Here is a 57,671-nt window from a genome sequence, read left to right as displayed (position 1 = left end):
GAGCGTGATGCCGTGGTGGAGCGGCTGACCGCGGCGGCGGCCGAGGGTCGCATCGATCTCAGCGAGCTCGACGTGCGACTGGACCTGGCGCTGAACGCCAGGACCTACGCCGATCTGGCGCCTCTCACGGCCGATCTGCCGCCGGAGTTCGCCGCGGATCCGGTCCAGCCGCTGGTCCTCGACGGAGGCCTGACCGGCGCGACACGTACCGGGCGCTGGCGGGTGCCCGCGCGGATCACCGTGTCCGGCGGCATGGGCAGCGCCAAGCTCGATTTCACCCAGACCGAATGCCGGCTGCCCGAGATCGAGATAGAGGCGCACGGCCAGATGGGCAGCGTCACGATCATCATCCCTGACGGGTGGGTGGCGGAGACCACCGCGATGGAGCCTGGCCTAGGTGGTTTCTGGGACAAGACCACGTCGGATCGGCTCCCCAGGACGCCGCTGATTCGCCTCACCGGCACCGGCGGCGCGGGCGGCGTGGTCATCCGCCACCCCAACAGCTGGGAACGCCGGACACAGCGCCGCAAGCAGGGAGGCTAGCTCGCCGAGGCCGCGCACACGTCGCCACCCTCCCGTTTCGTGCTGCCGGTCGCGGCCTACAGCGTGCTCCTGGTCTCCGCGCTGCAGACGCTGGTCGTCCCGGTCATCGCGAACATCCAGGCAGATCTCCGCGTTTCGGCCTCTGCCGTCAGCTGGGTGGTGACGGCCAACCTGCTGGCCGCGGCCGTCCTGACCCCGTTGCTGGGCCGCCTCGGCGACCTGCGGGGGCGCCGCCCGGTGATGCTCGGTGTGCTCGCCGTCGTCCTGATCGGCTCGGTGATCGCGGCGACGACCATCGATCTGCCGCTCCTGCTGCTCGGGCGCGTCATGCAGGCCGCCAGCTTCGGGCTGTTCCCGCTGTCCATCGGCATGCTCAGGGGAGAATTGCCGCCGAATCGCCTCACCGGCGCCATGGCGCTGGTCAGCGGCATGCTGGCGGTCGGCGCCGGGGTCGGGCTGGTGATCACGGGCCTGCTCATGAGATCCGGCGGCGACTACCACCGGCTGTTCTGGCTGGCGACGCTGATGACCGCCGCCGGGTTCGCCGGGGCGTGGATGCTGCCGCGCCGGGCGGCCGTGGCCACCGGACGCATCGACTGGACCGGCGCGGTCCTGCTCGGCACCGGTCTCGTACTGCTCCTGCTGGCACTCCAGGAGGGCAACACGTGGGGCTGGGCCTCCGCCGGGATCCTGGCCTCGCTCGCCGGCGCGGTCGCCGTTCTGACGGTATTCGTGCTGTTCGAGCGGCGGATCGGCCAGCCGCTGGTCAGCACCCGGATGCTCACCTACCGTCCGATCGTCCTCGCCAACGTGGCCGGGCTGTTCCTCGGCGTCTCGATGTTCGTCGTCTTCCTGTCGGTCTCGCCTTCGTCCAGACACCGCCCGAAATCGGCGGGTACGGCTTCGGCGCGACCGTGCTCGCCACCAGCCTGGTCTACCTGCTGCCCGGCACCGCCGGGGGCATCGTCACCGCACCGCTGGGCGGACGCCTGGTCGTCCGCTACGGCGCGAAGGCGACCCTCGTGCTGTCGATGCCGAGTTGCTCACCCTGGCCGCCCGCGCACCGAAGTAACCAGGGGTCACTACTTTCAGTAGCTGAAAGTCACTCGAAGTCAATGGGCGGGGAGCGGCCACTTGTGGTCAGCCGCGCCCTTTACCAATCACTTTCGGTGTTCACATAATTACTTATCGCAATACTTGAAGGAGGGAACCACTCAATGAGCACCGCCACCACAGCCGGTTCGTGGCCGTCCATGAGCACGAACCCACCGAACCTCAGCGGCGTGGGCACCGACTACGTCACCTGGGGACAGCCCGTCGGCGGCGGCAAGAGCGGCTACGTCTTCCGGGGCGGAGCCGTCCCGGTGCGGACCGACGGGACCGAGTTCACCCTGGGCACCTTCACCCACGAGAACTTCCCGATCCAGGCCATGCCGCAACCGCAGTTCGACGTCGACCTGACCGTCAACGTGACCTTCGAGGACGGCACCAACGCCGACTTCAGCTTCCGCTTCCACCACAACGAGACGCCCAACAACGGCCCCGCCCCCGACGACATCGTCGACCTGCCCACCTTCGTCTCCCCCCAGACCGTGACCATCGACGGCGAGACCTACGGCGTGGTCATCAGCGGTTTCAAGCAGAACGGCCAGGTCGTCCGCCAGTTCATCAGCCCCGAGAACGGCTCCAACAGCGCCGACGTGGTCGCCATCTTCGCCCGCGCCGGTGAGCCCGACGTGCACATCACCACGGTCCGCCACAAGGGTGAGGTGAAGTACACCCAGGCCGACGAGTTCGTCGAGATCATCAACCGGGGCACCGTCGCCGCCAACATCTCCGGCTGGACCCTGGGCGCCGACGACGTCGGCCAGGACTTCGTCTTCCCGCCCGGCACCGTCCTGCAGCCCGGCCAGAAGATCCGCATCTACACCAATGAGGTCCACCCCGAGTGGGGCGGCTACACCTACAACAGCAGGCGCCCGATCTGGAACGACAAGGGCGACGCGGCCAAGCTCCGGGACCCCGGTGGCGCCGTCGTCTCCGAGTTCGGCTACGGCAGCAAGGCCCCCACCCCCTGAAGAGGCACTCCGCGTAGACGGTGAGTGAGTGGGTATGGCGGGGAGTGACTACTGCCCAAGCCTTCTCGGGTGGTGCCACCAGGGGGTGAACGGCGATGGCGGAGCCGCAGGCGGTGCTGAGCCCGCTGACCAGGGCCGCCCTCTTCCTCGTGGTGACCATCGATCCGGGAGGCGAGTCCCGCGTCCGGGACCTGCTCGGTGAGCTGGCGGGCCTGGAGCGGGCGGTCGGTTTCCGGTCGCAGGAGGGCAGGCTCAGCTGCGTCACCGGGATCGGTTCCCGGGCCTGGGACCGGCTGTTCGCCGGGCCGCGTCCCGCCGGGCTGCACCCGTTCCGCGAACTCACCGGCCCGGTCCACCACGCGGTGGCCACCCCGGGTGATCTGCTGTTCCACATCCGGGCCCAGCGGCCTGACCTGTGCTTCGCGCTGGGCTCGGAGATCATGGACCGGATCCGGGGCGTGGTGACGGTCCGCGACGAGGTGCCGGGATTCAAGTACTTCGACGTGCGAGACCTGCTGGGCTTCGTCGACGGCACCGAGAATCCGGTCGGCGCGGCGGCCGGCGCCGCCGTCCTGATCGGCGCGGAGGACCCGCCGTTCGCCGGCGGGAGTTACGTGATCGTCCAGAAGTATCTGCACGATCTCCAGGCGTGGAACGCCCTGCCGGTCGAAGCCCAGGAGATGGTCATCGGCCGCCGGAAACTGTCCGACGTCGAACTCGACGACGCCGTCAAGCCGCCCGACTCCCATGTCGCGCTGACCACGATCACCGATCCTGACGGCACCGAGCACAAGATCCTGCGTGACAACATGCCCTTCGGTTCGGTGGGGCGCGGCGAGTTCGGCACGTACTTCATCGGCTACGCCCGTACTCCGGCGGTCACCGAGCGGATGCTGGAGCGGATGTTCCTCGGCGATCCGCCGGCGCGGCATGACCGGATCCTGGATTTCTCCGTCCCCGTGACCGGCAATCTGTTCTTCGTCCCGAGCGCCGACTTCCTCGACGACCTGCCCGACCCGCCCGGCGTCGCGGCCGGGCGGTCGCTGGAATCCCTGGGGATCGGGGATCTCAGAGGAAGCGAAGTCTGATGAACAACCTGCATCGGGAACTCGCGCCCATCTGCGCGGCCGCCTGGGCCGACCTGGAGAACGAGGCGGGGCGGACCTTCCGCCGCCACGTGGCCGGCCGTCGCATCGTCGACGTCGCCGGCCCGGACGGCGTGCTGCTGTCGGCGGTCGGCACCGGGCACCTGCAGCACGTCGACTCCCACTCGGAGGGCGTGATCGCCCGGATCCGCCGCTCCCAGCCGGTCGTCGAACTCCGCGTGCCCTTCACCGTCGACCGGCAGCAGGTCGACGACGTGGAGCGCGGAGCCAGGGACGCGGACTGGCAGCCGGTCAAGGACGCCGCCCGCCAGATCGCCTTCGCCGAGGACCGCGCGATCTTCGAGGGGTACGGCGCGGCCGGCATCACCGGTCTTCGCGCCGCCGCCACCAACCCGGCGGTCGCCCTGCCGCCGCACGTGCGCGACTATCCCACCGCCATCGGCCAGGCCATGACGGCGTTGCGGCTGGCCGGCGTCAACGGCCCGTACCGGCTGGCGCTCGGCGCCGACGCCTACACCGCGGTCAGCGAGGCCGCCGACCAGGGTTACCCGATCCAGGAGCACATCACCCGGATGGTGGGCAGCGAGCACATCTGGGCCCCCGCCATCGACGGAGCCTTCCTGCTGTCGACCCGGGGCGGCGACTTCGAACTGCACCTCGGCCAGGATGTCTCGATCGGCTATCTCGCGCACGACGCCGCCAGCGTCCAGCTGTACTTCCAGGAGACGCTGACCTTCATGGTCTACGCGGGCGAGGCCGCTGTGGCGCTGTCGGCACCCGACCCCGCCTGATGCGTGGATCTTTCGTCCAAGCCGCCCGGACGACACCGCTGCGTTCCACCAAGTCATAGCGAAGACATCCGATGTGTATCCGCAGTTCAGCGGCAATGGTCACGGCTGACGCCTAGGCCATGACCAGATCGGCCGGGGTTAGCGTCCATTTCGGCGCGTACTCCAACTACAAGGGCCAGTACGGCACCTGCCGCGACGCCGAGTGGATCAAACGGCAGTGCAACATCAAGTGGAACGAGTACGAGGCGAAGGCCGCCACCTTCAACCCCGCCTCGTTCGACGCGAACGCCATCGTGCAGCTGGCCAAGCAGGCCGGCCAGAAGTACATCGTCATCACCGCCAAGCACCACGACGGCTTCGCCATGTGGCCCACCCGCGTCAACCGGTGGAACCTCCGCGACCATTCCGGCTTCACCCGCGACATCCTGCGCGAACTCAAGAACGCCGCGACCGCCAACGGCATCAAGCTCGGCGTGTACTACTCCATCTGGGATTGGCACGACCCGGACTTCGTCTCGAACTTCCCTGCCTACGTCACCAAGATGACGGCGCAACTCCAGGAGCTCGTGACCAGCTACGACCCCGCGGTGCTGTGGTTCGACGGCGAATGGACCGAAAGTAACCCCACCAACCCGTGGACGGCCCAGAACGGCGAGGATCTGGAGCGGTTCATCCGTGGCATCTCACCGCAGATCATCACCAACAACCGGGTGGTGAAGCGCCGCCCTGTCGACGGCGAATTCGGCACCCCGGAGCAGTCGCTCGCCAGCGCCCCGCCTTCGGTGCAGCTCTAGGAATCCTGCATGACGATCAACAACACCTGGGGGTACACCTCCTGGGACACCAGCTTCAAGTCGCCGACCACGATGGTGCGCGACCTGGCGAACCTGACGAGCAACAGCGCCAACCTCCTGCTCAACATCGGCCCCACCGACACCGGCGCGGTCTCCGCCGGGCAGGCCGACGCACTGCGCGGCATCGGAACCTGGATGACCGCCAACAGCGCCGCCATCACCGGCGCGGGCTACACCGGCCTGGTCGCCCAGCCGAGCTGGGGCCGCGTCACCCGTAAGGGCAACAAGCTCTACCTGGTCGTCAACGCCTGGGCCGGCACCCTGCACCTCAGCCTGCGCTCACCGTTCACGGTCACCGGCGCCCGGGTGCTCGGCAGCGCCTCACCCGTGACCGTGCGAGCCGCCGGCGACGGCAACGACTTCCTGCCCAGCGGCAGTGCCACCAACGCCATCGCCACCGTCATCGAGGCCGACATCACCACCCCCACGCCCGCGGCGGCCGGCACCGGTTCCGGACTCAAGGCGGAGTTCTGGAGCAACACCACGTTCACCGGCACACCAGCGGTCACCCGGACGGATCCGACCGTCAACTACGCCTGGCGTTTCAGCGGCTCCCCGGCGGCGTCGATCGGCACCGACAACTTCTCCAGCCGCTGGACCGGCTCCATCCAGCCGCGGTACTCCGAGCGCTACACCTTCACCACCGCGTCCGATGACACCGTGCGGCTGTGGATCGACGGGCAACTGGTCATCGACAACGCCACCCCGCACACGGCGGCGGTCGACCAGGGCAGCGTGACCCTCGTCGCGGGCCGCCGCTACGACATCCGCCTGGAACAGACAGAACGGGGCAGCGAGGCGTTCATGAAGCTCTCCTGGAGAGCCCCAGCACCCCGGCCCAGATCGTGCCGCAGTCGCAGCTGCACCCCACAGCCGGCACGACCCGGCGCTTCAACGACAGCGTGGCCACCTACGGCACCGGCTGGTCCACCAGCGGCGCCCGCGGTCTCGGTGACTACAACGACGACGTGCGCTACACGACCACCAACGGCGCGTCGTTCACCTTCACCGGCACCGGCACCGGCATCGACTTCCTGTCCGAACGCTACTCCGATCAGGGCCAGGTGGAGGTGTACCTCGACGGCGTACTCCAGACCACCGCCGACACCACCAGCGGCGCCCGCCTGACCCAGCAGGTCATCTACAGCGCCCGCGGACTGCCGCAGGGAACCCACACCCTGCGCGCCGTCAAACGATCGGGCACCTACATGCTCGTCGACCGCTTCGCCGTAACTTTCTAGCAGCCGAAAGGCCGGCGGGTTAGCACCCCGCCGGCCTTTGGTGATCAGCTGCCGTAGACCTCGAAGGTGAACAGCGAATACCCCCAGGCGGTGCCGCGGGTGGTGCCGTAGATGCGCACGTATCTGGTGGAGTTGTTCAGGCCGGTGTTGTTGTCCTCACCGCCGTTACCGCCGGTGACGGTTCGAACCGTGGTCCAGGTCGTGCCGTTGGGTGAGGTCTGGATCTGGTACGCCGAGCCGTAGGCGGCCTCCCAGACCAGCCGTACCCGGTTGATGGTGTAAGTGGCGCCCAGGTCGACCTGGATCCACTGAGGATCGGAGAAGAGGCTCGACCAGCGGCTGGTCGTCGAGGCGTCCACCGCGGCCGAGGCCGGATAAGCGCCCGACTCCACGCTCGACGCCGTCGCCGGCTTGTTCAGGGCCAGGTTCGACTCGGTCGGCTGCGTGCCGAGCTCCTTGATCCGGATGTTGCGGAAGGCGACCTGGTCGGCGGCGCCGTGGTTCTGGATGCCGATGTACCCGTCCAGGTTGCGGGCCGGATTGGTGTTGGTGAAGTCGTTGATCAGCGAACCGTTGAGGTAGACGCGGATGCGCTGGCCTTCGACGAGGATCTCGTAGGAGTTCCACTCCCCTGGCGGGTTGAGCGCGGCGTCACGTGCCGCGATGTCGGCGGACTTGAACGTGTAGATCGAGCCCGTGGTCCGGTCGGCCGCGTCGCTGGCGTCGATCTGGATCTCGTAGCCCTGGTTCACCGCGACGTTCGGGTCGCCGCCCGGGTTGGGGAAGCCGACGAAGATGCCGGAGTTGCTGTCCCCGGTGAGCCTCCAGTCCGCCTTCAGCGAGTACGAGGTGTACTGCTTGGCGCTGTTCCAGAACAGGCCCATGCCGCCGACGGAGCTCAGTGTGGCGTCGGTGTTGGTGAAGCTGCCGGGCCCGGACTGCGACCAGCCGGTCGTGGAGCCGTTGTAGAGCGTGGTGTAGCCGGTCTCGGGCCTGCAGTCGGCCTTGGCCCGCTTGGCCGCGTACCGGATGCCGCCGAGCAGCTGGCTGCGGAAGTTGGCCTCGGCGTAGGACGCCTGGGTGTGCCCGAATCCGGTGTAGAACGACCGTCCGCTGTCGATGGTCTTGCACCAGGTGATCGGGTGGTCGCCGCCCATCGATCCGCCGGAGTAGGAGGATTCGTCCAGGGTGGCCAGGACGCGAGCCGTACCGCGGGGGTTGGTCTGGTAGTTGTACAGCTCGTCGGTGCGGGTCCAGGTCTGCGGCAGGTGCGCCGTGCCCGGGTGGGCCCGGTTCTCGGTCTTCGAGTTGACCTGCTGGATCGCCGGGTGGCTGGCGAACCAGGCTCCGGCGAGCTGGCCGTAGAACGGCCAGGCGTACTCGGTGTCGGCGGCGGCGTGGACGCCCACGTAGCCGCCGCCACCGCGGATGTAGGACTCGAACGCGGTCTGCTGGGCCGCGTTGAGCACGTCACCGGTGGTGCTGAGGTAGACGACCGCCTCGTACTGCGCGAGGTTGGCCGTGGTGAACGCGTTCGCGTCCTCGGTCGCGGTGACGGTGAAGCTGTTGGCGGCGCCGAGATCCCGGATCGCCTGGATGCCGGTCGGGATCGAGTCGTGCCGGAAGCCGGCGGTCTTGGAGAACACCAGGACGTCGTAGGGCGCGTCAGCGGCCGCGGCCGGTGTCGCGTGGAGCGTGGTGGCGGCGAGGGCGATCACGGCACCCACACCGGTTAAGAGTTTGCGCATGGATCCTCCAGTTGCTGCGGAATTGGAGTCAGCTGCCGTAGACCTCGAAGGTGAACAGCGAATACCCCCAGGCGGTGCCGCGGGTGGTGCCGTAGATGCGCACGTATCTGGTGGAGTTGTTAAGGCCGGTGTTGTCGTCCTCACCGCCGTTGCCGCCGGTGACGGATCGGGCCGTCGTCCAGGTCGTGCCGTTGGGTGAGGTCTGGATCTGGTACGCCGAGCCGTAGGCGGCCTCCCAGACCAGCCGGACCCGGTTGATGGTGTAAGTGGCGCCCAGGTCGACCTGGATCCACTGAGGATCGGAGAAGAGGCTGGACCACCGGGTGGTCGCCGAGGCGTCCACCGCGGCCGAGGCCGGGTAGGTGCCCGACTCCGCGCTCGACGCCGTGGCCGGCTTGTTCAGGGCCAGGTTCGTCCCCGTCGGCGGCGTGCCGCTGGCGAAGGTGAACGAGTCGAGATCGAACAGCGCGCCCGCGCCACCGGTGAACACCAGGAACAGGTTGACCGTCCCGGCCGGCGGCGTCACGGTGCCGGTGACGTTGACCCAGTTCTCCCAGCCACCGGTCGGCGCGACCGTGGCGGTGCCGACTACGGGCCCGGTCGCGGAACCGCTCCGGATGGTCAGCGTCCCGCCGACGCCCGCCGACGCGACCCTGGCCGTGAACGAGGTGACCCCGGTCAGGTTGTACGGCGTGAACGAGATCCAGTCCCCGTTCTCGGTGGTCCCGATGGCCCGGCCGCCGTTGGCCGACGCCTTGGTCACGATCGTCACGCCCTGCTGAGCGTTGTAGTGCTCGGCCTGGCGGGCCCGCGGCTGGGTGACGGCCTGCGTCGCGTGGACGGACGTGGTCGAGCCGACCGGCGTGTATTCGGCGTCGAACACGCCGAACACGTTCGCGTTGGCGTCGTGCTCACCGTCCACCGTGGTCTGGATGGTGCCGGAACATCCCGTCGCGCTGGTCAACGGGTGGCCGTGACTGTCGTGGCCGAGAATGTAGGTGAGTTTCACCCGGCTGCAGTCGATGGTCGGGGAGTTCGGATCGCTGACGCTGATCTGGAAGGGGATCGCGTCGCCGAAGTTGAACACCCGCCCGTTGACCGGCTGACTGAGGGTGACCGTGGCCTGGCCGACGTTGATGACGGCGCTGGCCGTGGCTTGCAGGCCGGTGCTGTCGGTCACCGTCAGCGTCGCCGTGAACTGGCCGTTGCCGGTGTAGGTGAACGAGGGGTTGGCCGCGGTCGAGTCGGTGCTGCCGTTCGTGGTGAAGTCCCACGCGTACGTGATCGGGTTGCCGTCCGGGTCGCTGGTCCCGGCCGAGCTGAACTGCACGGTCAGCGGCGCGTTGCCGCTGGTCGGGTTGGCGCTGGCCGCGGCGATCGGGGCCGAGCCGGTGGTGCCCGAGTTGTACTCGATGCGGTACACCGCCGAGTTCGCGTCACCGCCGAACCAGCCGGTGCCGTAGTCGAGCACGTAGAGCGCGCCGTCCGGCCCGAACTCCATGTCCATCACCTGGGTTCCGGACCAGGGGAAGGCTTCGATCGCGCCGGCTCCGCCGGTGGAGGTCACCGTGGCCGCCTTGATCCACCGGCGGCCGAACTCGCCGAGGAACGCCTTGCCGTCCATCGACTGCGGGAACTTGACGGAGGAGGCGAGCGCGGCGTTGTAGCGGTAGACCACACCGCCCATCGGCGACCAGCTGCCGCAGCAGAGACTGGCGGGATCCTGCCCGACCCCGTACGGCAGCCAGGCCGCCCGCGAGGCCGGCAGCGTGGTGATACCGGTGTTCCGCGGCGAGTTGTTCGTCGGCCCGCCCGCACAGTTGTATGCCCCGCTGGAAGGCCCCGACGGGAACGTGTACTCCACATACGGCACGTTGAACTGCGAGCAGTACGGCCAGCCGTAGAAACCGGGCTGGGTGATGCGCTCGAACGAGACCGAGGCCGCCGGGCCCCGGCTGGCGCTGGCGGTGCCCGAGTCAGGCCCGTAATCGCCCAGGTAGACCACGCCGGTCGCCTTGTCGACGCTCATCCGGAACGGGTTGCGGAAGCCCATCGCGTAGATCTCGGGCCGGGTGTTGGCCGTGCCCGCCGCGAACATGTTGCCGGCCGGGACGGTGTAGCCGCCGGTCGCGCCCGGCTTGATCCGCAGGACCTTGCCCCGCAGGTCGTTGCTGTTGCCGGAGGTGCGCTGGGCGTCGAACGCCGGGTTGCGGGTGGTCCGCTCATCGATCGGCGTGTAGCCGTCCGAGGCGAACGGGTTGGTGTCGTCGCCGGTCGACAGGTAGAGGTTGCCGGCCGCGTCGAAGTCGATGTCACCGCCGACGTGGCAGCACATGCCACGGGAGGTCGGGACGTCGAGGATGGTGACCTGCGAGGCCGCGTTCAGGGTGTGGTCGGCGTTGACCGTGTACCGGGCCAGCCGGTTCACCCCGTTGAACGGGGCGAACTGCGCCGCCGTGCCGTCGGAGGGAGCGTCCCCGCCCGGGGTGGTCAGCGGCGGGGCATAGTAGACGTACACCCATCGGTTCGTGGCGAAGTTCGGGTCGGCCTTGATGCTCTGCAGACCCTCCTCGTCGTGCGTGTACACCGGGATGGTCAGCGCCACCTTGGTGTTGCCGAGCACGTCGGTGTAGCGGATGGTGCCGTCACGCGAGGTGTGGAGGACGCCCCGGTTGGGGAGCACGGTCAGGCCCATGGGCTCGCCGGTCTCGGCCGCGCCCTTGGCCAGGGTCACCTGGACGTAGCCCGGCGCGGCCTGCGCCGGGGCGGTCAACGGGACTGTGAAGCCGATGGCGGCCATGATCATGGCAGCGCATAAGGCCAGTCTTCGGAACATGATCGGTTGATCTCACTTCCTGCCAGAAGAGTGCAGACAGCGTGTGCGCCGATCACGCCGACAATCCGCGGAAGCACAGGAGTCCTCCGCGACTTCATTCCGGACACACTGTGAGCCCCGTTTGTCAAAGAGTCAACAGGTATCCGTCTTGGATCGTAAACAAGATGTATATCTGACGGACGAGCTGCGGAAGTTGCCATTTCCGCAGGTCACAGACGGTCGGAGCGGCGATCGGCTCAAGGCGTCATCTCGCGGCACCTCCTACGCACTTCAGAGAAGACGAGGTTTGCGTCTTGATCGAAGGCTAAGATGTTACGTTCGAAGTGTCTAGATGTTACGTTGAAGTAAGCTCAACTTTCGTTGATCGTGGCGAAAGTTCGGACCCGGTGGTGAGAAGTCTTCCCGTGGTGGCAGCGGCTGGAGTACCTTCCACGCGAGCGGTCGCACCGGACAAGCGCTGCCTGAGGAGTCGCGGGTGAAGACCAACCGGCCGGAGAACCCGCACCAGGCGGCGCTGCTGCGCCTGCTGCGAGAAGGGCCACATTCGCGCGCGGAGCTGGCGGCCATAGCGGCCGAACCCACCGCCTCCGCGGGCTCCCCCGTGCTGCCACCCGGAGCCGCGTACCCGCACCCATGGCGGATGTCACGGTCGAAGCTCAACGCCGAACTCGACCGGCTCGTCACGCTCGGGCTGGTCGAGACCGACGGGCTCGCCGCCTCCCGCGGCGGACGCCGCTCCGGCCGGGTACGGCTGTCGCGCGCCACCCGCTTCGCCGGCATCGACATCGGGGCCACCTCGGTCGACGTCGCCGTGACGGACGGCGAACTGCGCGTGCTCGGGCACGTCAGCGAGGCGTGCGACATACGGCTCGGTCCCGCGCACGTACTGGACCGGGTGCTCGCCCTCGCGGGGAAACTGCGCGAGCAGGGCCTGTTCACGCAGCTCCACGGCGCCGGGATCGGCATCCCCGGGCCGGTCAGCTTCGCGGAGGGGATCCCGGTCGCGCCGCCGCTCATGCCGGGGTGGGACCGCTACCCGCTGCGCGAGATGATCACCCAGGAGCTCGGCTGCCCCGCCACGCTGGACAACGACGTCAACATCATGGCCCTCGGGGAACTGCACGCCGGGGTCGCCCGCCAGGTCCACGACTTCCTGCTCGTCAAGATCGGCACCGGCATCGGCTGCGGCATCGTGGTCGACGGCAAGATCTACCGTGGCGTCTCGGGCAGCGCGGGCGACATCGGGCACATCAGGGTCGACGAGCTCGGCCCGCTGTGCGCGTGCGGCAACGCCGGCTGCCTGGAGGCCTACTTCGGCGGCGCCGCCCTGGCCGCCCAGGCGCAGGCCGCGGCACGCTCGGGGGCCTCGCCCTACCTGGCGGAACGTCTGCTGGCGGCCGGGCGGCTGTCGGCCGAGGACGTGGCCGCGGCCGCCGCCCAGGGTGACCCGGTGGCGGTCCAGCTCATCAGGGACGGGGGCCGCCGCGTCGGCCAGGTCCTGGCGGGGCTGGTCAGCTTCTTCAACCCGGGGCTCGTGATCATCGCGGGCGGCGTGGCCCGGCTGGGCCACCTGCTGCTCGCGGAGATCAGGAGCGTCGTCTACCGCCGGTCACTCCCCCTGGCGACCGGCAACCTGCCCATCGTGCTGTCGGAACTGGAGGACATCGCCGGGGTCGTGGGAGCGGCTCGCCTGATCAGCGACCACGTCTACTCCGCCTGAAGGGCGCGGACACGCCAGGTGCTGGTCCGATGAACATTTTGCGGCAATGAAGTGTTGGCCTGCGGTTCAGATAGGACTCCAAGGCTCTCCTCAGGTCGGGGGATCCACTTTTCTGGCCGTATCGCAGGAGGTTACGTATGAGCATTTCTCGTCGTCAGGCCATCACCGGAAGCGCCGCCGCCGTCGGCCTGTCCGTCGCCGGTGTGCTGCCCAGTCTGGCCGCGTCCCCGGCGAACGCCGCAGCCGCACCGAACGGCGGGCGTCCGCTGCGTCCGTTCCCGCCACTGAAGGACGACCCGAACGGGATCCTCGCCCTTCCCGATGGCTTCTCGTACAAAATCGTTACCCGTGAGGGTTTGACCGATATGTCGTTCGGCCAGGGCAAGACGCCCGGCTGGCACGACGGGACCGGCGTCGTGGCCATGAAGCACGCCGGCCTGACGATCATCCAGAACCACGAGATGGCGCCGCACATGACGCAGTACGGCGTCCCGCTCATCCCCGGGACGGTCTACGACCCGGGCGCGCCGAACGCGGGCGGCTGCACCGTGATCACCACGGACCCCAACGGCAACCCCACCGCCGAGTGGGTCGGCATCTCCGGCACCGTCCGCAACTGCGCGGGCGGCGTGACGCCGTGGGGCACCTGGCTCACCTGCGAGGAGACCTTCATCACCGCGGGCGCCACCTGGTCGGGCGGCGGCCTTACCGGCACGTACCAGAAGAACCACGGCTACGTCTTCGAGGTCTTCCAGGGCGACTCGGACCACCAGCTGCCCAAGCCGATCAAGGCGTTCGGCCGCTTCGACCACGAGGCCCTCGCCGTCGAGCCGAAGATGCGGCGGGTGTACCTCTCCGAGGACGCCAGCGGCCCGAACGGGCTGTTCTACCGGTGGACCGCGAGCGCCGGCCGCCTTGAGCAGGGCATCGCCAACCAGCTCGGCGACACCGAGGGCACCCTTGAGGCGATGCAGATCCGCCTGGACGACGGCAGCATCGTGCCGGATGTCGCCTACATCACCTCCGCGCAGCTGGGGCGTCCGTTCAACGTGACGTGGATCGCGGTGCCGGACCGGGAGGCGACCACCACGCCGGTGCGCAATCAGTTCGCCGCCGGCACGGTGACCCGGGGCAAGAAGTTCGAGGGCGTGTGGAGCAACGGCGACGGCTGCTACATCGTCAACAGCTTCGCTTTCGCCCCCAACGACCTGCCGGCCGACGCGGCCAAGCACGACGGCATGGTGTGGTTCTACGACTACAAGGACGAGACGATCACCCTGGTCACGTACTTCCCGCACAACCCGTTCGCCGAGGGCGAGGGCCCGTCCCCGAAGTACGCGGACATGACCTTCGACAGCCCCGACAATGTCACCGTCACGCCGTGGGGCACTCTGGTCCTGGCCGAGGACGGCGTCCGCCACTCGCACGTGCTCAGCTCCATCCCGGGCGGCCCCACCTACGCGATCGCCCGCAACCAGCTCAGCAACGGCACCAGCAACGGCTCCCTGACGTACTCCGAGTTCACCGGCCCGACGTTCTCCCCGGACGGGAAGGTGCTTTTCGTCAACATCCAGGTCCCGGGCATCACCCTGGCCATCACCGGCCCCTGGCAGGATTACCTGCGCTGACCGCTCTCGATGTTCCGGGCCCTGAGGCATACCCGCCTCAAGGCCCGTCCTGCGGGCGGCGCGGTCAGGCTGCGGCGGTGGGCCAGCGGATTCCGGTCAGCTGCTGCGAGCGCTCCCACAGGCGACGGCCGAGCTCCGGATCCTGAGGCGCCGCCGACAGCTGCACGAGTGCGGGATATCCAGATCGTCCGCCCCGGCCGTCAGGCCCGATGTAGGAGCCGGCGACGAGATCGGGCTCGGTCGCCGCGAAAAGCTGCGGCAGCGCTCCCATCTCCTGACTCTGCGCGAGGAGCTTGCCGGAGACGCGCATGACGATCCCCGTGATCCCGGTGCCTTTGCTCTGCATCGGCGTGTTGCTGTAGCCCGGATGCGCGAGAACGCTGGTGATCGGCGACGATGACGACCGCTCGCGCCGGGCGAGCTCCACCCCGAAGACCGCGTTGGCCAGCTTCGACGCCGAGTAGGCGGCGAGCGGCGTGTACTTCCGCGACCACGCGACATCCTCCAGATCGAGCTCGCCCTTCTCGTGCATATACGACGTCACGGTGACCACCCGCGGCGCCGGCGACCGGCGCAGCGCCGGTCCCAGCAACGCCGTGAGCGCGAAGTGGCCAAGATGATTCGCGGCGAAATGACGCTCGGCACCCTGCGCGGTCACCGAGTGCCCGACCATGGAGATGCCCGCGTTGTTGACCAGCACATCGACGGACTCCTCCGCGCCGATCTCCTCCGCCGCCCGCCGAATCGAGTTCAGACTCAGCAGATCGACCTGACGCACCTCCACCTCAGCCCCCGGATACGCCCTGCGCAGCGAGGACGCCACCTCTTCTCCTCGTACGGCGTCACGGACGGCGAGCAGTACCCGGCCGCCGTGCGCCGCGAGCTCGCGCGCCGTCACCAGACCAAGCCCGCTGGTCGCACCCGTCACGACGAAGGTACGGCCCTTCTGTTCCGCCATCCGGTCCGCTGTCCAGCCACCACCGCCCGGCTTGCCTGCGTTCGTTCTGGAACCCATCTCTAGCTCTCACATTCTTGTTGACGCGGTCTCGATCAACCCGCTTCAGCAGGTGGGAATGTGGAGAAGCTAAACCTTTTCATTAATGTGAAGGTCAAGCGGCCGACGACGCACCGGCCACCTGGTTGAGGAGAGCGACGTGAAGATCGGAGATCTGGCCGCGAAGACGGGTGTCGCGCCGCGGCTGCTTCGCTACTACGAAGAGGTCGGCATCCTGCACCCGTTCCGGACCGGCAACGGATACCGCACCTACGGCGAGCCCGCCATCGACCGTGTCCTGCAGATTCGCGAACTTCTCGAAACCGGCTTCACGACGGAGATGATCCGCGAGGTCCTGCCCTGCCTTGAGGCCGCGAAGGAAGAAACGCCGGCCCCGGCGTGCCCGACGGTCAAGGATCTGGACGGACTACGACATCAGCTCAGCAGCATCGAACGCCGCATCGACGTCCTCCAACGCAACCGGAACGCGATCGAGAGGTACCTGCGCGCCTGGGAGGACGCCCTGGCCGCCGCGCCCACAGCCGCCGATGGAATCCCGGGCCCGGTCGCGGAGTGACAGCGGCGACATGCCGCAATTCCCGCCGGATCGACACCCATTTTGGCCCCGCATCTCCGCACTGGCCAAACCACGATCGCCTGGAAGAGTCGGCCTTGCATCGGGAAAGCCCAAACGACACAAGCGTTTTGCCTGATCAAGAGACGCCTCTGGTAGGAACGACACCAGGTTTAGGAAATCTGTGTTCTCCAGGCTGCGGTCATGGTGGTGGAGGGGACCTCGCGACTCCATTGCGGACACGGCGGCACCCCGCTGTGGAGTTCCGGGAAGAACTCCTGCGGGGTGCCGCCGTGGGGAACTGTTGTTCAGTTTTGTGTTTTTAGGCCGGCGAGACGGAGGAGTAGGTCCTTGACGTCGGTGGCCGCGTAGGTGGACTGGTCCAGGGAGGCGTCGCTGAGGAGGACCGGGCCGTCCAGGGGGTCGTCGGGGAGGCGGCCGTGGCTGCCTCGGACGCAGGACGGGTCGAGGGGGACGACGGGCATGGTGTAGCGGAAGCCGAGTTCCTTCTTGGCCAGGGCGAGGCCGGCTTTGGCTTTGACCCAGGGGTCTTTGGGGTTGAGGAAGAGTTCGGCGGGGTCGTAGCCGGGTTTGCGGTGGATGTCGACGCCGCGGGCGAAGTCGGGGGCTTGGGCGTCGTCGAGCCAGTAGTAGTAGGTGAACCAGGCGTCCGGGTCGGCGATGGCGACGAGTTCGCCGGAGCGGGCGTGGTCGAGGCCGAAAGAGGCCTTCCCGTCGGCGTCGAGGACCTGGTCCACGCCGGGGATGGCGGAGATCACCTTGCGTACGGCGGCGGTGTCGGCCTCGTCGTGGACGTATATGTGGGCGAGCTGGTGGTCGGCGACCGCGAACGCGCGGGACGTCCACGGGTCCAGGTACTCCATGCCCGCCTGCCGGTAGACCGACAGCAGCCCCTCCTCGCGGAGCGCGCGGTTGATGTCGACCGGGCGGGAGACGTCGACGATGCCGTACTCGGAGAGGACGACCGTGGTCGCCCCCAGCGCGGAGGCGTCGTCCAGCAGCGGGCCGAGGGCCTGGTCGACGTCGCGGGCGGCGGCGATGGCCTCGGGGCCGGAGGGGCCGAAACGCTGGAGGTCGTAGTCGAGGTGGGGGATGTAGACGAGGGTGAGGTCGGGGCGTTCGGTGGTGAGGATGCGGCGGGCGGCGGCGATGATCCAGCTGCTGGAGGGGAGGCCGGCCTTCGGGCCCCAGTAGGAGAACAGCGGGAAGCGGCCGAGTTCGCGGGTGAGGTCGACGCGGAGTTCGGGTGGGGTGGTGTAGCAGTCGGGGGATTTGCGGCCGTCGGCGTGGTAGATCGGCCGGGGGGTCACGGTGATCTCGGTGGCGGCGCCCATGGCGTACCACCAGCAGATGTTGGCGACCTTGTAGCCGGGTTTGACGGCGCGGGCGTCGTCCCAGATCTTCGGGCCTTCGACGAGGCCGTTGTGCTGGCGCCAGAGCATGATTTCGCCGAGGTCGCGGAAGTACCAGCCGTTGCCGACGATGCCGTGGTCGCGCGGCGGTCTGCCGGTGAGCAGGGTCGACTGCACGGAGCAGGTCACGGCGGGAAGCACGGTGCCCAGGGTGGCAGGGGCGCCGAGTCTGCGCAGGTTGGGCATGTGCTCGAGGAGCCGGGGGGTGAGCCCGACGACGTCGATGACCACCAGAGGCTTCACGGTCATGCCTCCTCCTTAAGTCCGGGGTTGGCCACCAGAGAGTTCACGCTTCCTCCTTGAGGCCGAGGTTGATCAGGCGGTCGCGGATCCAGGCGAGTTCGCTGGCGATCCCGTCGACGAGCGCCTCACGGTTGTGGGGGCGCCGGTCGGGCGGGAGGGTCTGCCAGGTGTACGTCTCCGCCTCGATGTGGTGGGTTCGGGCGATCGGCCCGCCGAGGACCGCCCGGAATGTGCCGTCGAGGACGTCCTGGGTGGAGCCGAGGGGTGCGGTGGGCGCGGAGTGCAGGGGCACGTGAAAGTGCACCCGCCACGGCGAGGTGCCGGGCAGGCCGCCGGCCAGCGCCTCGCCGAGGTCGTCTGTGCCCGGTGTGCCCTGTTCGCGGGTCTGGTGCAGGAAGCGCGGTTCGTCGAAGGCGGCGAGTTCGTCGTGGGCGACGCGGGGGTCGTCGATCCGCAGGGCGCAGGACGCCTGCATCTTGATGATCGGCAGCCCGGCGGCGTCCAGGCGGCCGAGTGCCTCGACGGGGTCCTCGAACCCGACGGCCAGGTGGCAGGCGTCCAAGCACAGGCCCAGATAGGCGGGATCCAGGCCGGTCAGATGTTCGGCCGCCTGGGTGGTCGTCTCGATCACGCAGCCGGGTTCCGGCTCGAACCCGACTCTGATCGTCCGGCCGGTCGCCTCGGCCAGCGACGCGAGCCCGTCTCGCAGCCGGTCCAGGTTCCGCGCGGCCGTGGCGGCCTGTTCCGCCGACCACGGGGTACGCCAGGCCAGCGGCAACGTGGAGATGCTCCCGGTGACGACGTCATCGGGAAGCAGCCCGGTCAGCAGCCTGGCCAGGTCGAGGGTGTAGTCGAGACGTTCGTCCGACGTCCAGTCCGGCTGGTAGACGCGCAGCTTGGCGGACGCCTCGTCGTGGAAGCCCCGGTAGGGGAACCCGTTGAGGGTCACCACCTCCAGGCCCTCCCGGTCGAGGGCCGCGCGGAGGCGTACCGGTTCCGCGGGGCTGGACATCAGCGCGTCGGCGACCGGGCGGGACAGCCAGAGCCCGATCCCGAGCCGGCGCACGCCCAGTTTGCGGCGCACCGGGCCGGCGTAGTCGCGGAGCTGGGCGAGCACCCCGGCCAGGTCCTCGGCCGGGTGCACGTTCGTGCAGTAGGCGAGGTGCACGGTGGAGCCGTCGGAGTGGCGGAACCTCACGGCGCCACGCCCCGTTTGATGGTGTTCCCTGCGTAGTCGGCGGCGGGGCTGACCTCGTCGAGTTCGAGCCGGCCGCTCCGCCCGTAGAAGGCGACGGGGTTGGCCCACAGGACCTTGTCGACGTCTTCTTCGGTGAAGCCGTCGGCGAGCATGGCGTCGCCGACCGCGCGGGTCTTGAGCGGGTCGCTGTGACCCCAGTCGGCGGCCGAGTTCACCAGGACCCGGTCGGTGCCGTACAGGCGGAGCAGCGCGATCATCCGGTGCACGTCCATCTTGGTGTCCGGATAGACGGAGAAGCCGGACCAGCAGCCGCTGTCGGCGACCGCCTTGGCGGTCATCTCGTTGAGGTGGTCGACCAGGATCATCTCAGGCGGCAGCCCGGAGTCCTTCACCACGTCGAGAGTCCGGATGGTTCCGGCCGCCTTGTCCCGGTGCGGGGTGTGGACCAGGACCGGCAGCTCGTGTTCGAGCGCGAGCGCCAGCTGGGCCTGGAGCACCTCGTCCTCGGCGGGGGTCATCTCGTCGTAGCCGACCTCGCCGACCGCGACCACCCGGTCCTTGGCCAGGTAGCGCGGCAGCAGGTCGAGCACGCCGCGCAGCCGGGGGTCGTTGGCCTCCTTGGGGTTCAGCGCGATCGCGCAGTGGTGCGCGATCCCGTACTGCGCGGCCCGGTACGGTTCCCACCCGAGCAGCCCGTCGAAGTAGTCGGCGAAGGTGTCCGGCGAGGTACGCGGCTGGCCCAGCCAGAACGCGGGTTCCACCAGGGCGCGCACGCCGGCGTCGTACATGCGGCGGTAGTCGTCGGTGGTCCGCGAGGTCATGTGGATGTGCGGGTCGAAGATTCGCATCACGACGCACCCTTCGGGTCGGAGGACAGGCCGGCCAGCAGGTCCGGGTGGCTGGTGAGGATCGGCCAGATGTCGGGCGGCACGACCCGCCCGGCCGCTTCGCGCTCCTTGGCGAAGTCGGCCATCATCCGGGCCAGCTCCCGGTCCGCGCGCGTGTCCAGACCGGCGACCGCGGCCAGCGGCACACCGGTGAAGACGCACTTCAGGACGGCCTGCCGGTAGGCGTCGGCGGGCAGGCGGGCGGCGCCGTACCGGCCCATGGCGGCGCTGATCAGCCGGGTGTCGCTGGTGCGCAGCGCGTCCCTGACGATCGGCAGGCCGGCGTCGCCGAGGCGGCCGGCGTCGTCGAAGGCGGCCAGCGAGGCCAGCACGGCCAGCCGCTCCCCCGCGTCGCCGTGCGCGTACAGATCGAACAGGAGCGTGCCGAGCGGCTCGCCGTCGAGCGGGAGTTCCAGCAGCAGGGCGACCCGGACGACCTGGTCGACGGTCCATCCGTCGTCCAGGGGGCCCCGGCCGCAGCGCCGGCCGGCGGCCGGGAAGATCGCGAAGATCGTCCCGGCGTCGGCGTGGATCTTGTCGATGGCGGCGTCCAGCCAGTTGACGCCGTCGCCGGTCAGGTGCGGGCGAATGGTGGGGATCATGACACCGCCTCTCGGAGGAAACGCAGCGAACGTTCGGCCACAACAGGCGCGGCGTGGCTGTGCCGCGGCAGTTCGACGCTGACCAGGCCCTGGTAGCCGGTCTCGGCCAGGGCGGCCAGCACGGGCGGGAAGTCGATCTCCCCTTCGCCGAACTCCAGGTGTTCGTGCACGTCCCGGCGCATGTCGTCGATCTGCACGTTCACCAGGTAGGGCCCGGCCCGCCGCACGCTGTCGGGGACCGGGTCAGGCTCGTTGCACCGGCAGTGGCCGATGTCGAGGGTGAGCCCGAGCCGGGCGGGCTGGCCGAGCATGCCGCGCAGCCGCTCGTAGCCGGCGATGTCGTCGACGAGCATGCCGGGCTCCGGCTCGAAGCCGAGCGTGACTCCGCACGTCTCGGCTTCGACCAGGACGGCTTCGACGCCTTTGGCCAGGTTGTCCCAGCCGTCGGAAACGCCGGGGGGGCGGGTGCCGCTCCAGAAGGAGACAGCCTCCGCCCCGAGTTCGGCCCCGACCCGGACCGCCCGTTTCAGCAGGTCGACCCGGGGGGCCGCCTGGTCCGGTGGATGGACCAGGGTGGGGTGGTGCTTGTGCACCGGATCCAGGACGTACCGGCCGCCGGTCTCGATCACCAGGCTCAGGTTGAGCCGGTCCAGCCAGCGGCCGACCTGCGCGAGCCGCCGGGACAGGAACGGCCCATACGGATCGAGATGGCCGCTGTCCAGGGTGAGCGCCACCCCTTCGTAGCCCAGGTCGGCGATGACGACGAGCGCGTCCGACAGCCGATGGTTGGCGAAGCCGTTGGTGCCGTAACCGAACCTCATGTCGGCGACACCTTCTTCGCCAGGTTCGCCGCCACCGGATGCGCGGCCGCCAGGGCGAGGGCGGGGGCGAGCCGCCCGCTCCCGGCGGTGAGCGCGGCCTGCAGCGGCAGCAGCCCGATGATGCTGCGCCCGACCGCGGACCTGGTCACCTTGGCGTCCCGGCTGCGGGCCGCCGCCAGCTGCGGCCGCCCGACCAGCGCCGCGTACCCGGCGAGCAGCCCGAATCCGGCCAGTTTGGCCACCCGGTCGCCGCCTCTGGCGATGTGCCAGGCGGCCAGCCCGGCCGCCACGCCCGTCGCGGCCAGGGTGACGGCGGAGCGGACCGCCGAGCCGCCGTTCACCTCGCCCCGGCTGAGCGTGGTGACGCCGAGCGTGTGCGCGGCCACCGAGGCGGCCGCCAGCGGGCTGCTGGCCGGGCCGCCGAGCAGCACGTCGAGCCCGCGCGCGGCGGCCATCGCGACCGGCCCGAGCACGGTGTTCTTCAGGCCCATGTCGTAGGCCCAGACCATGCCGGCCAGGCCGGCGGCGACGCCGAGGCCACGGCGTCCGCCGGACAGCCCGGCGAGCGCCACACCGGCGGTGGTCAGCCCCGCGGCGACGGCGAGCGCCTGCCCGGGCAGGATCCGCCCGGACGGGATCGGCCGCTCGGGCCGCTCCCGCGCGTCCAGTTCCCGGTCGGCGTAGTCGTTCAGCGCCATCCCGGCCCAGTACAGGCAGACCGACGAGGCGGCCAGGCCCGGCCGGACCGACCCGCCCGCGACCGTGTCGCCCGGCACGGTCAGCGCGGCCGGCGCCCGGACCAGCTGGACTAACGAGGCGAGATCCATCTCACGCCCCCTGCCCGAGCCACTGGCGCAGCGACTCGTACTGGGCGTGCAGGCGGTGCTCGTTACTGCCGACCGGATCCTTGAAGAAGAAGCCGAACTCGGCCACAGGGCCGGCCACCCCGCGCTCGTGCGCGCGGGCCATCAGCCTGGCCAGGTCCAGGACCAGCGGCGCGGCCAGCGCCGAGTCGCAGCCCTGCCAGGTGAACTGCATCGACATGCGCACCCCGAGGAAGCCCTCGAAGGTGATGTGGTCCCAGGCGGTCTTCCAGTCGCCCAGGTGCGGCACGTTGTCGATGTGGGTCCGGCCCTCGACCTGGTGGCCCAGGATCTCGGCCAGCGCCCGGTCCTTGGAGATGCGCTTGCTCTCCCCGGCCGCCGGGTCGGCCAGCGTGGCGCCGTCCCCGCCGCCCAGCAGGTTGGTCCCCGACCAGGACCGCACCGCCAGCCCGCGCACCGCGAACATCGGCGCGAGCGCGGTCTTGACCAGGGTCTCGCCGGTCTTGGCGTCACTCCCGGCGTACGGCAGGCCGCGCCGCCTGGCCAGTTCGTCCAGGGCCGGTAAGCGGGCGCCGGTGGAGGGGGTGAAGTCGATATACGGGCAACCGGCGCTGAGCGCCGCGTAGGCGTACAGCGAGCTGGGCGGGAGCACCGGGATGTCGCCCTCCAGCGCCTGCTCCAGCGCGTCCAGGCTCAGATGCGCGGGGTCGGGGGCCGCGGGCGGCTCGGTGGAGGAGACGTTGATCACGATCACCCGGGCCAGGCCCCGGCGTTCCCTGAACTCGGCCAGGTCGCCGATCAGCCGCCGGGCCACCGCGCCCTGCGAGCCGCCCTCGGTCGCGCCGGGCCTGATCTCGCTGTCGGCCGCGTCCAGCGCGGGCCGGACCAGCTCGGCCAGCGGGGGCGGGATCACCCCGGACCGGGTCAGCTCCTCGGCCCGCTTGGTCAGCGGCGTGCTGGTGACGTCATGGCCGCCGAACACCAGGTGGCCGAATCCGGGCAGGCCAGCGCCCCGGAAGTCGGGTGATTCAGTGATACATCCAATCGGAGGGGCCAGTCCGGCCCGGAGGGCTGCCGCGCCGGCGACCACCGTCGTCGCTACTGAGCCTCGCGCCCCGATCAACCAGATCCCGACCATCATGACGACTGAGGGAATGAGGAAACGTGAGGAAACATGGAACTTCCTTCCTGACATGAGTCGATCTGTCAGGCAAGGCGCGCGCCGACGCGCTTGTTGCCGGGTGCTGCGGTCATGCGGATACCACGGTCGCCGGACGGGGTGCCGCCGCCGGCAGTACTGCAAACTTACAGACTGCCCACAGACGAGCGCGCAGTGGCCGGCCCGAAGCCGATCGCGGCGGGATCGTCCATGATGTGATCGACAACCATGCTCGCGGCGCCGCGGGAGGCGGCGCCAAAACCCAGGTTGGAGGCGAGGAACCGGCAACGGGCCGCCGGGCCCGCCACCACCAGACGTTCCAGCTCGGCCTGCGCGGGCGGGATGAGCCGCTCGGCCAGCCGGGCGAAGTATCCGCCTATCACGATCACTCTCGGGTTGAAGAGGTTGACCAGGATCGAGCCGCCGAGCCCGAGCCATCGGCCTACCTCCGCGACGGCGGCCAGCGTGCGCGGTTCGCCCGCCGCCAAAGCTCTGGAGATCTCCTTCATGCGAACCTCGGGGTCCGGCGACGCTGCCGCGCCGAGCTCGTACGCCCGTTCCGGGGTGGCGGCCCGCACCAGCGCGGCGAGCCCCACCTTGGTCTCCCAGCAGCCGGTACGGCCACAGCCGCAGCGCCGGCCCGCCGGGTTGACCGGCAGGTGGCCGACCTCCCCGGAGAAGCCGTCCGCGCCGCGGAGCAGCCGGCCGCCCACCATGATTCCGCCGCCGACGCCGACCTCACCGGTGAGGTAGACCATGTCGGGGGTGCCCGCCGCCACGCCCGAGGTGAACTCGGCCAGGGCGGACAGGTTGGCGTCGTTGTCCACGCCGACGGGGGCGCGGAAGCCGCCGAGTTCGGCGCGGAGCCGCTCGGCGAGTGGCAGGTCGTCCCAGCCGAGGTTCGGGGCCAGCGTGACCACGCCGGGGCCGATGTCGACCAGGCCGGGGACCGCGACCACGATCCCGCCGGGGGCGGCCCCGGCCCTGCGCATCTCGGCGATGGCCTTCCTGGCCACCCGGCCCAGCTCCACCAGGGAGCGGTCCGGGCCCTCGCCCATCGCGTCGAAGCCGATCCGCCGCTCCACCAGCACCCGGCCGCCCAGGTCGATGCCGTGCACCGCGATGTAGTCGACGTTGATCTCCATGCCGAGCGCGCCCACGTGCGAGCCGTCCAGCGCGACCGCCCGGCGCGGGCGGCCGATGGCCCCCGCCCGGGCGGTGCCGAGCTCGCGGACCAGGCCGCGTTCGATCAGCTCCGCCATCAGGCTGGAGACGGTGGCCCGGTGCAGACCGGTCGCGTCCGCCACATCCGAGCGCGAACACGACCCTTCGTCCCGCAGGTGCCGCAGCACCAGGGCGAGATTGGCGCGGCGAAGAGAGGCGTGCCCCACCGCCTGGGTCCGGAGACCGGCGGTCCGGATGGGGGGTTGCTGCGACACGTCACTCCCCTCTTTGTATTTATCGGAGAATAATTAACCGTGTTATAACACGAGCGAGTTCCACCCGACATCCCCATGAAATATCACGAATTCGCATCAAGGGTTAGTCCTGAGCTCGTCCGCCGGCCAACCGGCTGATCATGAGGGCGATCAGGATGATGCCGCCGTAGACGAGCTGCTTCCACTCGCCGGGCACGCCCTTGAGGGTCAGGATGTTCTCCACCAGGCCGATCACCAGCACACCGGTGAGCGCGCCCAGGATGGTGCCCTTGCCGCCGTCCATGCTGACGCCGCCGATCACGGCCGCGGCGAAGACCATGAAGATCCAGCCGACGCCCTGGTTGGCGCTGATGCCGCCCAGGCGGCCGGTCTCCAGCACGCCGGCGAGCGCGGCCAGGGTGCCGCCGACGATGAAGACCACCCAGACCACGCGCTCCACCCGGATGCCCGCCGCCCTGGCCGCGTCGGCGTTGCCGCCGATGGCGTACAGGGAGCGGCCGGCCCGGAAGTAGCCGAGCGCGGCGATGCCGGCGGCGAACAGGATGCCGGTGATCCAGACCGCGGCGGGCAGGCCGAACCAGGACGCGCCGCCCAGGTAGGTGAACGACTCCGGCAGCTCGAACAGGCTCTTGCCGCCGGTCAGGCCGAGCTGCAGGCCGTGCACCACGATCAGCATGGCCAGCGTGACGACGAACGCCGACAGCTGGAAGCGCAGGATCAGGAAGCCGTTGAAGGCCCCGATCGCGGCGCCGATCAGCAGGCACAGCGGGATCGCCAGCGCGCCGGGCACGCCCAGGCCGAAGCCCCCGGCCGAGACCGGGATGACCAGCATCACCGAGACCGCCGGGGCCATGCCGACCGTCGACTCCAGCGACAGGTCGAACTTGCCGGCGATCAGGATGAGCGCCTCGGCCAGCACCACCAGCGCCAGCGCGGACTGCTGCTGGAGCACGTTGGTGAGGTTGCCGCCGGTGAGGAAGACCGGGTCCACGAAGGAGCCGGCGATGAGCAGCACGACGATCACCGGGACCAGCGTGAGGTCGCGGAACCTGCCCAGTCGCAGCCCGCCTCCCGGGCGCGCGAGGGCCCGCGTGTCGGGCATGGCTGAGTCCGTCATTAGTCGATACCTTCCATCGCCGCCACGAGTTCGCCATCGGTCCAGCCTCGTGGCAATTCCTTCGTCACTCTGCCGTGGAACATGACCAGCACCCGGTCGCAGATGCGCAGGTCGTCCAGCTCGTCGGAGACCAGGATGGCGCCCGCGCCGCGGGCCGCCGCGTCCTCCACCGAGCCGAGCAGCGCCCGCTTGGCCTTGATGTCCACCCCGGCGGTGGGGTTGATCACCACCAGCGCGGACGGGTCGTCGGCCAGCGCGCGGGCCAGCACGACCTTCTGCGCGTTGCCGCCGGACAGGTCGCCGACCGGCTGGTCGGGCCCGGTGGTCTTGATGTCCAGTCGTTCGATCATGCCCGCCGCCGTGGTACGGCGGCGCGCCGACGAGATCGTCCCGAACCGGCCCAGCTTGTGGGCGATCGGTATGGTGGCGTTCTCGGCGATCGACAGCAGCGGGACGAAGCCCTGATGATGCCGGTCCTGCGGGACGAACCCGAGGCCGGCCTTGAGCGCGGACGGCACGTCGCCGGGGCGCGGGGTCACGCCGTTGACGGTGATCGTGCCGGTGTCCGGGCGGCGCAGGCCGACCAGGCTCTCGGCCAGGCCCACCTTGCCGCTGCTGCCCGAGCCCGCGAGCCCGACGATCTCCCCCGCCCGGACCTTGAGGTCCACCTCGCGGAAGCGGTCGGCCAGTCCGAGCCCGGAGACGGCCAGCACCACCGGCGCCTTGGCCGGCACCTTGCGGACGCGGGCCTCGTAGCTGGCGGTGGCCTCGCCGGTCATCGCCGTGACCAGCGCGTCGTGCGGGAGCTGGGGCACCGGGCTGGTGACCACGTGCCTGGCGTCCCGGAACACGGTGACGGTCTGGCAGACCTCGTAGACCTCCTCCAGGTGGTGCGAGATGAACATCATCGTGACGCCCTGCTCGCGCAGGGCCCGCATCCGGTCGAACAGGCGGCTGATGGCCGGGCCGTCGAGCTGGGCGGTGGGTTCGTCCAGGATGATGAAGCGCGCGCCGAAGGAGAGGGCGCGGGCGATCTCGACCAGCTGGCGCTGCTCGATGCTCAGGTCCCCGGCCTGGCTGCCGGCGTCGATGGCGACGCCGTACTGGTCCAGGACGGCCTGGGCGCGGGCCCGCAGGCCGCGCCAGTTGATCAGCCGGCCCTCGGTCTGCCGGTTGATGAACAGGTTCTCCGCGACCGTGAGCGCCGGGATGATGGTCGAGCGCTGGTAGACGCAGGCGACCCGGCTGCGCCAGGCGTCCCGGTCGGCCAGCGGCGGCGCGGGCTCCCCGGCGAAGAGCACCTCGCCCAGGTCGGGGCGCTGCAGGCCGGTGAGGATGGAGACCAGGGTGGACTTGCCCGCCCCGTTCCGGCCGACGAGGGCGTGGGTCTCACCGGCTCTGATGCAGATGCCGGCGTTGTCGAGGGCGACGGTGGGGCCGAAGCGCTTGGTGATACCGCGCGCTTCGACCACCGCCAATTCAGTAGATGTCATTACTTGACCTGGTTACCCCAGAGGTTGGGGTCGTCAACGTTGTCCTTGGTGACGAGGGGAGCCGGCAGCTGGTCCTCCAGCCCGTTGGGGAGCTGGATGATCGTGCTGTCGTGGTCGGTCGGGCCGGGCTGGAAGGTCTTGCCCTCCACGGCCGCCTTGGCGTAGAAGACCGCGTACTTGGCGTAGAGGTCGGCCGGCTGGGACACGGTGGCGTCGATCTCACCGGCCCGGATGGCGGCGAACTCCTGCGGGATGCCGTCGTTGGAGACCACGAAGACGTGCTTGGGGTCGGTCGGCGGGACGAGCAGGTTCTTGGCCTTCAGCACCTGCAGGGTGGGGGCCAGGTGCACACCGCCGGCGTGCATGTAGATGCCCTTGATGTCGGGGTGCTGCTCCAGGCGGGTCTGCAGCATGGAGGCGGCCTTGGTGCCCTCCCACTCGGTGGGCTCCTCGAAGACGGTGATTCCGGGGAACTTGGTCTTCATGCAGTCGCGGAAGGCCTCGGCCCGGTCGCGGCCGTTGATCGAGGAGAGCGCGCCCATCAGCTGGACGACCTTGCCCTTGCCGCCGAGCTGCTCGCCGAGGAACTCGCAGGCCTTGGTGCCGTACGCCTTGTTGTCGGCGCGCACGACCATGTAGACGTTGCCCTTGTCGGGGCGGGTGTCCACGGTGACCACCGGGATCTTCTTCTCGGCCAGCTGGTCCAGGGTGGCGGCGATGGCGCCGGTGTCCTGGGGGGCCATGATCATGGCCTTGGCGCCCTGGCTGACCAGCGCCTGGGTGTTGGCGACCAGCTTCGCGATGTCGTTCTGCGAGTTGGTGGGGGGCATCAGTTCGAGGCTGGCCTCGGTGGCCATCTCCGGGACGTACTTGTTATAGGAGTTCCAGAAGTCGGAGTCGGCGCGCGGGAAGTCCACGCCCACCTTCCCTCCGGCGGCAGCGGCCGGCGCGGAGGCGCCATCGCCCGCCGTGGTGGGAGCGGGGTCCGAGGACCCGCAAGCGGCGAGCGCGAGCGCGAGCAGGGTGACGCTCGCCGCGACAGATAGGTTTTTCATGCCGATTTGCCTTTCAGGAAATGGGGGGTGATTCATTGGCGGTGTTCCAGACCGGGCCCCACGGGTACGCGAACTCGGCGAGCGACTCCGCCCGCAGGGCCGAACTGAACCCCGGCGCGCGGGGAGCGACATAGCTGCCGTTCTCGATCACGACCGGATCCACGAAGTGCTCGTGCAGGTGGTCGATGTACTCGATGACACGGCCTTCCATGGAACCGCTCACCGCGACGAAGTCGAACATGGCCAGATGCTGGACCAGCTCGCACAGACCGACCCCGCCCGCGTGCGGGCAGACCGGCACGCCGAACCTGGCCGCGAGCAGCAGGATGGCGATGTTCTCGTTGACGCCGCCCACCCGCGCGGCGTCCAGCTGCAGGAAGGATATGGCGTTGGCCTGCAGAAGCTGTTTGAAGACGATCCGGTTCTGCACGTGCTCGCCGGTGGCGACCGGGATCGGGGCGATCTCCCTGGCGATGGTGGCGTGGCCGAGCATGTCGTCCGGGCTGGTCGGCTCCTCCACCCACCACGGCTCGAACTCGGCCAGCGCGCGGACCCACTCGATCGCGGAGTCCACGTCCCAGCGCTGGTTGGCGTCGACGGCGATCGGGAAGCCGGGCCCGCAGACCTCGCGGGCGATCCGCATCCGGCGCAGGTCGTCGTCCAGGTCGGCGCCGACCTTCAGCTTGATCTGGGTGAAGCCGTCGTCGAGCGCCTCCTTGCAGAGGCGGCGCAGCTTGTCGTCGTCGTAGCCGAGCCAGCCGGGCGAGGTCGCGTAGGCGGGGTACCCGTCGGCGCGCAGCTTCTCGATCCTGGCCTGCTTGCCGGGTTCGGCGGCGCGCAGGATCTCCAGCGCCTGCTGCGGGGTGAGCGCGTCGGTGATGTAACGGAAGTCGATCAGGTCGACGACCTCTTCGGGGCTCAGCTCGGCCAGCAGCAGCCAGAGCGGCTTGCCGGCCAGCTTGGCGCGCAGGTCCCAGAGGGCGTTGATCACGGCCGAGATGGCCATGTGCATGACGCCCTTCTCTGGGCCCAGCCAGCGCAGCTGCGAGTCGCCGACGATGTCGCGGTAGACCGCGCCCAGGTCGGAGCAGTCCCGGCCCACCACGTACGGCTCCAGCGCCTTGATCGCGGTGGTCTGCACGTCGTTGCCGCGCCCGATGGTGAAGGCGAACCCGTGGCCCCGGTCGCCGTCCTCGGTGCGGAGCACCACGTAGGCGGCGGAGTAGTCCGGATCGGGGTTCATGGCGTCGGAGCCGTCCAGCTCGGCCGAGGTCGGGAACCGGATGTCGTGAGTCTCCAGCGCGACGACCCTCATCGGGTTCCGGCCCGATACATCGGACTTATCCGCGCGTTCCGATACGGGAAACTCAGGTCACGTTTCCAGACACGATCGGGAAAAGATCCGATTACTTCGCGGAGTGCGCTGTTCTGGCCACCGTCCACGAGCATTTCGGCACTTGACGCTTGACCGGCGGTCGCCGGTCCGGCACGCAGCAGCTCCACAGAGACTCTCCATACATCCGATGTTTCGTCTCTAAATCATGCCGTTTACTACGGAGTTACGTCAAGAGGCGGGTCGAGAATACATCGGATGACTATTGGCGTGAACCCCTGGGAACGCCGCCGACCGGCGGTGGAAAACCACCGCCGGTCGGACATTAGACGATTTGAAGATGTGTGCGGGTATCAGCTCGGTATCAGGTCGAACTGCTCCCATGGTCCGATGGCTGCCCGGTTGGCGATGAGCGGCTGGGCGCCGCCCCCGTCCGCGCAGACGTACATGCTGTTGACCGTGGCCCGCAGGCTGACCGAGCCGTCGGGGTTGGTGACCAGGGCGAAGGTCTCCCAGGAGCCGGCCGACGGGCGGTTGGCGATCAGCGGTGCCGCGCCGGCGTTCTCCGCCGCCACGAACTGGTTGTTGACCAGGGCCCGCAGGGCGATGTTGCCGCCGCCCAGGTCGACCCGCTCGAACCGCTGACCGGTGCCGACGGTGCTCGCGTTGGCGATCAGGGAGGCGCCTTCGGCCGCGGTGACGTACAGGTTGTTGGCGCGGGCGCGCAGGGCGACGACCGTGCCGGTCGGTGTGCCGCCGGTGGTGACCCGGAGTGCGTCGATCATGCCCACCGAGGTGGTCTTGTTGACCACCCGGAGGGTGTGCTGGGCGTTGGTCAGGCCGGTCTTGGCGTAGACCACCTGCTGCACCTGGCGGGCGCCGGAGGCGTTCAGGTTCACGTTCTGCTGGAACACATTGTCGATGTAGACGTCGATGTTGCCCATGTCGCTGAACCGCTCGGACAGGATCTCGATCCCGGTGCCGGTGAAGGTGTAGGTCGCGGCGGCGTTCACGGTGTTGCTGTGGTGGGTGTCGTCGTTGTAGTCGCCGTAGCCGCGGGCGGTGGTCAGGTGCCAGTTGGCGTCGTACGTGAGCTGGGTGTTGTTGATCAGGCCGGGCGTGCCGGTGCCGTTCAGGCCCAGCGTGGAGGCGGTGCCGGACAGGGCCTTGGCGACCTGGTTGGCGGTGCCGGTCAGCTGGGTGGAGCTGTAGGCGGACAGCAGCTTGGCGGTGCGCTCCACCACGTAGACCGTGTTCGCCGCGGTGGCGAAGCTGATCTCGGCGGCCGAGCTGGTGGTGATGATCGCGTTGTCGGAGGTGCGGCGGACCCGGACCTGCTGGGTGCCCCACGGGTTGACCACGGTGGCCTGCTTGCCGTACAGGGACTTGAGGCCGACGTACTTGATCTCGCCGCCCTCGCGCTCGGAGCTGACCAGGTGGCCGTCCTTGGCGAGCAGGGTGAACTTGCCGACGAAGGTGGAGTCGCCCGGGACCGCAGGGAAGACCCTGATCTTGTCGTTGTAGCTCTGCATCAGAGCCTCGTTCATGGCCACCAGGTGCACGCCGAGGTACTCGAACACGCCGTTGGTGTTGTTGGTCATGCCGTTCGGGTAGTTCTGGTACTTCTGCAGCATGGTCTTCATGCCGTTGTAGGTCTGGTCGCCCAGGCCCAGGCGGGCGGCCTGCGCGGCGTCGTTGGCCCAGACGTTGCCGTACGGGTGCGGCCGGACGTTCCAGGTGTTCAGCGCGGTCTGGTAGTCCGGGTAGCCGATGCCGGTCAGGTCGTACGGCCAGATGATCTCCGCGGCCACGTTCTCGTTGTTGCGGGTCTGCGAGATCGGCGGCTGGTGCGGCTGGTAGGCGTTGTTGGCGATGTTGTAGGCGACCAGGTTGTTCAGGATGTTCTGCCAGTCGCCGCGCAGGTTCGCGTCCAGGCCCAGCTGCTGGCTGACCGCGATGGTCAGCGGGAACAGCATCTTCACCGAGGTGAGGTCGGTGATCGCGTTCCGCACGTTCCAGTAGGTCTCGTGCGAGTTGGAGTTGGCCATGTAGTACTTACCGGTCGCGCTGTCGAAGGACAGCATCGACTTGTAGAACTTGGTGGCCTCGCGCATGTACGGGTAGGCGACCGTCTGCAGGTAGTTGAGGTCGTTGGTGTAGCGGTACTGCAGGTACATGCTGTACGCGGCCTCGGGACCGGTGGAGAAGATGTTCTTGGTGTAGTCGCTGTTGATGGTGCCGCGCGCGTTGCCGTCCCAGCCCATCGTCTCGGGCACCCAGAGGCCGTCGATGCCGTACCGGGTCTGGGTGAACGCCTTCAGCGCGTTGTAATTCCGGCTCTGCAACCGGTTGAACACGTTGTACATGTCCGTGTGATTGGACGCCAGGAAGGAGTAATAGACGTCGCGCTGGTTCCAGTACCAGTACGCGTTGCTCCACTTCGTCTGATCCTGCGTCGACCGGAACACGCCGTTGATGAAATGCGCCGGGTAGTTGCCGAAACCGGCGGACGCGATCATGTACGTGCTCAGGTAGTACACGTTCTCCATGTAGTCCGCGTCCCGCGAGCCGTTGGAGTACTGCACGAACGACTTAGCCCAGAACGCGTGCCACCAGTTCTTGTAATTGGTGAACGTGGTGTTGTAGCCGGTGGACTTGACCGCGGTCAGCTGGTTGCGCGCCTGGGTCACCGAGTTGAGGCCGGGCGAGTTGATCCGGCTGGCCGCGGTGAACCAGATGGTGTAGCTGGCGGTCGGGGTGACGGTGAACCGGACCGTGCGGTTGTTGACCGCCTGGGTGGTGAAGTTCGCGCCCTCGACGCTGGCGGCCAGGGTGTAGCCGAAGTTGTTCGCGTCGGTCTGACCGCGGCTGATCCCGCCGGCGGTGGCGTCCGCGAAGGAGGTGATGTTCCGCCAGGTGTTGAGGTCGGGCACGTCGGCCATGTTCTGGACCGTGTTCGGGTCCCACATGCTCAGCTCGAACGTGATGTTGGACAGCCCGGTCCGGCTGTCGTCCACGTGGATGCCCATCACCTCGGAGTTGGGCGAGCCCATCACCGTCACGGTGCGGTTGTTGTCGTACTTGGTGGTCAGCGTGCCGTCGTAGAGCGAGAGGCGCTGCTGGTAGGTGCTGTAGCCGGCGTCCATCGCGGGGGTGGTCCGCAGATTCAGGGTGCCGGCCCCAAAGGCCGACTGCTGGGACAGGTCCACGCCGCCGACCTGCATGGTGAGGCCGTTCTGCTGCCAGACCATCGCGCCGGTCTTGCCGTTGCCGACCGTGAGCCCGTGCGCCGGGTTGGTGTTGGGGCGGTTGTACACGAGGTCGTGTTTGGCCATGTAAGCCGCGTAGTTCACATTGAGCGTGCCGCCGGCCTGGTCGAAGGCGTGGTCGGTGGTGGAGGCCACGGCCGGCGTGGACACGCCCGTCAACCCCAGACCACCGGCCAGCACGGACACCAGCAGGATTCGTTGAAGCCTCATTGACATGATCTCGCTTCCTCGCGACCAGCGAAAGGTTGCGGGGTCGTGCACGAATTGGCGCCGCAATGCGTGACTCTGGGCGATCGGGTGGGGGGACGCAGAGCCTGGCAGAGGGGCCACGAGCCGCACGCCCGGCAATCGGCGACCGGGGTACGGCCCGAAGGCCCCTCTGCGCAGCACAGACCCGATGTGCACCACTGGTGATCAGCGGCCTAGGCCATCGCACCAACACCAGTTCGGGACTGTCAGGCGCAGTTAACATTGGATGTCTTTGAGGCGTCAATAGCCTGCTGGCTGTCTACTTATCCAACAAAATCGATCAGGAATGCCCGACACCAGGGGCGAGCTGCGGCGATTTTTGTCGAAGTGCAGCTGAAACTGCTGGCAACAATCTGTGCATTCATCGGATGTATCAAGATCGTTACTATCTGGAACATCTCGCCATCGAATGCAAGATCATTAGCGGCTGAGCATTGACAATGCCGGTTGGATCGGGTCACCCTACGATGGCAAAACGTTTTGCGACCGCGAAATGGAGGGCAGTGCATGGCGGAGGTCCCTCGCCGGGTCCTGGTCACGGGGGCAGCGGGCCGGTTGGGGCGGGCCACGCTCGGCCTGCTCGCGTCCATGGGCGTCGCGGCCACCGCGCTCGACCAGCGCGACCCGGGCGGCATTTCCGGAGCGGACAGGATCGTGGTGGGCAGCGCGGGCGACCCGGAGACGGTGCGCGCGGCGCTCGCGGACGTGGACGCGGTGGCCCATCTGGCCGCCATCCCGGCGCCCACGCTGGACACCCCCGAGGCGGTCTACTGCGGGAACACCCGGGCCACCTTCGTGGTGCTGGAGGAGGCCGGGCGGGCCGGGGTGACCCGGGCGGTGGTGGCCAGCAGCCTGTCCGTGCTCGGGCTGCCGTGGGCCGCCCGGCGGCTGCATCCGGCGTACGTGCCGGTGGACGAGGCGCTGCCGCTGCAGATCGAGGATCCGTACGGGCTGTCCAAGCAGGCCGACGAGGCCACCGCCGCGATGATGGCGCGCCGGCACGGGATGACCGTGGTCGCCCTGCGTTTCCCGCTGCTCGGCGGCCCCGGCGACAAGTTCGCCGACACCGCGGCCCGGTACGCGGTCTCCCCCGAGTCCGGCGCCAGGGAGCTCTGGACCTACCTGGACAGCCGGGACGCCGCGCTGGCCGGCTGGCAGGCGCTGACCCGCCCGATCACCGGCTACCACGCGATCTTCGTGACCGCGCCGACGACGCTCGCCCCGCAGCCGACCGAGGAACTGCTCGGCCGCTACCACCCCGGCGTGGAACGCCGCTCCCCGCTCCCCGGCCGGACCGCCCCGGTCGACCTCGCGGTCGCCGCCGACCTGCTCGGCTTCGCCGCCCGGCACCTGTACACGCCGTGATGGAGGAGACCCAGGCGCCCTGGGCCCCCCGCGACGGACTGCGCGTCACCGGCGTCCGCGCCGTCGTCACCGCCCCCGAGGGCGTGCCGCTGGTGGTGGTCCGCGTCGACACCACCGAGCCCGGTCTGTACGGCCTGGGCTGCGCCACCTTCACCCAGCGTTTCCACGCCGTGGCCGCCGCGGTGGACCGGCACGTGGCCCCGATGCTGACCGGCCGCCACCCGGCCGACATCGAGGACATCACCCGGATGGTGCACTACTCCTCGTACTGGCGCGGCGGCCCAGTGCTCAACAGCGCCCTGTCCGGCGTCGACCAGGCCCTCTGGGACATCGCCGGCAAACGCGCGGGCATGCCGGTCTACGAGCTGCTCGGCGGCCGGGTCCGGGCCGCCGCCGACACCTACCTGCACGCGGGCGCGGCCACCGTCGAGGAGACCCTCGACCAGGCCCGCGCCCTGCTGGCCGCCGGTTACCGGCACGTCCGGCTGCAAACCGGCGCCCCTGGCCTGGGCCACTACGGCGCGCCCGGCAGCCGCGGCGGCTATCCGGGCTCGCCGTACCTGGACGGCTGGGACGTGCAGCGCTACCTGCGCGAGACGCCGCTGCTGTTCGAGCGGGCCCGCCAGGAGCTGGGCGCGGAGCCGGGGCTCATGCACGACGTGCACTCGCGGCTCACCCCCAAGCAGGCGATCGGCCTGGCCCGCTCGCTGGAGCCGTACCGGCTGTTCTTCCTGGAGGACCCGATCGCGCCCGAGCTGTACGACCGGCTGCCGGAGGTGCGCGCCGCCGCGCCGATGCCGATCGCGGCGGGCGAGCAGGTCAGCTCGGTCGCCGACGCGGCCAGGCTGGTCACCGGCGGCGGCGTGGACCTGCTCCGGCTGCACGTGTCCGCGGTCGGCGGCCTGACCCCTGCCCGCAAGCTGACCGCGCTCTGCGAGCTGATGGGCGTCGGCACGGCCTGGCACTCCCCCGCCGACGTCTCCCCGGTCGGCGCCGCCGCCAACGTGGCCCTGGACGTGACCTCGCCGGCCTTCCAGATCCAGGAGGGCCACGTGTACGCCGACGCGGTGCACGAGGTCTTCCCCGGCACGATCCACCCGGTCAACGGCTATCTGTACCCGAACGACGCGCCGGGCTGGGGGGTCGACCTGGACGAGGCGAAAGCCGCCGAGCACCCGCCGGTGGCGCACCAGCACGAGCGCTGGTCGGCCCGGGTCCGCCGCCCGGACGGCGGCATCGAGGCCCCATGAACTTATAGCCGATGTAAGGAGTGTCTCGATATAAGATCGGTCCATGCCCGAGCAGGTGCCCGATCGGCGGGAGCGACGCAAGGCGCTGACCCGGCGCTCGATCGCGGACACCGCCCAGCGGCTGTTCGCCGAGCGCGGCTTCGAGGCGGTCACCGTCGCCGAGATCGCGGTGGCCGCGGACGTGGCCACCAAGACCATCTTCAACTACTTCCCGGCCAAGGAGCAGCTGTTCTTCGACGCCGAGCCCCGCCTGCTGCCGCCGGACCTGCCGGACGCATCGTGGACCAGTCCGGAGACGCTGCGCCAGGGCCTGGCTGAGTGGGCTTGTGCCACCGCGCCGCTGGCCACTCCAGCGGCGGCGCTCGACCGGCGGGCCACCGTCTACCGGGACAGCCCGCTGCTGCGCGCCCACGCCAGAGCGGCCTTCGCGGCCAGGGAGAGCGCCCTTGCCCGTGCCATCGAAGCAGGTCAGCTGGCCACCTCGCCGGGCGTGATGGCCGCGCTGCTGCTCGCCGCCGTCCGGGAGGCGTGGGAGTCCGCGCTGCTGATGCTGGCCGAGAAGGAGAACCCCGGGGACGCCGCGGCGCACGGCCGGCGCAGCCTGATGAACGCCCTGGACCTGCTCTCCCGCAGCCGGGCACCGGTCAGGACCAGCCGCCCGCGAAGCACTCCGCCGGAAACCCTCGACCTGCTCAACCCGCCGGGACCCGCACCGCGCGAGCGGGTCAGCATCGTCAGGGTGGCCCGGGTCGCCGGGGTCAGCGCGACCACCGTCTCGCACACGCTGAACGGCCGCCGCCCGGTCGCCGCCGAGACCAGGGACCGCGTCCTTGAGGCCATCCGGCAGCTCGGCTACCGCCCGAACGTGCTGGCCAGGGGCCTGCGCACGAACCGCAGCCAGACCGTCGGCCTGGTCATCCCGGACATCACCAACCCGTTCTACCCGGCCCTGGCCCGCGGTTTGCAGGACGTGCTCCGCCCGGCCGGGTACGACGAGATCATCAGCAACACCGACGGCGACCGGGGCCGGGAGCGGGCCGCCATCGAGCAGATGATCGCCCGCCAGGTGGACGGCCTGGCCTTCGCCGTCTTCCACACCCACGCCGAGGACCTGCGCCCGGCCATCGAGGCCGGCATCCCGGTGGTCCGGCTCGGCGGCACCCTGGTCCAGGACGGCGTCGACCTGGTGCACAGCGACGACGAGGGCGGCGCCGCCGAGGCGACCCGGTATCTGCTGGGCCGGGGCTACCGGCGGATCGGCTTCGTCTGCGGCCCAGGCGCGGAGGGCCCGGCGGCCGAGCGGGTGGCCGGTTACCGGTCCGCGCTGGCCGCCGCCGGGGTCGCGGCCGGGCCCGAGCTGGTCGCGTACACGCACTTCAGCAGGCATGGCGGGGGGGCAGGGGTGTCCCGGCTGCTGGATCTGGCCGAGCCGCCCGACGCGGTGCTGTGCGCCAACGACCTGATGGCGATCGGCGCGCTGGACGCGGCCGGCGGGCGCGGCCTGGCGGTGCCGGGGGACCTGGCCGTGATGGGGTTCGACGACATCGACGCGGCCAGCCTGGTCCGGCCGAGGCTGACCACGATGGCCAACCCGGCCAGGGAGATCGGGCGGGCCTGCGGGATGCGGCTGCTGGAGCGGCTGTCCGGCGAGCCGGCCGCGCTGATCCCGATGGAGATCGTGATCCCCGCGCGGCTGGTCGAGCGCGAGTCCGCGTAACCCTTGACACGCGATTGCACACGTGTAGATTCCAGGGTCAGTCTTAACGATTTGCGTCATCATCCCCATTCGGAAGGGTCCAGATGACTTCAAGAGCGCGAATCCTCACGGTGGCCCTGTGCGGAGTGCTGGCCGCGGCGTGTTCCACCGGCACCCAGCCGTCCGCCCCGGCCGACGGCGGCCAGGCCACCGGCCCGTCCCTGCGGATGTGGACGTTCAAGCAGTCCCACGCCGACGCGCTGAACAAGGCGGCGGCCCAGTTCAAGACCGACACCGGGATCAGCGTCGTGGTCGAGGCGGTCACCCCCGACGACGTGTTCGTGGCCAAGGTGCAGAGCTCCGCCCAGACCGGCGACCTGCCCGACGTGCTGGAGGTGCACGCCGGCGGCGAGGACCGCGAGCTGGGCGCCTCCGGCCTGCTCGCCGACCTGTCCGCGGACGTCGGCGCCGAGTGGCTGAACCGGCTGCTGCCCACCACCAGGGAGGCCGGGCTGATGAGCCAGGCCGTCATCGACCGGGCCGCCCCCGACTCGCCGATCAAGCAGGTCAAGCCGGGAACGCTGTTCAGCGTGCCGTTCACGGCCGGCGCGTTCGGCATCGTCTACGCCAACAAGGCGAAGCTCCAGGCCGCCGGGCTCAGCCCCGACACGCCGCCCAAGACCTGGGAGGAGTTCGTGGCCGCGCTCAAGGCGACCACCGGGAAGGAGCCGGAGGCGGGCGGGCTCTCGCTCGGCCTGAAGGTGAGCCAGACCGGCTTCAACTGGGTGTACCAGCCACTGGCCCACTCCTACCTGGGCCGGGACCGGTTCCACGCGCTGTTCGCCAAGGGGGCCGCGCAGGGCTTCGCCTCCCCCGACGGCGTCAGGACGCTGGAGCTGTACGGGCAGCTGACGCCGTACTGGATGCCCAGCTCGACCACGCTCAACATCGACGAGGCGGACATCGCGTTCGCGCAGGGCAAGTCGGCCTTCAACGTGGGCGGCACCTTCACGCTCGCCTTCCTGGCCCAGAACGGCATGTCCCCCGACAAGGTGCTCGCCTTCCCGATCCCGCCGTCCGCCGCCGGGCAGCAGAAGGAGATCGCGATGGCGCCGCTGGCGCTGACCTCGCTGGGCGTCACCGCCACCGCTGAGAACCGGGAGGCGGCGATCAAGTGGATCGACTTCGCCACCTCCGCCAAGGGCGCCGGGATCATCGCCTCGGCCTCGCTCGACCTGCCGGCCACCGACCTGGGCGCGGACGCGGCCAGCCTGGTCGGCCCGGACCTGGCGGCGTTGCAGAAGTACTTCACCGGCACCCCGGAGAGCTCCTACGACGCGGCCGACACCACGTTCTTCCCGCCGGACTACGACCAGGTCAAGCCCGGTGACGCGATGGTCAGGCTGAGCCCGCTGAAGGAGCGCGCCCCGGCCCAGGCCGGCGCCGAGCTGGACGAGATCTTCGGCGCGATGTGGAAATCATCGGAATGACCACCCAGCACGTGGCCGGGCGGGTCAGGCCGCCCGGCCGGTGGCGGGCCGCTCTGACCGGGTACGCGTTCGTCTTCCCCGCCGTGGCGCTGTTCGCGGTGATGGGCGTGTACACCATCGGCAGCGGCCTGGCGCTCAGCTTCGCCAAGTGGAACGGCTTCACCCCGGACTGGATCTGGGTCGGCTTCGAGAACTACCTCGACCTGATCTACGCGGATCCCTCGCTGGCTCCGCCGCTGCGCGCGGCCTCCTGGAACACCGTCCAGGTGATGGTGCTGGTGCCGCTCCTCACGGTGGCGATCTCGCTGCCGCTCGCCGTCGTGCTCAACTCGGTGCGGCGGCTGCGGGCCGTGCTGCGGTCGGTCTATTTCCTGCCGTACGTGACGAGCGGCATCGCCGTTTACTACGCGTGGCGGTACATCCTGGAGCCGGACGGCGCGATCAACCTGCTGCTGCGCTCGCTCGGGCTGGGCACGCTGGCGCAGCCGCAGGGATTCCTGGGCAATCCGTCGACCGCGCTGCCGACGCTGATCGTGGTGCTGGTGTGGTCGAGCGTGCCCATCGCGACGCTGCTCTACCTGACCGGCCTCCAGGCCATCGATCCCGCGCTGTTCGAGGCGGCCAGGATCGACGGCGCGGCCCCGCGCCAGGTGCTGCGCCGGATCACCTGGCCGCTGCTGACGCCGCTGACGGCCGGGGTGGTGCTGCTGGGGGTGCGGGACTCGCTGCACGGCTTCCAGATCTTCCTGATCATGACCGGCGGCGGGCCCGGCGGGCACACCGACGTGCTCGGGCTGCAGGCCTACCGGCTGGCGTTCTTCAAGGGTCTGGCGGCGACGCTCGGGGTGTCCAGCGCGCTCGGCTGGCTGCTGTTCGCCGGGGCGCTGCTGCTGACGCTGGTCAACGCGCGGCTGCTGAGGAGAGTGCGATGAAAGTGGGGAGGATCGCCGGGTACGCCGTGCTCACCGTCTACGCGGTGATCAGCGTCTACCCGTTCCTGTGGATGGTGTCGGGCGCGATCAAGACACGGGAGGAGGTCCTGGCGGGCGGGCACCTGATCCCGCGGCTGCCGACCTGGGACACCCTGGTGACCACCTGGAACCAGCTGCACTTCGTGGAGTACTTCCGCAACAGCCTGGTGGTGACCGGGCTGACCGTGCTCGGGGTGCTGGTGGTGTACTCGCTGGCGTCGTACGCGTTCGCGGTGCTGGAGTTCCCCGGGCGGCGGGCGCTGTTCTGGTTCTTCGTGTCGCTGCTGTTCGTGCCCGGGATCACGATGCTGCTGCCGGTGGTGATCCTGGAGAAGAACCTGGGCATCCTGGGCTCGCATCTCGGGCTGGTGCTGCCGTTCGTGAACGGGACGGCGCCGCTGACGGTGCTGCTGCTGACGGGGGCGTACCGGTCGATTCCGAAGGAGCTGCGGGAGGCCGCGCGGGCCGACGGCGCGCGGGAGGCGCGGATCTTCTGGTCGGTCTACCTGCCACTGTCCCGGCCGGCGCACATCACGATCGCGGTGCTGACCGCGGTGCCGACCTGGAACGAGTACGTGCTCACCCGGGTGTCGATCAACGATCCCTCGCTCTACACGCTGCCGCTCGGCCTGGAGACGCTGATCTCCAGCCAGGTGCCGCGCTACAACGAGGTGATGGCGGCCTCGCTGATCATCGTGCTGCCGGTGATCGCCCTGTTCCTGTTCCTGCAGCGCTACTTCGTGAACGGCCTGCTGGGGGCCATCAAGGGCTGATAGCGCCTTGCAAGCGCGCGTCTACTCGCAAATGCGGCAATACGGGGGAACCCGAGAAACGGTCGCATAAGCAAGGAAGACACCCATGGGACGCGCCGCCCGCACTACTACCACGTTAGCTGTCGCAATCCTGGCCGCAGCACTCGTTCTCCCCCAGGCAGCGCTGGCCGACGTCCCACCCACCTACAACGACGGCAAGCCGCCCGCGAGCGAGACCGGCGACCAGCCGGCCCGCGGCGACGAGGACATGCCGCCCGCCCCGGCCGGCCTGGAGGGCTACTACACCCAGCAGCTGATCTGGACCGACTGCGAGCGCGGCGTCCAGTGCGCCAAGCTGACGGTCCCGCTCGACTACGCCAGGCCCGAGGCCGACCAGATCCAGATCGCCGTCCTGCGCCTGCCGTCCACCGGCGAGGGCGAGAAGATCGGATCACTGCTGACCAACCCCGGCGGCCCCGGCCGCTCCGGGGTCGAGTTCGTCTTCGGGAGCGCGCCGCTCTTCCAGCGCCTGCGGCGCGACTTCGACGTGATCGGCTTCGACCCGCGTGGCGTCAACGTGTCCACGCCCATCGACTGCCTGTCCGACAAGGAGCGCGACGCCGAGATCGCGGCCGACATCACCCCCGAGACCAAGGCGGAGATCAGGTTCATCGAGAACACGGCCACCCGGTTCGTCCGGGCCTGCCGGACCCGCTCGCCGAAACTGATCGGTCACATCGGCACCATGAACGCCGCCAGGGACATGGACATCCTGCGGGCCGCCCTCGGCGACCCGAAGATGAGCTACCTGGGCTTCTCGTACGGCACCTACCTGGGCACCGTCTATGCCCACCTGTTCCCGAACCGGATCCGCGCGCTCGTCCTGGACGGCGCGATGGACCCGACCAAGTCGCAGGCCGAGCAGGGCGCCAGCCAGGGCGACGGCTTCGCCGAGGCGTACGTCTCCTTCCTCAAGGACTGCTTCAAGCGGAAGGACTGCCCGTTCAGGGGCCGGGGCACCGACGCCGACCTGACGAAGGCGGTGGAGCGGACCAACGCCATGTTCCTCAAGGCCGACAAGACGCCGTTCCGCACCACCGTCGACGACCGCAGGGTCACCTTGAACGTCGCGCTGTGGGGCTGGCGGTCGGCGCTGTACAGCAAGTTCAGCTGGCCGCAGCTGCGGGTGACGCTGGCCCAGGCGTTCCGGGGCGACGGCACCGGCCTGATCCAGTTCTCCGACCTCTACTTCCAGCGCGCCGCGAATGGCACCTACACCAACGCGGATCCGGCGTTCCGGGCCATCAACTGCCTGGACAACCCGCGCCCGAAGCGGAACAAGTTCGACGAGTGCTCGCTGTGGCCGGCCGCCGTCACCCCGGTGCCCCGGTCGATGCACGCCAAGGGCGCGCCGCCGATCCTGGTGGTGGGCACGACGCGCGACCCGGCGACGCCGTACCACGAGGCGGTCGCCCTGGCCAAACATCTGACCTCGGGCGTGCTGCTCACCAACGACGACGACGGGCACACCGCCTACGGCAACTCCTTCTGCTCCTCCGAGGTGATCGACACCTACCTGATCACCTTGAAGACGCCGAAGAAGGGGTTCGTCTGCAAGCAGGAGGCGCAGGTCTAGGGCGGCGGCTGCTCGCCCGAGCCCCGGGCGAGCAGCTCCACCGGGACGGTGACCCGGGTGACCGGGCGGCCGTGGTCGGCGATCCGGGACCTGAGCAGGTCGATGGCGGTGGCGCCGATGGCCTGGTCGTCCTGGGCGACCACCGTCAGATCGGGGCGTAACAGGGTGGCCAGCTCGGAATCGTCGAATCCGACTATGGCCATCCTTCTGTCGTCGGAGCCGCGCACCACCTCGACGCTGATGGTGGCGTTGCCGGTGATGACGGCGGTCGCCCCGCCGGCCCGCGCGGTGGTCAGCGCGCGGGCGATCCGGCCCGGTTCGATCGGGCCGGTGTGCACCATCCCGTCCAGCCCGCCGCCGGCCCCGGCCACGCTGGCGCGGAAGGCGCTGGCACGTTCCTGGGCGGTGAAGATGCGCTCGTCGTCGCCGATGTAGGCGATCCGGCGGTGGCCGTGCGCGGTGAGGTGCCCGTACGCCGCCTGGATGCCCGCCATGTTGTCGGAGATCACGCAGTCCACCTCCAGGCCGAGCACCGGCCGGTCCACCGCGACCAGGGAGAGCCCGGCCGCCAGTTCCGGCAGCAGGTAGCCGTGGTCGGCGCCGATCGGCTCCAGCACGATCCCGTCGAAGCGGCGGCGGCACATCGACTCGACCACCCGGCGTTCCAGCCGCTCGTCGTCCTCGGTGGAGGCGGCCAGCACCATCAGGTCGGCCGCGCGGGCGGCCCGTTCGACCGCGCGCAGCACCGGGTTGACGTGGGAAAGCTGCCTGACGGCCGCGCCGAGCGTGCCGGTCACGCCCAGGCGCAGGTGGCGGGCCCGCTCGTCCGGCCGGTAGTCGAGCGCGGCGATCGCGTCGTGCACCCGTTTGGCCAGCTCGGACCCGACTGTGGCGTCGTCGTTGACCACCCGGGAAACCGTGCGCAACGCGACGCCGGCCTCCCGGGCCACGTCGACCATCGTCGGCCGCCGGTTCTTGCGGCGCTTGTTCACCTCACCGTGCATGTGCCCATCATTCTCATGATCGCCGTTCTTGGCCATCCGGGCGATGTGACCAATTCGTTGCCATCCTCGCTCTTTGAAACCTCGCAGTAACACTCTACCTTTCGGGATAACGTTATCTCACCCCGGCTCCGGGGAGCCGAACTGGAGCAAGGAGGGCTGTGCAGTGCGCAGATCCACTTTTGTGCGCAGATCAATAGCACTAACGGTGACCAGCATGCTGGTGACCGCAGGTTGCGGAATGGGCACGCAGGAACCGGCCGACACGCCCGCGTCCAGTGGCGCGGCGGCGGCCGAGGTCGAGCTGTCCTTCCTGGTCTTCGAGACGCCCAACCTGAACTCGGCGTTCTGGGACGCCGCCATCGCCCGCGCCACCGCCAAGGTGCCGGGGGTGAAGATCAAGAAGCTGGTCACCCCGAACGTGGACCGGACCGCGTACGCCAAGCAGCTCGACGCCTCCGGCAACCTGCCGGACATCCTGCAGTCGGTCAACCCCGCCGGGTTCGCCGAGGCGGGCAAGCTCGCTCCGTTCACGCCGGAGGAGCTCGCCAACTTCACCGCGCCGACGGCGGGGGCGATTGACGGCAAGGTGTACCAGTTGCCGTACAACACGCAGGTCATCCCGGTTGTCTACTACAACAAGGACCAGTTCTCCAAAGCGGGCATCGCCGAGACGCCGAAGACGTACCAGGAGCTGCTGGACGCGTCGGCCAAGCTCAAGCGGGCCGGGCTCACCGCGATGATCGTCAGCGGCGGCGGCGCGGACACCTGGGCGGACATGTACCCGCTGACGGGTACGGTGGCCACCGATGTCTACAAGAAGACCCCGGACTGGCTGGTCAAGCGCCGCGCGGGCGAGGTCAAGTTCAGCGACCCCGACTTCGTGAAGGCGGCCGGCAAGATCGCCGACCTGGCCAAGAACGGCTACATCGACAAGACCGGCCTCAGCCGCTCCTACGCCGACGGCGAGCAGGCCTTCCGCGACGGCAAGGGCGCCATGTATCCCATGGGCTCCTGGTTCGCGACCTCGGCCGACAACAACAAGCCGGGCTTCGAGATCGGCGCGTTCCCGTGGCCGTCCGACGACGGTTCCCCGGTCACGCCCACCTTCACCGGCGGCGGCACCCTGGTCAGCTCCTCGGCGAAGAACGTCGACCTGGCCAAGAAGTGGGCGCTCGCCTTCGACGAGGACAAGGAGAACAACGACGCCTTCGTGAAGGCCGACGGCTCGATCCCGGCGATCAAGGGTTACGTCCCGCCGGCCGACATGGGCCCGGTCTACCAGGCCACCGTCGCCATCTACGACCAGGGCATGAAGGACGGTTCGATCACCAACGCCTTCTCCCAGGAGGCCGGCGACGCCTCGCTGCCGCCGGGCCTGGCCGACGCCACCGCGCTGGCCGTGCAGGACCTGATCACCGGCAAGAAGACGGCCGAGGAGTTCGCGGCCTACCTGGACGAGCAGTACGCCAAGGCAACCCAGTAAGCCAAGGTTCATGACTGATACCAAGCACGCGGTTCGTGGCGGGCCCAGGCTCGCCACGCCTCCGCGCACATCCCGGGCCCGGCGATCTGGCCGAGCCCGGCTGACCCCGAAGCTGGGGCGGTTCGCCCTGTTCGCCCTGCCCGGCCTGGTGGCGTACGGACTGTTCGTCCTGCTGCCCATCCTGATGACCGGCTACTACAGCTTCACCAACCGCAACCCGTTCAACCCGCCGACCGAGTTCGTCGGGTTCCGCAACTACGTCACGCTGGCCGGCGACCCGGAGTTCCTGCAGGCGCTCACCAACACGGTGATCATCACGCTGATCGTGACCGTGCTGGCGAACGTGGGCGGGCTGCTGATCGCGCTGCTGCTGGACCGGCCGTCCAAGCTCTACGTGGCCCTGCGCGGGGTGTTCTTCACCCCGGTGGTGCTCAGCTCGGTGGTGATCAGCGTCATCTGGCGGGCGGTGCTCACCGACGACGGCCTGCTCAACTCGGCGCTGCGCGGCCTGGGCGTGGAAAGCCCGCCCGGGTGGCTGTCGGACCCGGATCTGGCGCTGTACTCGATCGCGTGGATCATCACCTGGCAGATGCTCGGCTTCTGCGTGGTGGTCTATCTGGCCGGGCTGCAGGGCGTGCCCCGGGAGCTCCAGGAGGCGGCGGCCATCGACGGCGCCGGCGGCCTGACCCGGTTCAGGAACGTGACCTGGCCGATGCTGGCCCCGGCGCTGACCATCAACACCGTGATGCTGCTGATCACCGGCTTCAAGGCGTACGACCAGATCCAGGTGATCACCAACGGCGGTCCCGGCACCGGGGCCACCGCCACCATGGCCTTCCAGGTCGTGAAGGAGGCCTTCGTCGGCAACCGGATCGGCTACTCCTCGGCGCTGGCCGCGGTGATGCTCGCGCTGGTCGCGGGCGTCTCGGTGGTCGTGCTGCGGGTGCTCCAGCGACGCGAGGTGACCCAATGATCGACGCTCGCACGCATGCCTGGCTGCGGCCGCTGGTTGCCATTTTCGTGGGCGCGGCGTTCTTCCTGCCGCTCTACTTGATGCTGGTGAACGTCTTCAAGCCGGGCGATGAGATCCTGCCGAGTCCGGCCAGTCTGCCGCTGCCGCCGACGCTGGAGAACATCAGCGGGGTGTTCGCCCGCGAGGACAACCTGTTCACCTTCGGCCTGATCAACAGCATCGCGGTGACAGCGCTGTCCATCACGATCCTGACGGTGCTGTCGGCCATGCTGGGCCATTACCTGGCCCGCTCGACGCGGCTGTTCTCGAAGCTGCTGCTGGTCGTCCTGCTGTGCGGGCTGATGATCCCGATCCCGGTGATCCTCTCTCCGATGACCTCGGTGCTGAAGGCGTTCGACCTGATGGCCACACTCCAGGGCCTGGTACTGGTGAACGTCGGCTACTACGTGCCATTCGGCGTGCTCCTGTTCATGGGCTTCGTTAAGAGCGTGCCGCGCGAACTGGAGGAAGCGGCCGAACTCGACGGCGCGAGCAAGATCCGGGTCTTCTGGCAGGTCGTCTTCCCGCTGCTCCGCCCGGCCTCGGCCAGTGTGCTGATCTTCCTCGGGGTATGGATTTGGAACGACTTCCTGACCCCGCTGATCGTGCTCGGCCCGGACAGCGGCACCACGGTGACGGTGGGCGTCTACCGGGCGATCGGCCAGTACGAGTCCGACTTCGGAGACCTGTTCGCCTTCATGTTCCTGGCCACCCTCCCGATCCTGATCTTCTACCTCGCCCTGCAGAAGAACTTCGTGAAGGGCCTGACCGGCGGCGCGGTCAAGGGCTGACCGCCGCCGCCGTCCCGTTCCCGCTCCCCCTTGCAAAGGCTCTCCATGCTGACCATCGACGCCGTCGAGTCCACCGAGCTGTTCGCCGGGCCCGACGACGCCCCGCGCCAGATCCTCCGGGTCCGGACCTCCGCCGATTCGCCCATCGACCTGCGCGTCTCCGGGGAGGCCGAAGGACGCCTGACCGGCGTCCCCGGCACCGGCCTGCACGAGATCCCGGTCACCACCGGCGCGCCGCCCGGCACTGTTCTGTCCGTCGTGGTCGAGGCCTCGGGCGCCGCCGGTACGGCGACCGCCTCCGGAACCCTCACCGTCGCCGAACCCGGCTGGACGGTGTTCCTGGTGTCGCACTTCCACTACGACCCCGTGTGGTGGAACACCCAGGCCGGGTACGCGAGCGAGTGGGACGCCCTGCCGGACGCCCAGGGTGACCGGATGAGCTTCCAGTTCACCGCGTTCCAGCTGATCGACGCGCACCTGGAGCTGGCCAGGCGGGACCCCGACTACCGGTTCGTGCTGGCCGAGGTGGACTACCTGAAGCCGTACTGGGACGCGTTCCCGGAGAACCGGGAGATCATCGGGAATCTGGTCGACGAGGGCCGGCTGGAGATCATGGGCGGCACCTACAACGAGCCGAACAGCAACCTGACCGGCGCGGAGACGACGATCAGGAACGCGGTCTACGGGGTCGGGTTCCAGCGTGACATCCTGGGCGGCGCCCCGGCGACGGCCTGGCAGCTGGACTCGTTCGGGCACGACCCGCAGTTCCCGGGGCTGATGGCGGACGCGGGGCTGACCTCCAGCGCGTGGGCGCGCGGGCCGTTCCACCAGTGGGGCCCGATGCTGCAGATGGGCACCTACGACACCCCGCACGGCGACCCGTCCGGCATGCAGTTCCGCAGCGAGTTCGAGTGGATCTCGCCGAGCGGGCGCGGCCTGCTCACCCACTACATGGCGGCGCACTACAGCGCCGGCTGGTCGATGGACTCGGCGCAGACCCTGCCGGACGCGGAGGAGTCGGTCTACGGCCTGTTCCTGCGGATGAAGACCGTCGCCGCGACCAGGAACGTGCTGGTCCCGGTCGGCACCGACTACAGCCCGCCGAACAAGTGGCTGACCGAGATCCACCGCGACTGGAACGCCCGCTATGCGTGGCCGAAGTTCCTGTGCGCGCTGCCCAGGGATTTCTTCACCTCGGTGTCCGCGGAGCTGGCCGAGACGGGAGCCCGGCTGTCGCCGCAGAGCCGGGACATGAACCCGATCTACACCGGCAAGGACGTCTCCTACATCGACACCAAGCAGGCGCAGCGGGCGGCCGAGAACGAGCTGCTGGACGCGGAGAAGTTCGCCGCGCTGGCCTGCCTGGCGGGGGATGCCGCGTATCCGGAGGCCGCGCTGGACAAGGCGTGGCGGCAACTGGTGTACGGCGCCCACCATGACGCGATCACGGGAACCGAGTCCGACCAGGTGTACCTGGATCTGCTGGCGGGGTGGCGGGAGGCGTACGACCTGGCCAAAGAGGTGCACGAGGACGCGCTGCGCCATCTGGCCGCCCGGGTGGACAACCGGGCGGGCGGCGACGGGCACCGGGTGACCGTGTTCAACGCGCTGACCTGGCCGCGCACGGACGTGGTCCGGGTGCGGGTGCCCGCGCCCTTTCGCGGTCTGACCGACGAGCACGGCACGCCGGTCCCGGCGGTGCTGGAGGGCGCGGACGACGGGCACGCCGAGATCGTGTTCGTGGCGGAGGCGCCCTCGCTGGGCTACCGGACCTACCTGCTGGCCGAACCCGCGCACCCGATCCCGGCCACGGTCGACCCGACCAGATGGCGTGCGGTGGAGCGGGTCACCATCGCCAACGGCCACCACCGGCTGACCGTCGATCCGGCCCGCGGCGGCGGCGTGGCCAGCCTGGTCGACATGGCGACCGGGGACGAGCTGATCACGCCGGGCGAGGTGGGCAACGAGATCGTGGTCTACGAGGAGTACCACGAGCATCCGGTCTTCCGGGAGGGCCCGTGGCACCTGCTGCCGACCGGGGCGTCGGCGGGCTCGGCCTCGGTCCCGGCGCTGTCGGTGCGGGCGGAGCGGTCCCCGCTCGGGGAGCGGCTCACCGTCGAGGGCGCGCTCGGCGCCATCAGGTACACGCAGGTGATCACGCTCTGGCACGGGGTCGACCGGGTGGACTGTGTGACGCATCTGGACGGCTTCGAGGGCTCCGACCAGCTGCTGCGGCTGCGCTGGCCGTGCGCGATCCCGGGGGCCAAGCCGGTCTCCGAGGTCGGGCACGCCGTGGTGGGGCGGCCTTTCGCGCACCCGGACGTGGACGCCGCCGAGCATCCGTGGACGCTGGACAACCCGGCCTACCAGTGGTTCGGGCTGAGCTCGATGGCGCGGGTGTCGACCGGCGCGACCTTCGGGGTGGCGGAGATCATCGTGCCGCGCGAGGCCGACACCGCCGAGCTGGGACGGGACCTGGCGCTCCGGCTCGCCCAGTCCGGCGTCACCGCGACCTGCACGCACGCCGAGGGCACCCGTTACGGCCTGCTCTCCTTCGACTCCAACCTGCCGGACGTCAGGATCGTTGTCGGCGGGCCGGAAGATAACGTTTTCGCGGCCGAGGTGCTGGCCGATTCGCGGCACCGCGAGGAGCTGGCGCGGCTGCTGGCCGCCGGGGAGCCCGGCGTGCTGTGGATCCCGGCGGCGCGCACCCCGGCCGAGGCGTTCCGGCCGGACGCGGACGTGCGGTCGGCGGCCGACCTGCCCGTGCTGATCATCGCGGGCCCCGACCTGCGGGCCGCCGTCGCGGCGGTGGTGGACGACCTGGCCGACTCGGTGGTGCGGGCCGCCTGCGCGGTGGACCCCGGCGAACCGGCCGAGCACCGCACGGTGGCCGTCCTCAACCGCGGCATCCCCGGCTTCGCCGTCGACGTCGAGGGCCGCCTGCACCTGTCGCTGATGCGCTCCAGCACCGGCTGGCCGTCCGGGGTCTGGATCGACCCGCCGCGCCGGACCGCGCCGGACGGCAGCGGCTTCCAGCTCCAGCACTGGAGCCACTCCTTCGAGTACGCGCTGGCCTCCGGCGCGGGCGACTGGCGGGACGCGGACGTGGTGGCCCGCGCGCACGACTTCAGCCACCCGCTCCGCGCGGTCACCGAGACCGCGCACGACGGCCCGCTCCCGGCCACCGCGTCGCTGCTGACCGTCGAACCGGCCGGCCAGGCCATGCTCGCGGCGTTCAAGGCGGCGGGCAACCCGACCGCGCACGGCCGCGGCCCCGCCGAGCCGGGCCGGTTCACCGCCCGCCTGTACGAGCCGCACGGCCGCGAGGTCGCCTTCCGGCTGAGCTCACAGGTCCCGTTCGCGGCGGCGGCCCTGGCCGACGTGCTGGAGGTGGAGACCGGCGAGGCCAAGACCCGCGACGGCGTCCTGCACGGCGTGCTCACCCCCAGCCAGATCGCCACCTATGTCCTGCGCGCCGACACCGACGAGGAGGGTTCCGCGGCACTCGGGCGCGACGCCGAGCCCGCGCAGCCGGTGTTCAGCCGGTTCTGGCTGCACAACCGGGGCTCAGGCCCGATCGGCTACCAGCCGATGAGCGTGCACGCCCGGCTGGACGGCCACACCGTGCACGTCACCCTGGCCAGCGACCGCACCGACGCCGCGACCGAGGGCAAGCTCCAGGTCATCCCGCCGCCCGGCTGGGACGCCTCCCCCACCGACCAGGTGACCCGGCTGACGCCCGGCGACTGGACCGGCTTCGACGTCACCCTCACCCCGCCGGGCGAACCGGAACCCGGCCCCTGGCCGGTGGCGGTCCAGCTGGAGCACGACGGCCAGCTGCACGAGGACGTCGTCTTCGTCGGCGGCCAGCCCGGCGCGGGGGCGCTCCAGGTGAACGTGCAGCCGATCGAGCTCACCCCCGGGCAGCGGGCCCGCTGGGTGGTCGGGCTGCGCAACACCGCGCGCTTCGACATCCGCGGCGAGGCCCAGGTGATCAGCCCGTGGGGCACCTGGGACCTGGCCGGGCCCGGCGTACACCCGGTCGCGGTGGCCGCGGGTGCCGCAGACGAACTGGTCGTCGAGTTCGACGTGCCGCTCAACGCCCGTCCCGGCTCCTGGTGGCTGCTGGTCAAGTGCATGTGGTTCGGGCGGGTGTCGTACTCTCCGGCCGTGCCGATGGTGATCCGGTGATCGCCGCGCTGGTCGGCGAGACGCCGATCACCGTCGAGACGGTCGAGCGGCGGGTACGGCGGCTGCGCCAGGGCCCGCGCGGCGAACTGCTGCCCGCCGACGGGACCTCTGAGGGACGGCAGCTGCGCCGCTGGGTCACCCAGATCCTGGTGGCCGAGCAGGTCGTGGCCGACGAGGCGGCCCGGCGCGGGATCGTCCCCGGCGGCCCGCCGCTGGAGCTCACCCCGACGGCCCGGCTCGAACTCGGCAGCGTGATGGCGGCCGTCCTGTCGGGCAGCCCGCTGGCCCAGGCGCTGTACCGCGCCCTGACAGCCGACCAGACCATCCCAGAAACCGAAATTTCTCGTTATTTCGCGAACAATCAGGATCGGTATCGCGGAACCACCTACGAGCAGGCGTCTCCCGGCATCCGGGCGGCCCTGCTGGGCGCGCGGCGGCGCCGGCAATTCGCGCTGTGGGCCGACGCCCGCTGCGCGCGGGCGATCCTTCAGCCCGGATTCGAACACCCCGGGGATATTCGGCACCCGGATCACACCCACCGCCACTGAAGCACGGAAGAGAGGCACCATGAAGCGACGCCGGGGCGGGCTCTTACCCGCCGCCATCGCCTCCGCACTTCTCGCCACCCTGCTGGCCGCCGAACCCGCGGCAGCCGCCACGCCGACCCCCGACCAGCAGTGGACCGCGGTCCAGCAGCTGGTCGGGGCCATCAAGGGGCGCTGGACGTCCCAGAACTACGCCGGATTCATCAGCCGCACCATGCCGGAGACCGCGCTGCTCGGCAACGGCGACATCGGGGTCGCCTCCGGCGGCGGCGAGGGCTTCAAGACCTTCGCCATCTCCAAGGGCAACTTCTGGACCGTCAACGGCGGCAACTCCCTGGTCGCGCTCGGCTCGGTCAAGCTGACCCCGGTCGGCGGCGGCCCCGCCTCCTCGAACCTGGCGCTCGGCGCGACCGCGACCGCCTCCAGCAGCCACCCGTCCTTCCCGGCGAACCGCGCGGTGAGCGGCCAGTGGGCGCAGGGCTACGAGGGCTGGGTCTCCAACATCGGCAAGCCGCAGACCCTCACCCTGGACCTGGGCACCGCCAAGACCTTCACCCGCTACCTGCTCAGGCACGACGCGGCCGCCCGCCCGGCCGAGACCGCCAACAACACCAAGAACTGGACGCTGGCCACCAGCACCAACGGCACCACCTGGAACACCGTCGACACGGTCACCAACAACACGGCCAACGTGACCGACCGGACGCTCGCGTCGACCACGGTCCGCTACCTGCGGCTGAACATCACCGAGCCGACCCAGAGCACCACGCCGGACTCGACCAGCAACCCGCGGGCCAGGATCGGCCAGTTCGAGCTCTACAACGGCAGCGGCCCGACCCAGCCGTCCGGGCCGTTCACCGAGGAGCAGAACATCCTCAAGGGTGACATCGACACCTCGATGACCATCGGCGGCGTCCCCGTCTCGATGCGCACCTGGACCGGCGCCGGCGACAACCTGGTGGTCACCAGGATCCAGTCGCTCGGCTCGTCCACCGTCCGCCTCCAGGCCGAGACCGCGACCGGCACCCCGGACGCGCGCGGCGGTTTCACCAGCACCTCCGGTGTCTCCGGCAACACCGTCTGGGCGACCAGGCAGACCGCGACCGGCGGCAACCCGGTGTCCCGGGCCTCGCTGGCCACCCGCGTGGTCGGCGGCGCCCAGGTCGGCGCGCCGACCTGGGCGGTGCGGCCGGGCGGATCGTCTTCGACCTGCCCGCCGGCCAGGTCGCGCACCTCGTGACCGGCGTGGCCGGCGGCGGCATGAACCCGGCCGACCCGGCCCCGGCCGCCCGCACCCTGGCCGACGCCCAGAACGCCGGCTCGCTGGACAGCCAGTACAACGCGCACGTCGAATGGTGGAAGCAGTACTGGCTCAAGTCCTACGTGGACCTGGACGACGACCTGCTCGAACGTTTCTACTACGGTTCCCTCTACCTGCTCGGCTCCTCGCTGCGCCAGGGCAGGACCGCCTCCGGCCTGTACGGCATCTGGGCCACCACGGACTGGCCGCAGTGGGGCAGCGACATGCACCTCAACTACAACTGGCCGGCCAACTACTACGGCGTCTACTCCAGCAACCGCGCCGACCTGGCCCTCCCCTACTACGACCTGGTCACCGCCTTCCTGCCGGAGGCCAGGCGCAAGTCGGTCCAGGAGCTGAACCGGGTCAAGGCGGACTACGTGGCCGCGCGTTTCCCGAACGGCATCGCGGGCGGCGTGCTCTTCCCGGTCGGCATCACGCCGTTCACCTACACCTCCGACGGCTCCTACCACCAGCAGGTCGCCAACTCGCTGTTCACGGCCACCCAGTACGTCTCCTACTACGAGTACACCCAGGACCGGACCTTCCTGAGCACCAAGGCGTACCCGTTCCTGAAGGAGATCGCGACCTTCTTCCGGTCCTGGCTGGAGTTCGACGCGGCCAGCGGCAGGCACCGGCTCTGGGCGGGCCCGCACGAGGGCACCTGGGGCCGTAACTCCAGCCCCGACGTGGGCATGCTCCGCCAGGTGCTCACCTTCCTGGTCAACGCCAGCGTCGAGCTGAACGTGGACGCGGCCGACCGGACGACCTGGCAGAACATCCTCAACGCGCTGCCGGCCATCCCGCGCACCACCAGCAACGGGCAGACCGTGTACGCGCTGGCCGACCCCGGCACGATGACCGGCGGCGACACCCGGGTCTTCCGGCCCGGCGACAACACCGTGAACCTGGAGTTCATCCACCCGGCCGAGGTGCTGGGCCTCAGCAGCCCGTCCGCCGACCGGCAGGTGGCGATCACCACCCTGGACCAGATGAACTCCTGGGGCCAGGAGAACAGCTTCCCGAAGGTCTTCACCCAGGCGGCCAGGGTCGGCTACCCGGCGCAGAGCCTGATCGACAAGCTGAAGGGGCAGCTGAGCACCAAGCTGATGCAGAACTTCCGGGTCTACGACGCCAACCACGGCCTGGAGAAGGCGGGCGCGATCGAGGCGGTCAACAGCATGCTGCTGCAGACCGACGGCGGCGTCACGCGGGTCTTCCCGGTCTGGCCGGCCGGCAAGAACGGCTCGTTCGTGAAGCTGCGGGCCAAGAACGCGTTCGTGGTGTCCAGCGCGCGCTCCGGCGGGCAGGTCGGCTACGTGGACATCACCAGCGGGACGGGCAAGCAGGTCCGGCTGGCCAATCCGTGGCCGGGCCGTACCGTCCTGGTCACCCGGGTCGGGACGGGCACGATCAGCCACACCGTGGCCAGTGACGTGATCTCCTTCCCGACCGTGGCGGGGGCGACGTACAGCGTCACCGTCGTCTGATTTCTCGCGAAAACGGGCATCCGGCCGGGTGCCCGTTTTTCGCGTGTACGGGGGTCCGCGACCACTAAGTTCGTCGTTATCGACAGATGTGACGACTTAGGAGAAGCCTCGCGTGACTGACGAATTAGGGACTGATCCCAAAATCGACACTTCGGTGCCTCATTCGGCCCGAATGTGGAACTACTGGCTGGGAGGTAAGGACCACTACCCGGTGGACCGCCTGGCCGGTGACCAGTTCCGGGAGGCGTTTCCGGATATTGTGCGAATCGCGCAGCTTTCCCGGCATCTGCTGGCGCGGATCGTGCAGTACCTGGCCGCGGAAGCCGGGGTGCGGCAGTTCCTGGACATCGGGACCGGGTTGCCGACCCTGGACAACACGCACTCCCTCGCCCAGCGGGTGGATCCGTCGGCGCGGGTGGTCTACGTGGACAACGACCCGCTGGTGCTGACCCACGCGCGGGCGCTGCTCGTCGGCACCCCGGAAGGGGCCACCGACTACATCGACGCCGACCTGAACGACCCCGAGCGCATCCTTGCGGCGGCCGCCCGCACGCTCGACTTCGACCAGCCGGTGGCGCTGATGCTGATGGGCATCCTCGGCTACGTGCCCGACCACGGCGACGCCTGCGGCATCGTCAAGCGGCTGATGGACGCGCTGCCGCCGGGCAGCTACCTGGCCATGTGGGACGGCGCCAACCTGGTCACCGGGAAGGCGCTCGACGACGCCCAGGAGAGCCTGAACGAGGGCGGCGGCATGCCGTACACACTGCGCAGCCGGGAGCAGGTCGGGGACTTCTTCGACGGGCTCGAACTGGTGGAGCCGGGCATCGCGTCGATCACGATGTGGCGGCCCGACCCCGATCCGTTCGAGCCCGCGGTGGAGGTCGACGCGATCTGCGGGGTCGGGCGCAAGTAGACCGTCAGGTCTCGTCCATGATCCGTTCGATGATCTCGACGGACTCGTCCGGCGGCAGGGCGCACACGCCGAGCTGGTTCATGAAGTGCCAGTACGGCGCCAGCTCCGCGGCCTTGGTGACGTAGATCGCGTGGGCGAGCTGTTCGAGGTAGACCACATCGTCCAGCTCGTCCTCGGCGAACCTGAGCAGGGTGATGGGGCCGCCGCCGAGCGGGTGGCCGGCCGCGAACGGCATCACCTGGAGGGTCACCTGCGACTGCGCGGCCATCTCGGTCAGGTGCCGCAGCTGGTCGCGCATGGTGGCCGGGTCGCCGATCTGGCGGCGCAGCGCGCCCTCGTCCACGATCATCCAGAGCTTGGGCGGGACCACCCGGTCCAGGATCCGCTGGCGGCGCATCCGCAGGGTCACCCGGCGCTCGATCTGGGCGGTCGGCAGTTCGGGGTGGCCGAGCCGGATGACCGACCGGGCGTAGTGCTCGGTCTGCAGCAGGCCGGGCACGAACTGCACGTCGTAGCCGCGGATCACGGACGCGCCCTGCTCCAGGCCCAGGTAGGGCTCGAACCACTCGGGGGTGACGTCCTTGTACTCGTCCCACCAGCCGGGGGTGTTGCTCTGCTCGGCCATGGCGAGGAGGCCGGCTCGTTCGGTCTCGTCGCGGATGCCGTACAGGGAGAGCAGGTCGGCGATGTCGCGCAGCTTGAAGCTGCTGCGGCCCAGTTCCAGCCGGCTGATCTTGGAGTGCGAGCCGCGGATCGCGTAGCCCGCCCGCTCCCTGGAGATCCCGCTGGCCTCGCGTAGCCGCCGCAGGTGCGCGCCGACCAGGATGCGCAAGATCGTGGGGCCGGCCTGCTGACTGGCTAAGCCGGATACGTCGGGCAGATCGGTTCCAGCCCGATCAACGCGCATATTCGCTCCAAAGCAGCAATTTCACCAGATTTCTGGCCTTCCCAGAGTGTCGCACGAGACCCGCCGGATTTCCCACCTGCCATGCCCCCGTCCTGGAGCTCCCACTGATCGTTACGTCAAGTTCACCATAACGGTGGGTACGGCGGACGCACTGTGCGGAGACTGTGACCACCCGCGACCGGCGCGGACACTGGGGCACCAGGTTTCTTTCATGATCGGGGCACAGCAGGAAGTGGCACGCGATGAAGGTCGAACTACGCATCCACGGCGTCGCAGGCGCCTCCCCCGGCTCTGTCCTTTATCCCGGGTCGGCTAAACCCGGCAAACTCCTAGAAGACGGCGTACGCGACGGCGTCGGCTTCTACCGCCCCGACCCCCAGCCCACCCCCGGCTGGCTCCGCCAGGCCTACGTCTGGGGCGGCCTCACCTCCGGCGCCAAAACCCGCGCCCTCTGGCTCCTGCTCCTCCCCTTCGCCCTGGCCAACATCGCCTTCTTCATGACCCCCCACCGCCTCGACCCCACCCGGGAACGCTACAAACCCCTCCGCAAAACCATCGACGCCCTCCACCGCCTCTTCTCCCTCTCCCTCACCACCACCGCCCTCCTCGGCTTCACCACCATCTACCTCGACATCCTCGCCTGGCAGTCCTCCCACACCCCCTTCGGCGGCCCCCTCGCCTGGCTGGCCACCCTCAACTCCCACGACATCGCCCTCCGCCTCTCCCTCGCATCGCTCCTTCCCGCCCTCGCCCTGGCCCTCATCTGGCTCCTCAGCAGCCGCACCTGGAAATCCACCGACCAGGTCCCCGTCCCCGAGGGCGACCTCCGCCACGGCGGCCCCCTCCTCGCCCGCCGCCGCATGTGGAACGGCGGACCGCCGGTGGGACGGTTGCGCTCGTTGCATGTGGGCTTCGGCTTCACGCTGATCGCGGCGACGCTGACCTTGGCCGAGCCGGTGGCGTGGTTACTGACGGCGGAGGCGGTGATCGGGGCGATCATCGTATTGACGGTCGCGTTTCCGCAGGCGGCGACGCGATTGGATCCGGCGGAGGAGTCACCGTCGGGCGACGCCCGGGACGCGGCCGAGCGCGAGCGTCCCAAAGGGCGGGTGGGTGGGAGATCCCCCTTGACCCTGTTCTGCACAGCCCTGCGTTGGGCTGGGCTGCTTGTGTATGTGGCCGCCCTAATCGTCCCGCTGGGGGGTCCAGGTAAGCAGGCCGCGCCGGGGCCGTTGCCGGGCTTCGATCCGATGGTGCAGATTGTTTTCTGGGCGCAGATCGGGTTGATCGCGATGGTCGCGGTCGGGGTCGCGGTGTTGGCCCGGGGTGGGGGCGCTCAAGGGGGTCAGCGTTACGGGCGGGCGTTGTGGGGGCTTGCGGGGCCGGCGACGATGTTGATGGCGTGGGCGTACGCGGCGGCGGTGGCGATCGGGGCGGCGTTCATCGCGGCGGAGTTGGTGGGGGCGCCGGCGTTTTCGCGGTTCGAGGTGCCCACGGCGATCGTGTTGCCGGAGTCGTTCGCGTGGGCGCTGTATGCGGTTCCGCTCGCGGTGCTCATGCTCGTCGGGCTGGCGATCTGGCTGTGGGTTACCTATCGGCGGACCGCGAACACGGTCAATGATGTGATCGTCGGG

General features: G+C 69.7%; 44 protein-coding genes and 1 pseudogene (2 of these 45 cut by a window edge). 27 read left to right on the top strand and 18 right to left on the bottom strand.

Going from position 1 to position 57,671, the window contains the following annotated elements; translation table 11 throughout:
• The 8 genes and pseudogenes from Acor_RS01295 to Acor_RS42975 all read left to right on the top strand — a co-directional run.
• Positions 1-543, top strand: partial view of a DUF1707 SHOCT-like domain-containing protein gene (locus Acor_RS01295; RefSeq protein ID WP_155334609.1) — the 3' portion only. Its footprint begins 57 nt before the window's first position; the window shows 543 of its 600 coding nt (coding positions 58-600); its start codon lies beyond the left edge, outside the window; it ends in the stop codon at positions 541-543.
• A 39-nt stretch (positions 544-582) separates the two neighbouring features.
• On the top strand, positions 583-1,638 hold the full coding sequence (locus Acor_RS01290; RefSeq protein WP_218034066.1) for an MFS transporter: 1,056 nt from the start codon (positions 583-585) through the stop codon (positions 1,636-1,638).
• Between the two features lie 122 nt (positions 1,639-1,760).
• Positions 1,761-2,621, top strand: a complete 861-nt coding sequence (locus Acor_RS01285) for a lamin tail domain-containing protein (RefSeq protein ID WP_155334608.1) — start codon at positions 1,761-1,763, stop codon at positions 2,619-2,621.
• Between the two features lie 95 nt (positions 2,622-2,716).
• Positions 2,717-3,709 (top strand): Dyp-type peroxidase, encoded by a 993-nt coding sequence (locus tag Acor_RS01280; protein ID WP_155334607.1) that lies wholly within the window; start codon positions 2,717-2,719, stop codon positions 3,707-3,709.
• Positions 3,709-4,518 (top strand): family 1 encapsulin nanocompartment shell protein, encoded by an 810-nt coding sequence (locus tag Acor_RS01275; RefSeq protein WP_155334606.1) that lies wholly within the window; start codon positions 3,709-3,711, stop codon positions 4,516-4,518. Before Acor_RS01280 ends, Acor_RS01275 begins: the two co-directional genes overlap by 1 nt.
• 119 nt (positions 4,519-4,637) lie before the next feature.
• A pseudogene (locus Acor_RS42985) lies at positions 4,638-5,510 on the top strand (alpha-L-fucosidase); the annotation flags it as partial.
• A complete protein-coding gene (locus tag Acor_RS42980; RefSeq protein WP_246238348.1) occupies positions 5,508-6,500 on the top strand; it encodes a PA14 domain-containing protein in 993 nt (330 codons plus the stop codon). The pseudogene Acor_RS42985 and the gene Acor_RS42980, both read left to right, overlap by 3 nt.
• Positions 6,437-6,613: a hypothetical protein gene (locus tag Acor_RS42975; RefSeq protein ID WP_218034085.1), complete on the top strand. Its 177-nt coding sequence runs from the start codon at positions 6,437-6,439 to the stop codon at positions 6,611-6,613. Before Acor_RS42980 ends, Acor_RS42975 begins: the two co-directional genes overlap by 64 nt.
• Positions 6,614-6,657: 44 nt before the next feature.
• Here Acor_RS42975 and Acor_RS01265 read toward each other — a convergent pair whose 3' ends face one another.
• Both Acor_RS01265 and Acor_RS01260 read right to left on the bottom strand, forming a co-directional pair.
• The gene (locus tag Acor_RS01265) at positions 6,658-8,361 is read right to left on the bottom strand and encodes a ThuA domain-containing protein (protein ID WP_155334605.1); all 1,704 of its coding nucleotides are present in this window, start codon (positions 8,359-8,361) and stop codon (positions 6,658-6,660) included.
• Between the two features lie 28 nt (positions 8,362-8,389).
• Complete coding sequence (locus tag Acor_RS01260) at positions 8,390-11,197, bottom strand: carbohydrate-binding protein (protein ID WP_155334604.1); 2,808 nt, start codon at positions 11,195-11,197, stop codon at positions 8,390-8,392.
• Positions 11,198-11,672: 475 nt separating this feature from the next.
• Here Acor_RS01260 and Acor_RS01255 point away from each other — a divergent pair, with 475 nt between their 5' ends.
• Together Acor_RS01255 and Acor_RS01250 are read left to right on the top strand one after the other, a co-directional pair.
• Entirely contained in the window at positions 11,673-12,917 is a 1,245-nt protein-coding gene (locus Acor_RS01255; protein WP_155334603.1) for an ROK family protein, read from the top strand.
• A 137-nt stretch (positions 12,918-13,054) separates the two neighbouring features.
• Entirely contained in the window at positions 13,055-14,545 is a 1,491-nt protein-coding gene (locus Acor_RS01250) for an alkaline phosphatase PhoX (protein ID WP_155334602.1), read from the top strand.
• Between the two features lie 64 nt (positions 14,546-14,609).
• Here the strand turns inward: Acor_RS01250 and Acor_RS01245 are convergent, their stop codons facing one another.
• Positions 14,610-15,560 carry an oxidoreductase gene (locus Acor_RS01245; RefSeq protein WP_155334601.1) on the bottom strand — a complete coding sequence of 317 codons (951 nt, stop codon included), beginning with the start codon at positions 15,558-15,560 and terminating at the stop codon, positions 14,610-14,612.
• Between the two features lie 139 nt (positions 15,561-15,699).
• Between Acor_RS01245 and Acor_RS01240 the strand changes: the two genes are divergently transcribed.
• Positions 15,700-16,116 (top strand): MerR family transcriptional regulator, encoded by a 417-nt coding sequence (locus Acor_RS01240; protein WP_155334600.1) that lies wholly within the window; start codon positions 15,700-15,702, stop codon positions 16,114-16,116.
• A gap of 305 nt (positions 16,117-16,421) precedes the next feature.
• On the opposite strand, the gene Acor_RS01235 is transcribed toward Acor_RS01240, so the two are convergent.
• From Acor_RS01235 to Acor_RS01175, 13 genes are all read right to left on the bottom strand, one after another.
• A complete protein-coding gene (locus Acor_RS01235) occupies positions 16,422-17,795 on the bottom strand; it encodes an alkaline phosphatase family protein (protein WP_155334599.1) in 1,374 nt (457 codons plus the stop codon).
• Positions 17,796-17,832: 37 nt separating this feature from the next.
• Positions 17,833-18,987, bottom strand: coding sequence for a metabolite traffic protein EboE (gene eboE, locus Acor_RS01230; protein ID WP_155334598.1), 1,155 nt, complete (start codon positions 18,985-18,987; stop codon positions 17,833-17,835).
• Positions 18,984-19,835: a TatD family hydrolase gene (locus tag Acor_RS01225; RefSeq protein ID WP_155334597.1), complete on the bottom strand. Its 852-nt coding sequence runs from the start codon at positions 19,833-19,835 to the stop codon at positions 18,984-18,986. Before Acor_RS01225 ends, eboE begins: the two co-directional genes overlap by 4 nt.
• The gene (locus Acor_RS01220; RefSeq protein WP_155334596.1) at positions 19,835-20,476 is read right to left on the bottom strand and encodes an EboA domain-containing protein; all 642 of its coding nucleotides are present in this window, start codon (positions 20,474-20,476) and stop codon (positions 19,835-19,837) included. The genes Acor_RS01225 and Acor_RS01220 overlap by 1 nt, the downstream gene beginning before the upstream one ends.
• Positions 20,473-21,297 carry a sugar phosphate isomerase/epimerase family protein gene (locus tag Acor_RS01215; protein WP_155334595.1) on the bottom strand — a complete coding sequence of 275 codons (825 nt, stop codon included), beginning with the start codon at positions 21,295-21,297 and terminating at the stop codon, positions 20,473-20,475. Before Acor_RS01215 ends, Acor_RS01220 begins: the two co-directional genes overlap by 4 nt.
• Complete coding sequence (locus tag Acor_RS01210) at positions 21,294-22,124, bottom strand: SCO3242 family prenyltransferase (protein WP_155334594.1); 831 nt, start codon at positions 22,122-22,124, stop codon at positions 21,294-21,296. Before Acor_RS01210 ends, Acor_RS01215 begins: the two co-directional genes overlap by 4 nt.
• Before the next feature lies 1 nt (position 22,125).
• A complete protein-coding gene (locus tag Acor_RS01205; RefSeq protein WP_155334593.1) occupies positions 22,126-23,262 on the bottom strand; it encodes an inositol-3-phosphate synthase in 1,137 nt (378 codons plus the stop codon).
• Positions 23,263-23,426: 164 nt separating this feature from the next.
• Positions 23,427-24,719, bottom strand: coding sequence for an ROK family transcriptional regulator (locus Acor_RS01200; RefSeq protein ID WP_218034062.1), 1,293 nt, complete (start codon positions 24,717-24,719; stop codon positions 23,427-23,429).
• A gap of 103 nt (positions 24,720-24,822) precedes the next feature.
• Positions 24,823-25,821, bottom strand: coding sequence for an ABC transporter permease (locus tag Acor_RS01195; RefSeq protein ID WP_246238334.1), 999 nt, complete (start codon positions 25,819-25,821; stop codon positions 24,823-24,825).
• 14 nt (positions 25,822-25,835) lie between these two features.
• Entirely contained in the window at positions 25,836-27,329 is a 1,494-nt protein-coding gene (locus Acor_RS01190) for a sugar ABC transporter ATP-binding protein (protein WP_155334591.1), read from the bottom strand.
• Positions 27,329-28,384 carry a sugar ABC transporter substrate-binding protein gene (locus Acor_RS01185; RefSeq protein WP_155334590.1) on the bottom strand — a complete coding sequence of 352 codons (1,056 nt, stop codon included), beginning with the start codon at positions 28,382-28,384 and terminating at the stop codon, positions 27,329-27,331. Before Acor_RS01185 ends, Acor_RS01190 begins: the two co-directional genes overlap by 1 nt.
• A gap of 13 nt (positions 28,385-28,397) precedes the next feature.
• Entirely contained in the window at positions 28,398-29,699 is a 1,302-nt protein-coding gene (locus tag Acor_RS01180; RefSeq protein ID WP_155334589.1) for an L-fuconate dehydratase, read from the bottom strand.
• 371 nt (positions 29,700-30,070) lie between these two features.
• Positions 30,071-33,196: a fascin domain-containing protein gene (locus Acor_RS01175; RefSeq protein ID WP_218034061.1), complete on the bottom strand. Its 3,126-nt coding sequence runs from the start codon at positions 33,194-33,196 to the stop codon at positions 30,071-30,073.
• Positions 33,197-33,742: 546 nt separating this feature from the next.
• Here Acor_RS01175 and Acor_RS01170 point away from each other — a divergent pair.
• The 7 genes from Acor_RS01170 (at position 33,743) to Acor_RS01140 (ending at position 42,395) form a co-directional block, all read left to right on the top strand.
• Complete coding sequence (locus tag Acor_RS01170) at positions 33,743-34,600, top strand: NAD-dependent epimerase/dehydratase family protein (RefSeq protein ID WP_155334588.1); 858 nt, start codon at positions 33,743-33,745, stop codon at positions 34,598-34,600.
• Positions 34,600-35,850, top strand: coding sequence for an enolase C-terminal domain-like protein (locus Acor_RS01165; protein ID WP_155334587.1), 1,251 nt, complete (start codon positions 34,600-34,602; stop codon positions 35,848-35,850). The genes Acor_RS01170 and Acor_RS01165 overlap by 1 nt, the downstream gene beginning before the upstream one ends.
• A gap of 43 nt (positions 35,851-35,893) precedes the next feature.
• A complete protein-coding gene (locus Acor_RS01160; protein WP_155334586.1) occupies positions 35,894-37,567 on the top strand; it encodes a substrate-binding domain-containing protein in 1,674 nt (557 codons plus the stop codon).
• A gap of 83 nt (positions 37,568-37,650) precedes the next feature.
• Positions 37,651-39,036 carry an ABC transporter substrate-binding protein gene (locus Acor_RS01155; protein WP_155334585.1) on the top strand — a complete coding sequence of 462 codons (1,386 nt, stop codon included), beginning with the start codon at positions 37,651-37,653 and terminating at the stop codon, positions 39,034-39,036.
• Positions 39,033-39,968: a carbohydrate ABC transporter permease gene (locus Acor_RS01150; protein ID WP_155334584.1), complete on the top strand. Its 936-nt coding sequence runs from the start codon at positions 39,033-39,035 to the stop codon at positions 39,966-39,968. Before Acor_RS01155 ends, Acor_RS01150 begins: the two co-directional genes overlap by 4 nt.
• Positions 39,965-40,780: a carbohydrate ABC transporter permease gene (locus tag Acor_RS01145; RefSeq protein ID WP_155334583.1), complete on the top strand. Its 816-nt coding sequence runs from the start codon at positions 39,965-39,967 to the stop codon at positions 40,778-40,780. Before Acor_RS01150 ends, Acor_RS01145 begins: the two co-directional genes overlap by 4 nt.
• An 85-nt stretch (positions 40,781-40,865) precedes the next feature.
• On the top strand, positions 40,866-42,395 hold the full coding sequence (locus Acor_RS01140; RefSeq protein WP_246238333.1) for an alpha/beta hydrolase: 1,530 nt from the start codon (positions 40,866-40,868) through the stop codon (positions 42,393-42,395).
• Here Acor_RS01140 and Acor_RS01135 read toward each other — a convergent pair.
• On the bottom strand, positions 42,392-43,399 hold the full coding sequence (locus tag Acor_RS01135) for a LacI family DNA-binding transcriptional regulator (RefSeq protein ID WP_218034060.1): 1,008 nt from the start codon (positions 43,397-43,399) through the stop codon (positions 42,392-42,394). The two genes, Acor_RS01140 and Acor_RS01135, sit on opposite strands and share 4 nt — an antisense overlap.
• Positions 43,400-43,637: 238 nt before the next feature.
• Between Acor_RS01135 and Acor_RS01130 the strand changes: the two genes are divergently transcribed.
• From Acor_RS01130 to Acor_RS01095, 8 genes are all read left to right on the top strand, one after another.
• Positions 43,638-44,882, top strand: a complete 1,245-nt coding sequence (locus tag Acor_RS01130; RefSeq protein ID WP_218034059.1) for an ABC transporter substrate-binding protein — start codon at positions 43,638-43,640, stop codon at positions 44,880-44,882.
• Positions 44,883-44,892: 10 nt separating this feature from the next.
• Positions 44,893-45,855, top strand: a complete 963-nt coding sequence (locus Acor_RS01125) for a carbohydrate ABC transporter permease (protein ID WP_155334582.1) — start codon at positions 44,893-44,895, stop codon at positions 45,853-45,855.
• Entirely contained in the window at positions 45,852-46,685 is an 834-nt protein-coding gene (locus Acor_RS01120; RefSeq protein WP_155334581.1) for a carbohydrate ABC transporter permease, read from the top strand. Before Acor_RS01125 ends, Acor_RS01120 begins: the two co-directional genes overlap by 4 nt.
• Before the next feature lie 45 nt (positions 46,686-46,730).
• A complete protein-coding gene (locus Acor_RS01115; RefSeq protein ID WP_218034058.1) occupies positions 46,731-50,879 on the top strand; it encodes a glycoside hydrolase family 38 N-terminal domain-containing protein in 4,149 nt (1,382 codons plus the stop codon).
• A complete protein-coding gene (locus tag Acor_RS01110) occupies positions 50,876-51,427 on the top strand; it encodes a SurA N-terminal domain-containing protein (RefSeq protein WP_218034057.1) in 552 nt (183 codons plus the stop codon). The genes Acor_RS01115 and Acor_RS01110 overlap by 4 nt, the downstream gene beginning before the upstream one ends.
• Before the next feature lie 19 nt (positions 51,428-51,446).
• On the top strand, positions 51,447-52,664 hold the full coding sequence (locus Acor_RS01105; protein WP_155334580.1) for a discoidin domain-containing protein: 1,218 nt from the start codon (positions 51,447-51,449) through the stop codon (positions 52,662-52,664).
• Positions 52,661-54,214 carry a glycosyl hydrolase family 95 catalytic domain-containing protein gene (locus Acor_RS01100; protein ID WP_155334579.1) on the top strand — a complete coding sequence of 518 codons (1,554 nt, stop codon included), beginning with the start codon at positions 52,661-52,663 and terminating at the stop codon, positions 54,212-54,214. Before Acor_RS01105 ends, Acor_RS01100 begins: the two co-directional genes overlap by 4 nt.
• Before the next feature lie 112 nt (positions 54,215-54,326).
• Entirely contained in the window at positions 54,327-55,130 is an 804-nt protein-coding gene (locus Acor_RS01095) for an SAM-dependent methyltransferase (RefSeq protein WP_155334578.1), read from the top strand.
• 4 nt (positions 55,131-55,134) lie between these two features.
• Here Acor_RS01095 and Acor_RS01090 read toward each other — a convergent pair whose 3' ends face one another.
• Positions 55,135-56,037, bottom strand: a complete 903-nt coding sequence (locus tag Acor_RS01090) for a helix-turn-helix domain-containing protein (protein ID WP_155334577.1) — start codon at positions 56,035-56,037, stop codon at positions 55,135-55,137.
• Between the two features lie 242 nt (positions 56,038-56,279).
• On the opposite strand from Acor_RS01090, the gene Acor_RS01085 reads away from it, so the two are divergent.
• Positions 56,280-57,671: the 5' portion of a hypothetical protein gene (locus Acor_RS01085; protein WP_155334576.1), read on the top strand. Its footprint extends 756 nt past the window's final position; only the first 1,392 of its 2,148 coding nucleotides appear in the window; the start codon lies at positions 56,280-56,282; its stop codon lies beyond the right edge, outside the window.

It is taken from the genome of Acrocarpospora corrugata (assembly GCF_009687845.1).
In the GTDB taxonomy this organism is placed as follows: Bacteria; Actinomycetota; Actinomycetes; order Streptosporangiales; family Streptosporangiaceae; genus Acrocarpospora; species Acrocarpospora corrugata.
Note: the sequence above shows the minus strand (reverse complement) of the source record. Positions and strands in the feature narration are given on the sequence as shown.

Bases quoted from the DNA above. Each gene is read 5' to 3' on its own strand.
- Acor_RS01285 (WP_155334608.1), top strand. From the start codon at position 1,761: ATGAGCACCGCCACCACAGCCGGTTCGTGGCCGTCCATGAGCACGAAC.
- Acor_RS01280 (WP_155334607.1), top strand. From the start codon at position 2,717: ATGGCGGAGCCGCAGGCGGTGCTGAGCCCGCTGACCAGGGCCGCCCTC.
- Acor_RS01275 (WP_155334606.1), top strand. From the start codon at position 3,709: ATGAACAACCTGCATCGGGAACTCGCGCCCATCTGCGCGGCCGCCTGG.
- Acor_RS42980 (WP_246238348.1), top strand. From the start codon at position 5,508: ATGACCGCCAACAGCGCCGCCATCACCGGCGCGGGCTACACCGGCCTG.
- Acor_RS01265 (WP_155334605.1), bottom strand. From the start codon at position 8,361: ATGCGCAAACTCTTAACCGGTGTGGGTGCCGTGATCGCCCTCGCCGCC.
- Acor_RS01260 (WP_155334604.1), bottom strand. From the start codon at position 11,197: ATGTTCCGAAGACTGGCCTTATGCGCTGCCATGATCATGGCCGCCATC.
- Acor_RS01250 (WP_155334602.1), top strand. From the start codon at position 13,055: ATGAGCATTTCTCGTCGTCAGGCCATCACCGGAAGCGCCGCCGCCGTC.
- Acor_RS01245 (WP_155334601.1), bottom strand. From the start codon at position 15,560: ATGGGTTCCAGAACGAACGCAGGCAAGCCGGGCGGTGGTGGCTGGACA.
- Acor_RS01235 (WP_155334599.1), bottom strand. From the start codon at position 17,795: ATGACCGTGAAGCCTCTGGTGGTCATCGACGTCGTCGGGCTCACCCCC.
- Acor_RS01225 (WP_155334597.1), bottom strand. From the start codon at position 19,835: ATGCGAATCTTCGACCCGCACATCCACATGACCTCGCGGACCACCGAC.
- Acor_RS01220 (WP_155334596.1), bottom strand. From the start codon at position 20,476: ATGATCCCCACCATTCGCCCGCACCTGACCGGCGACGGCGTCAACTGG.
- Acor_RS01215 (WP_155334595.1), bottom strand. From the start codon at position 21,297: ATGAGGTTCGGTTACGGCACCAACGGCTTCGCCAACCATCGGCTGTCG.
- Acor_RS01210 (WP_155334594.1), bottom strand. From the start codon at position 22,124: ATGGATCTCGCCTCGTTAGTCCAGCTGGTCCGGGCGCCGGCCGCGCTG.
- Acor_RS01205 (WP_155334593.1), bottom strand. From the start codon at position 23,262: ATGATGGTCGGGATCTGGTTGATCGGGGCGCGAGGCTCAGTAGCGACG.
- Acor_RS01195 (WP_246238334.1), bottom strand. From the start codon at position 25,821: ATGCCCGACACGCGGGCCCTCGCGCGCCCGGGAGGCGGGCTGCGACTG.
- Acor_RS01190 (WP_155334591.1), bottom strand. From the start codon at position 27,329: ATGACATCTACTGAATTGGCGGTGGTCGAAGCGCGCGGTATCACCAAG.
- Acor_RS01185 (WP_155334590.1), bottom strand. From the start codon at position 28,384: ATGAAAAACCTATCTGTCGCGGCGAGCGTCACCCTGCTCGCGCTCGCG.
- Acor_RS01180 (WP_155334589.1), bottom strand. From the start codon at position 29,699: ATGAGGGTCGTCGCGCTGGAGACTCACGACATCCGGTTCCCGACCTCG.
- Acor_RS01175 (WP_218034061.1), bottom strand. From the start codon at position 33,196: ATGAGGCTTCAACGAATCCTGCTGGTGTCCGTGCTGGCCGGTGGTCTG.
- Acor_RS01170 (WP_155334588.1), top strand. From the start codon at position 33,743: ATGGCGGAGGTCCCTCGCCGGGTCCTGGTCACGGGGGCAGCGGGCCGG.
- Acor_RS01165 (WP_155334587.1), top strand. From the start codon at position 34,600: ATGGAGGAGACCCAGGCGCCCTGGGCCCCCCGCGACGGACTGCGCGTC.
- Acor_RS01160 (WP_155334586.1), top strand. From the start codon at position 35,894: ATGCCCGAGCAGGTGCCCGATCGGCGGGAGCGACGCAAGGCGCTGACC.
- Acor_RS01155 (WP_155334585.1), top strand. From the start codon at position 37,651: ATGACTTCAAGAGCGCGAATCCTCACGGTGGCCCTGTGCGGAGTGCTG.
- Acor_RS01150 (WP_155334584.1), top strand. From the start codon at position 39,033: ATGACCACCCAGCACGTGGCCGGGCGGGTCAGGCCGCCCGGCCGGTGG.
- Acor_RS01145 (WP_155334583.1), top strand. From the start codon at position 39,965: ATGAAAGTGGGGAGGATCGCCGGGTACGCCGTGCTCACCGTCTACGCG.
- Acor_RS01140 (WP_246238333.1), top strand. From the start codon at position 40,866: ATGGGACGCGCCGCCCGCACTACTACCACGTTAGCTGTCGCAATCCTG.
- Acor_RS01135 (WP_218034060.1), bottom strand. From the start codon at position 43,399: ATGCACGGTGAGGTGAACAAGCGCCGCAAGAACCGGCGGCCGACGATG.
- Acor_RS01130 (WP_218034059.1), top strand. From the start codon at position 43,638: ATGGGCACGCAGGAACCGGCCGACACGCCCGCGTCCAGTGGCGCGGCG.
- Acor_RS01125 (WP_155334582.1), top strand. From the start codon at position 44,893: ATGACTGATACCAAGCACGCGGTTCGTGGCGGGCCCAGGCTCGCCACG.
- Acor_RS01120 (WP_155334581.1), top strand. From the start codon at position 45,852: ATGATCGACGCTCGCACGCATGCCTGGCTGCGGCCGCTGGTTGCCATT.
- Acor_RS01115 (WP_218034058.1), top strand. From the start codon at position 46,731: ATGCTGACCATCGACGCCGTCGAGTCCACCGAGCTGTTCGCCGGGCCC.
- Acor_RS01105 (WP_155334580.1), top strand. From the start codon at position 51,447: ATGAAGCGACGCCGGGGCGGGCTCTTACCCGCCGCCATCGCCTCCGCA.
- Acor_RS01090 (WP_155334577.1), bottom strand. From the start codon at position 56,037: ATGCGCGTTGATCGGGCTGGAACCGATCTGCCCGACGTATCCGGCTTA.